The organism is Umezakia ovalisporum Ak1311 (assembly GCF_029891685.1).
GTDB classification, from domain to species: domain Bacteria; phylum Cyanobacteriota; class Cyanobacteriia; order Cyanobacteriales; family Nostocaceae; genus Umezakia; species Umezakia ovalisporum.
On the sequence record NZ_JANQDJ010000005.1, the window covers coordinates 1 to 57,671 of the forward strand.

General features: G+C 40.8%; 48 protein-coding genes and 1 other RNA gene (1 of these 49 running past the window's edge). 24 read left to right on the plus strand and 25 right to left on the minus strand.

Features of this window, described 5'->3' with window-relative positions; translation table 11 throughout:
• Positions 1–774: 774 nt before the first annotated feature.
• Complete coding sequence (locus tag NWP25_RS00505) at positions 775–2,700, plus strand: transketolase (RefSeq protein ID WP_280698648.1); 1,926 nt, start codon at positions 775–777, stop codon at positions 2,698–2,700.
• 451 nt (positions 2,701–3,151) lie between these two features.
• Here NWP25_RS00505 and NWP25_RS00510 read toward each other — a convergent pair whose 3' ends face one another.
• Entirely contained in the window at positions 3,152–3,877 is a 726-nt protein-coding gene (locus NWP25_RS00510; protein ID WP_280698649.1) for a YdcF family protein, read from the minus strand.
• A 442-nt stretch (positions 3,878–4,319) separates the two neighbouring features.
• Between NWP25_RS00510 and ctpB the strand changes: the two genes are divergently transcribed.
• The 3 genes from ctpB to NWP25_RS00525 all read left to right on the plus strand — a co-directional run bounded on the left by ctpB (position 4,320) and on the right by NWP25_RS00525 (position 7,588).
• Positions 4,320–5,657, plus strand: coding sequence for a carboxyl-terminal processing protease CtpB (ctpB, locus tag NWP25_RS00515; RefSeq protein WP_280651159.1), 1,338 nt, complete (start codon positions 4,320–4,322; stop codon positions 5,655–5,657).
• Positions 5,658–5,721: 64 nt separating this feature from the next.
• Entirely contained in the window at positions 5,722–6,684 is a 963-nt protein-coding gene (locus tag NWP25_RS00520) for a glycosyltransferase (RefSeq protein WP_280651160.1), read from the plus strand.
• A 208-nt stretch (positions 6,685–6,892) separates the two neighbouring features.
• Positions 6,893–7,588: a response regulator transcription factor gene (locus NWP25_RS00525; protein ID WP_280698651.1), complete on the plus strand. Its 696-nt coding sequence runs from the start codon at positions 6,893–6,895 to the stop codon at positions 7,586–7,588.
• A gap of 507 nt (positions 7,589–8,095) precedes the next feature.
• Here NWP25_RS00525 and NWP25_RS00530 read toward each other — a convergent pair.
• A complete protein-coding gene (locus NWP25_RS00530) occupies positions 8,096–8,377 on the minus strand; it encodes an Npun_R1517 family heterocyst differentiation transcriptional regulator (protein ID WP_280651162.1) in 282 nt (93 codons plus the stop codon).
• A 620-nt stretch (positions 8,378–8,997) separates the two neighbouring features.
• Between NWP25_RS00530 and ndhM the strand changes: the two genes are divergently transcribed.
• The 3 genes from ndhM (at position 8,998) to NWP25_RS00545 (ending at position 10,370) form a co-directional block, all read left to right on the plus strand.
• The gene (ndhM, locus tag NWP25_RS00535; RefSeq protein ID WP_280651163.1) at positions 8,998–9,357 is read left to right on the plus strand and encodes an NAD(P)H-quinone oxidoreductase subunit M; all 360 of its coding nucleotides are present in this window, start codon (positions 8,998–9,000) and stop codon (positions 9,355–9,357) included.
• Positions 9,358–9,495: 138 nt separating this feature from the next.
• Positions 9,496–9,887: a transfer-messenger RNA gene (gene ssrA / locus NWP25_RS00540) on the plus strand.
• A 153-nt stretch (positions 9,888–10,040) separates the two neighbouring features.
• Complete coding sequence (locus NWP25_RS00545; RefSeq protein ID WP_280651164.1) at positions 10,041–10,370, plus strand: zinc ribbon domain-containing protein; 330 nt, start codon at positions 10,041–10,043, stop codon at positions 10,368–10,370.
• Positions 10,371–10,444: 74 nt separating this feature from the next.
• Here the strand turns inward: NWP25_RS00545 and NWP25_RS00550 are convergent, their stop codons facing one another.
• Both NWP25_RS00550 and NWP25_RS00555 read right to left on the minus strand, forming a co-directional pair.
• Positions 10,445–12,028, minus strand: coding sequence for a serine/threonine-protein kinase (locus tag NWP25_RS00550; protein ID WP_280651165.1), 1,584 nt, complete (start codon positions 12,026–12,028; stop codon positions 10,445–10,447).
• 376 nt (positions 12,029–12,404) lie between these two features.
• The gene (locus NWP25_RS00555; protein WP_280698653.1) at positions 12,405–14,408 is read right to left on the minus strand and encodes an outer membrane protein assembly factor; all 2,004 of its coding nucleotides are present in this window, start codon (positions 14,406–14,408) and stop codon (positions 12,405–12,407) included.
• Between the two features lie 175 nt (positions 14,409–14,583).
• On the opposite strand from NWP25_RS00555, the gene NWP25_RS00560 reads away from it, so the two are divergent.
• Positions 14,584–15,933 (plus strand): lipid-A-disaccharide synthase-related protein, encoded by a 1,350-nt coding sequence (locus NWP25_RS00560; protein ID WP_280651167.1) that lies wholly within the window; start codon positions 14,584–14,586, stop codon positions 15,931–15,933.
• Positions 15,934–16,015: 82 nt separating this feature from the next.
• On the opposite strand, the gene NWP25_RS00565 is transcribed toward NWP25_RS00560, so the two are convergent.
• Positions 16,016–16,738, minus strand: coding sequence for a response regulator transcription factor (locus NWP25_RS00565; RefSeq protein ID WP_280651168.1), 723 nt, complete (start codon positions 16,736–16,738; stop codon positions 16,016–16,018).
• Between the two features lie 1,130 nt (positions 16,739–17,868).
• Here NWP25_RS00565 and NWP25_RS00570 point away from each other — a divergent pair.
• Entirely contained in the window at positions 17,869–19,203 is a 1,335-nt protein-coding gene (locus NWP25_RS00570) for an ATP-binding response regulator (protein WP_280698655.1), read from the plus strand.
• Between the two features lie 27 nt (positions 19,204–19,230).
• On the plus strand, positions 19,231–20,367 hold the full coding sequence (locus NWP25_RS00575) for a hybrid sensor histidine kinase/response regulator (protein ID WP_280651170.1): 1,137 nt from the start codon (positions 19,231–19,233) through the stop codon (positions 20,365–20,367).
• Positions 20,368–20,424: 57 nt separating this feature from the next.
• Here the strand turns inward: NWP25_RS00575 and NWP25_RS00580 are convergent, their stop codons facing one another.
• Positions 20,425–20,880, minus strand: a complete 456-nt coding sequence (locus tag NWP25_RS00580) for a response regulator (RefSeq protein ID WP_280651171.1) — start codon at positions 20,878–20,880, stop codon at positions 20,425–20,427.
• Between the two features lie 847 nt (positions 20,881–21,727).
• Between NWP25_RS00580 and NWP25_RS00585 the strand changes: the two genes are divergently transcribed.
• Both NWP25_RS00585 and NWP25_RS00590 read left to right on the plus strand, forming a co-directional pair.
• Complete coding sequence (locus tag NWP25_RS00585; RefSeq protein WP_280698657.1) at positions 21,728–22,927, plus strand: AAA family ATPase; 1,200 nt, start codon at positions 21,728–21,730, stop codon at positions 22,925–22,927.
• Positions 22,928–23,020: 93 nt separating this feature from the next.
• Positions 23,021–24,331, plus strand: coding sequence for an amino acid permease (locus NWP25_RS00590; protein WP_280698659.1), 1,311 nt, complete (start codon positions 23,021–23,023; stop codon positions 24,329–24,331).
• Between the two features lie 72 nt (positions 24,332–24,403).
• On the opposite strand, the gene NWP25_RS00595 is transcribed toward NWP25_RS00590, so the two are convergent.
• Positions 24,404–26,488 carry a S9 family peptidase gene (locus tag NWP25_RS00595; protein WP_280698661.1) on the minus strand — a complete coding sequence of 695 codons (2,085 nt, stop codon included), beginning with the start codon at positions 26,486–26,488 and terminating at the stop codon, positions 24,404–24,406.
• A 29-nt stretch (positions 26,489–26,517) separates the two neighbouring features.
• Positions 26,518–27,264 (minus strand): hypothetical protein, encoded by a 747-nt coding sequence (locus NWP25_RS00600; RefSeq protein ID WP_280698663.1) that lies wholly within the window; start codon positions 27,262–27,264, stop codon positions 26,518–26,520.
• 118 nt (positions 27,265–27,382) lie between these two features.
• On the opposite strand from NWP25_RS00600, the gene hemE reads away from it, so the two are divergent.
• Positions 27,383–28,438: a uroporphyrinogen decarboxylase gene (gene hemE / locus NWP25_RS00605; protein ID WP_280651454.1), complete on the plus strand. Its 1,056-nt coding sequence runs from the start codon at positions 27,383–27,385 to the stop codon at positions 28,436–28,438.
• 174 nt (positions 28,439–28,612) lie between these two features.
• Entirely contained in the window at positions 28,613–29,572 is a 960-nt protein-coding gene (locus NWP25_RS00610) for an NAD-dependent epimerase/dehydratase family protein (RefSeq protein ID WP_280651453.1), read from the plus strand.
• A gap of 131 nt (positions 29,573–29,703) precedes the next feature.
• On the opposite strand, the gene NWP25_RS00615 is transcribed toward NWP25_RS00610, so the two are convergent.
• From NWP25_RS00615 to NWP25_RS00625, 3 genes are read right to left on the minus strand one after another with little or no spacing between them, the layout of a single operon-like run.
• Positions 29,704–30,813 (minus strand): substrate-binding domain-containing protein, encoded by a 1,110-nt coding sequence (locus NWP25_RS00615; RefSeq protein ID WP_280698666.1) that lies wholly within the window; start codon positions 30,811–30,813, stop codon positions 29,704–29,706.
• Positions 30,814–30,849: 36 nt separating this feature from the next.
• Positions 30,850–31,572, minus strand: coding sequence for a hypothetical protein (locus tag NWP25_RS00620; RefSeq protein WP_280651451.1), 723 nt, complete (start codon positions 31,570–31,572; stop codon positions 30,850–30,852).
• A 24-nt stretch (positions 31,573–31,596) separates the two neighbouring features.
• The gene (locus NWP25_RS00625; RefSeq protein WP_280656834.1) at positions 31,597–33,309 is read right to left on the minus strand and encodes a VWA domain-containing protein; all 1,713 of its coding nucleotides are present in this window, start codon (positions 33,307–33,309) and stop codon (positions 31,597–31,599) included.
• Positions 33,310–33,783: 474 nt separating this feature from the next.
• On the opposite strand from NWP25_RS00625, the gene NWP25_RS00630 reads away from it, so the two are divergent.
• Complete coding sequence (locus NWP25_RS00630) at positions 33,784–35,385, plus strand: B12-binding domain-containing radical SAM protein (RefSeq protein ID WP_280656833.1); 1,602 nt, start codon at positions 33,784–33,786, stop codon at positions 35,383–35,385.
• Positions 35,386–35,520: 135 nt separating this feature from the next.
• Here the strand turns inward: NWP25_RS00630 and NWP25_RS00635 are convergent, their stop codons facing one another.
• From NWP25_RS00635 to NWP25_RS00650, 4 genes are all read right to left on the minus strand, one after another.
• On the minus strand, positions 35,521–37,572 hold the full coding sequence (locus NWP25_RS00635) for a ribonuclease catalytic domain-containing protein (protein ID WP_280651448.1): 2,052 nt from the start codon (positions 37,570–37,572) through the stop codon (positions 35,521–35,523).
• Between the two features lie 98 nt (positions 37,573–37,670).
• Entirely contained in the window at positions 37,671–37,886 is a 216-nt protein-coding gene (rpsR, locus tag NWP25_RS00640) for a 30S ribosomal protein S18 (protein WP_280651447.1), read from the minus strand.
• A gap of 2 nt (positions 37,887–37,888) precedes the next feature.
• Positions 37,889–38,083: a 50S ribosomal protein L33 gene (gene rpmG / locus NWP25_RS00645; RefSeq protein WP_280651446.1), complete on the minus strand. Its 195-nt coding sequence runs from the start codon at positions 38,081–38,083 to the stop codon at positions 37,889–37,891.
• Between the two features lie 43 nt (positions 38,084–38,126).
• Complete coding sequence (locus tag NWP25_RS00650; RefSeq protein ID WP_280651445.1) at positions 38,127–38,684, minus strand: RDD family protein; 558 nt, start codon at positions 38,682–38,684, stop codon at positions 38,127–38,129.
• 142 nt (positions 38,685–38,826) lie between these two features.
• On the opposite strand from NWP25_RS00650, the gene NWP25_RS00655 reads away from it, so the two are divergent.
• Complete coding sequence (locus NWP25_RS00655; RefSeq protein WP_280651444.1) at positions 38,827–40,065, plus strand: molybdopterin molybdotransferase MoeA; 1,239 nt, start codon at positions 38,827–38,829, stop codon at positions 40,063–40,065.
• A 211-nt stretch (positions 40,066–40,276) separates the two neighbouring features.
• On the plus strand, positions 40,277–41,563 hold the full coding sequence (hisD, locus tag NWP25_RS00660; RefSeq protein WP_280698668.1) for a histidinol dehydrogenase: 1,287 nt from the start codon (positions 40,277–40,279) through the stop codon (positions 41,561–41,563).
• Here the strand turns inward: hisD and NWP25_RS00665 are convergent.
• Positions 41,560–42,159, minus strand: a complete 600-nt coding sequence (locus NWP25_RS00665) for a thioredoxin family protein (RefSeq protein WP_280688245.1) — start codon at positions 42,157–42,159, stop codon at positions 41,560–41,562. The genes hisD and NWP25_RS00665 overlap by 4 nt on opposite strands.
• Positions 42,160–42,273: 114 nt before the next feature.
• Here NWP25_RS00665 and NWP25_RS00670 point away from each other — a divergent pair, with 114 nt between their 5' ends.
• Complete coding sequence (locus tag NWP25_RS00670; protein ID WP_280651441.1) at positions 42,274–42,678, plus strand: NIL domain-containing protein; 405 nt, start codon at positions 42,274–42,276, stop codon at positions 42,676–42,678.
• On the opposite strand, the gene NWP25_RS00675 is transcribed toward NWP25_RS00670, so the two are convergent.
• Together NWP25_RS00675 and NWP25_RS00680 are read right to left on the minus strand one after the other, a co-directional pair.
• Positions 42,679–43,449, minus strand: a complete 771-nt coding sequence (locus tag NWP25_RS00675) for a hypothetical protein (protein WP_280698670.1) — start codon at positions 43,447–43,449, stop codon at positions 42,679–42,681.
• Positions 43,450–44,089: 640 nt separating this feature from the next.
• Positions 44,090–44,575 (minus strand): NADAR family protein, encoded by a 486-nt coding sequence (locus NWP25_RS00680; protein WP_280651439.1) that lies wholly within the window; start codon positions 44,573–44,575, stop codon positions 44,090–44,092.
• Positions 44,576–44,735: 160 nt separating this feature from the next.
• Between NWP25_RS00680 and NWP25_RS00685 the strand changes: the two genes are divergently transcribed.
• Entirely contained in the window at positions 44,736–45,248 is a 513-nt protein-coding gene (locus tag NWP25_RS00685) for a DUF2243 domain-containing protein (protein ID WP_280651438.1), read from the plus strand.
• Positions 45,249–45,789: 541 nt separating this feature from the next.
• The gene (locus NWP25_RS00690; RefSeq protein ID WP_280698672.1) at positions 45,790–47,025 is read left to right on the plus strand and encodes a hypothetical protein; all 1,236 of its coding nucleotides are present in this window, start codon (positions 45,790–45,792) and stop codon (positions 47,023–47,025) included.
• Positions 47,026–47,209: 184 nt separating this feature from the next.
• Here the strand turns inward: NWP25_RS00690 and NWP25_RS00695 are convergent, their stop codons facing one another.
• Complete coding sequence (locus tag NWP25_RS00695; protein WP_280698674.1) at positions 47,210–48,049, minus strand: prephenate/arogenate dehydrogenase; 840 nt, start codon at positions 48,047–48,049, stop codon at positions 47,210–47,212.
• Between the two features lie 349 nt (positions 48,050–48,398).
• Here NWP25_RS00695 and NWP25_RS00700 point away from each other — a divergent pair, with 349 nt between their 5' ends.
• Positions 48,399–48,986: a DUF1517 domain-containing protein gene (locus NWP25_RS00700; RefSeq protein WP_280651434.1), complete on the plus strand. Its 588-nt coding sequence runs from the start codon at positions 48,399–48,401 to the stop codon at positions 48,984–48,986.
• 79 nt (positions 48,987–49,065) lie between these two features.
• Positions 49,066–49,956 (plus strand): hypothetical protein, encoded by an 891-nt coding sequence (locus tag NWP25_RS00705; RefSeq protein WP_280651433.1) that lies wholly within the window; start codon positions 49,066–49,068, stop codon positions 49,954–49,956.
• A 193-nt stretch (positions 49,957–50,149) separates the two neighbouring features.
• Here the strand turns inward: NWP25_RS00705 and aroF are convergent, their stop codons facing one another.
• The 4 genes from aroF to NWP25_RS00725 form a co-directional block, all read right to left on the minus strand.
• The gene (gene aroF, locus NWP25_RS00710; protein WP_280651432.1) at positions 50,150–51,208 is read right to left on the minus strand and encodes a 3-deoxy-7-phosphoheptulonate synthase; all 1,059 of its coding nucleotides are present in this window, start codon (positions 51,206–51,208) and stop codon (positions 50,150–50,152) included.
• 283 nt (positions 51,209–51,491) lie between these two features.
• Positions 51,492–51,962, minus strand: coding sequence for a PAM68 family protein (locus NWP25_RS00715; RefSeq protein WP_280656831.1), 471 nt, complete (start codon positions 51,960–51,962; stop codon positions 51,492–51,494).
• A 12-nt stretch (positions 51,963–51,974) separates the two neighbouring features.
• Positions 51,975–52,244, minus strand: a complete 270-nt coding sequence (rpsO, locus tag NWP25_RS00720; RefSeq protein WP_280651430.1) for a 30S ribosomal protein S15 — start codon at positions 52,242–52,244, stop codon at positions 51,975–51,977.
• Between the two features lie 499 nt (positions 52,245–52,743).
• A complete protein-coding gene (locus NWP25_RS00725; RefSeq protein WP_280698676.1) occupies positions 52,744–52,947 on the minus strand; it encodes a hypothetical protein in 204 nt (67 codons plus the stop codon).
• A 404-nt stretch (positions 52,948–53,351) separates the two neighbouring features.
• Between NWP25_RS00725 and NWP25_RS00730 the strand changes: the two genes are divergently transcribed.
• A complete protein-coding gene (locus tag NWP25_RS00730) occupies positions 53,352–55,262 on the plus strand; it encodes an ATP-binding protein (protein WP_280651457.1) in 1,911 nt (636 codons plus the stop codon).
• Positions 55,263–55,478: 216 nt separating this feature from the next.
• Here NWP25_RS00730 and NWP25_RS00735 read toward each other — a convergent pair whose 3' ends face one another.
• The gene (locus NWP25_RS00735; RefSeq protein WP_280651428.1) at positions 55,479–56,522 is read right to left on the minus strand and encodes a 3-deoxy-7-phosphoheptulonate synthase; all 1,044 of its coding nucleotides are present in this window, start codon (positions 56,520–56,522) and stop codon (positions 55,479–55,481) included.
• 284 nt (positions 56,523–56,806) lie between these two features.
• Entirely contained in the window at positions 56,807–57,184 is a 378-nt protein-coding gene (locus NWP25_RS00740; protein ID WP_280651427.1) for a DUF1823 family protein, read from the minus strand.
• A 366-nt stretch (positions 57,185–57,550) separates the two neighbouring features.
• On the opposite strand from NWP25_RS00740, the gene NWP25_RS00745 reads away from it, so the two are divergent.
• On the plus strand, positions 57,551–57,671 hold the 5' portion of the coding sequence (locus NWP25_RS00745; protein WP_280656828.1) for an acylphosphatase. It continues 182 nt past the right edge of the window; 121 of the gene's 303 nt are visible here — the first part of the coding sequence; its start codon is at positions 57,551–57,553; its stop codon lies off the right edge, out of view.

The following is a 57,671-nucleotide window of genomic DNA, read 5'->3' on the forward strand; positions in this document are numbered from 1 at the left end:
CAACGGTCTGAGGATGTCTTTGACAATCTTGGGAAATGAATTTATAATCATTATCAATTATTCTATTTTAATACTTCGCCCAGAATTTACCATATTTTGGGCTATTTTTATCACCTCTTTCTTAACATTCAACACTTGTGCAACAGAGCATATTCAAGTTGCCGACTAAAATAGCCTAGCGCCCAGAGCGGCAATTAAGCTAATCACAAGTATACTAATGCTAATATATTGTCCATGATGCCAGCCTTTGGCAATGATTGAATTTTCCTGGGGAGGTTGGTCAAAGGAAATTTATTGTGTTGTTTTTAGCAATGGTTTTTTAGGTTTAGAAATCATAAACCATACACTAATACCCTTGAGTGTTAACAATAAATAATTTTGTTAACAACCAAATGCCAATATTATCACAATTAATCGTATCAATACTATTTTTTGCAAAAAATTAGCTAACTTAAAATCATATGCAATGTAACAAGATCGCACTAGAGAAAAGTTTGTTTATATACCCTGAGAAATAAAGAGTAGTTATTCCATTAGAAAGAAGTTATTAAACTTCTTGCTCTCTAAAGTTAACCAAGGAAGAGTGAAATACTTCCTGAGCAATCTTGGTGATTGATAAATTACCAACCATAATAAAATTAAACAATAAAACTCAAAAAAAGCATCTTGGTTTTGGCAGCAAGTATGGTGGTAATTTCTACAGGAAAATAGCTCTACTTAGGCACAAAATTGTCGATTTTTATAAATTACCTGTATTTTCATAGGAAAACCATTATGACCACACAAGAGCAACTGCACCAATGGCATGAACTGGGACAACAGTTGCGTGTTGATAGTATTCGCGCTACTACCGTTGCAGGTTCTGGTCATCCTACCTCCTCTATGTCGGCGGCGGATCTGATGGCGGTTTTACTTTGTAAATATCTCCGCTATGATTTTGACAATCCACATCATCCCAATAGCGATCGCTTAATTTTTTCTAAAGGTCATGCTGCACCACTTTTGTATAGTATGTATAAAGCAGCCGGAGTCATCAGTGATGAAGAATTGCAATTGCTGCGGCATTTTGGCAGTCGTTTAGAAGGGCATCCCACACCGATTTTACCTTGGGTGGATGTCGCGACTGGTTCTTTAGGACAGGGATTGCCCATTGGTGTGGGCATAGCTCTAGCAGGTAAATATTTAGACCAATTACCTTATCATACTTGGGTGTTGCTGGGTGATAGTGAAACTGCTGAGGGGTCAGTGTGGGAAGCTTTTGATCATGCTGGACACTACACCTTAGACAATCTTATTGCCATTATCGATGTTAATCGTCTCGGTCAACGGGGTCAAACCGAGCTAGGTTGGAATACACAAGCTTATGCTAATCGTGCTAGAGCCTTTGGTTGGCAGGCGATAGAAATTGACGGTCATAATTTAATTGAGATAGATCAAGCATACAGCGCTGCTGTAGCTGTTAATGACCGCCCCACGGTGGTTATCGCTCGCACCAAAAAAGGTAAAGGTGTGGCTTCTCTGGAAGATTTAGGTGGTTGGCATGGCAAAGCACTGAAACCGGATGAGGAAGAACAAGTGATTGCTGAGTTAGGTGGTACACGGCATCTGATTATTTCAGTGGATAAACCAGAAGAACAAGGACAACCAGCTAGCTTAGGTGTTGCTCAACCATTGCGACTACCTATTTACAACAAAGGCACAAAGCTGGCAACACGGCGAGCTTATGGAGACGCTTTGGTGGCATTAGGAGCAGCACAACCAAATGTAATTGCCCTTGATGCAGAGGTGAGTAACTCAACTTATGCTGAAGATTTTGCTGAAATTTACCCAGAGCGCTATTTTGAAATGTACATTGCTGAACAGCAAATGGTGGCAGCTGCGGTAGGCTTGCAAGTAAGAAAATACAAACCTTTTGCTTCCACTTTTGCTGCTTTCTTGACTCGTGCTTACGATTTTGTACGCATGGCAGCCGTTTCTCGCGCCAATATTAAATTAGTAGGTTCTCATGGTGGGGTATCTATTGGTCAAGATGGTGCTTCACAGATGGGTTTAGAAGATTTAGCTGCATTTCGCGCTGTGTGGAGTAGTATTGTATTGTATCCCAGTGATGCCAATCAAACGGCCAAGTTAGTTGCACAGATGAGCAACCTTGATGGCATTGTTTATCTCCGTACTACAAGAGAAAGTACACCTGTAATCTATGATTCTCATGAAGAGTTTCCTATTGGTGGTAGTAAAGTTATTCGCAGTTCAGATTGCGATTGCGCTGCGGTAATTGGTGCTGGCATTACTTTACATGAAGCACTCAAGGCTTATGACAGGCTGAAAAACGAAGGTATTACAGTGCGTGTCATTGATGCTTACTCAATTAAACCTATTGATGTGCGGACATTACATCAAGCTGCAAGAGATTGTAACGGTAATTTAGTTGTTGTGGAAGACCATTGGATAGAAGGCGGGTTGGGGGCTGCTGTACTGGATGCTTTTGCGGGTACTAGTAACACACCCATTTATAACGGTTCCCAATTGCGATTAGTTAAATTAGCGGTGAGGGATATGCCAAGCTCAGGCACTCCACAAGAATTACTTCATGCTGCGAAAATCGATGCTGATGCCATTGTTGAAGCAGTGAAGTCAAAATTGACCTCTTCCTTGCCTAAAGGTGAGGGGGTTCTAAACTGTTACTACCCGGAGGGCTAAAGCCACTCTGTGTAGCTTTCTAGTTCTAGTTTCCCAGATGCGAAATCTAGTAGCCACGGTTTGTGTCTCTACTTTTTTTAGGATATTCCCAGCCCCATTTAAATCAGCGTTGATAAGTTTTCCTACTTTAGTTGGATACATTCCACGTTTTATCGGGTTTCCACTTGGTGCCCACCCTTCAGTTTTTGCGCCGAAAGTAGGTAGAAAATCACCATCTAGAAAACTAGCTTTACTGGTGTAGGATTGTTCTGATTCGACAAATTCAACAAATTTGATGCAGTACTACTAGCATAATTGCTTAATCCGTTCCTTTAATTTAGCTGTTGGTATTTGGAAAAAACATTGAGTTGTTTTACCCAATTGGCTCGATTGTTTTTGTCCTTGGTTTCAGCCAAAAACCACTACAACTATTTCATGAGTAATGCAGTGCTTAACAAGTAATTTAGGGCCTTTATTGACTGCGTTTCCCATATAAAGTTGTAGATTTTACTCGGCCCTGGTGTTCGCACTGAAAACCTTTGCTCTGCCAAACTTGGAGATCTACCTCAGCAAGTCTTGTAAAATTTGAGCATTGTGGGCGGATCATATGACTAAATAGTGCCCAGAATAAGCTTCGGGTTACATCTAGTCCAGTTTTCCACCAAGATTCATAATTACCGGGAACACCTTGCTCTGAAACCATGTCTGGCTCAACCCAAATGCCATGAGCGCCCAAAAGAATTTGTGCTAGCCATTTAGCCCTGGGTAGGTGAGTTGGTGAAGTAATTAGTTTGATTTTATGTACTCCCCATTGTCGCAAAATGGGAATACCATAGAAAAAATTCTCAAAAGTTGAATTTGCACAATTTTCTAACCAAATGTTCTTTAACTCTGCTGTTTCCTGCTGAAAGATTAGCCATATACAGGGAGGGTCAGAACCACTAGAAATTAAAACAGGAATTTGTGGATATTTTTGTGTTTTTTGGGCAACATAAATTTCTCGTCGAATACTACCACCGAGTACAAAAAAGGCATCTACTGGCTGAAAAGATGCCCAAACTAGAGTTATAGTTGTAAAAATTAGCCAACTACCAAATATAATGCATAAACCACGAGCTATTTTTTGTAGCAATTGCCACTGTTTACGAAATTTGAACAAGGGAGAAACTGACAAATTTTTTGTAAATTTATATCTCATAACACAGCTAATAAAAGCTTGGTTAAATAATCTCTATATTACCTATAATTAATTAGGCAAGGTGCTATCTTATAAAGATAAGATAGGATGTCAAGATGATATAGCGTTTCCAATTCTAATGAAGTACACACCAATTCATTCACTGTTCCCTGTTGCCTGTTCCCTAAAACGAAAAAACTTTGTACCTGACTAACATGGGAATGGCTATATATGTAAAAGTGTCACAATAAATTCACGGTAACGTTACTGTAACTTCTAAGTGTCATATTAGACTGCCAAAAAACCCTAATCGGCACAGAAGTCTTTTTTAATCAAAGATTCAGAGAATTACAGGAGAAAACAATGAGGGGAACATAAGTGAATGTTAAGTATAACAACTGAAAAATCCCCAAAAGCCTGATTGCTAAACTGTCAACAGCACAACTATATTCCAAAGATATACATGAACCAATCTGCGAAACGTTACTCGCCACTCCAAGCACTCTTGATTGGTGGAGCTATTGCCACGACGGCTACTGTCTCGGTATTTGGCTCTGCTTGGACTCGCTGCGTTCTTGCTGCCCTAGAGGATAGCCCGAAAGCATTAGTTGACCAAGTATGGCAATTGGTAAATCGTGAGTATGTTGATGGCAGCTTCAATCAACAAGATTGGCTAGCCACTAGGCAGACCTTGTTAAGCAAAGAATATTCTTCTCAGGAACAAGCTTATGTAGCAATTCGTGAAGCTTTGCAAAAATTGGGTGATCCTTACACTCGGTTTATGGACCCACAACAATATCAAGCTTTAACCAGTCAAACCTCCGGCGAAGTCTCTGGAATTGGTATTCGCATGGAAATCAATGACAAAACTCAGCGCCTCACTGTCTTGGAAACTATTGAAAATTCTCCCGCGCTGAAAGCAGGAATTAAACCAGGTGATGAGATTTTGGCAATTGACGGTCAATCTACTCACAAAATGGAATTGGAACGGGCCTCTGACTTAATTCGGGGTAAAGTTGGTACTCCCATAACACTGCAATTGGGAAGAATAGGGCAAAGTCCTTTTAATTTGGATCTGACACGGGCAACAATTGAAGTGCCCACAGTGCGTTACGGTCTGAAAAAAGAAGGTAATCGTCGTGTGGGTTATATCCGGCTGCGGGAGTTTAGTGGCCATGCATCTGAGCAAATGCGCCGAGCTATTCGAGATTTAAACAGTCAAAAAGTCGATGCTTTTGTGTTGGATTTGCGGGGAAATCCTGGCGGGCTTTTAAATTCCAGCATTGAAATTGCTCGCATGTGGTTAGATGAGGGGGGGATTGTCCGCACTGTTAACCGTGCAGGAGGAAGTGAGCTAACTAAGGCTAATCGCACCGCTTTGACTCAACATCCCTTGGCAATACTGGTAGATGAGAATTCAGCTAGTGCTAGTGAAATCTTGACTGGCGCTCTTAAAGATAATAAACGAGCTGTAGTGATTGGCAGTCAAACCTTTGGTAAAGCAATGGTGCAATCTGTTCATCAACTCGCAGATGGTTCAGGTTTGGCAGTTACCATCGCTCACTACTACACCCCCGATGGCACAGATATTAATAAAAAGGGCATTGTACCAGATATCAAGTTAGACTTGACAGCAGCACAACAGCGTCAGCTGGCAAGTAATCCAAATTTACTTGGCACTCAAAACGATCCTCAATATACGAGAGCCATTGCTGCACTATCAAGTCAAAACTTCGCTCAACCTCCAGCTACCCACAGTAACCAACCTGTGAGTTCCGGCGCTAGAAATTTAAAATTTTAGCTCAGAGGATTTGCAACTGGGAATACTAGTAAGTAATCCCATCTCTCGATAAAACTCATATTTTATGAATCAGGTAGTTGATTCAACCACTACCAATAGTTTTTTACCAATGGTATCAGTGGTTGTTCCTATTTATAACGGTGAGGGAGATCTACCAGAATTAATCAAGTGTTTGCTATCTCAAACTTACCCCCAAGAACGACTAGAGTATTTACTGGTAGATAATAACAGTAGCGATCGCACCTTGAGCCTCCTGAAAGAATACACTGAAAATAACCCTGTAATTCATGTTTTGAGGGAAAACCAAATTCAAAGCTCTTACGCTGCGCGTAATATTGGAATTCGGGCTGCTGGGGGTGAAATTGTCGCTTTTACGGATGCTGATTGTCATCCCCAACCCCAATGGTTACACTCGTTAATCCAGCCTTTTAGTGATCCCAGTGTGGTAATTGTCGCTGGTGAAATTACCGCGCTACCAGGCAACAGTATCCTCGAAAAACACGCAGAGCGTCAAGAAACTTTATCCCAAAAGCATACTCTTGCTAATTCCTTTTGTCCTTACGGTCAAACAGCTAATTTAGCAATTCGCCGCATTGCTTTACAAACAGCAGGTTTATTTCGACCATATCTTACCACTGGTGGCGATGCCGACATTTGTTGGCGGATTCTGCGGTCAAATATCGGGGGTTTAGAATTTGCCCCCAATGCAATTATCCAGCACCGCCACCGGGGCACACTCAAGGAATTAGCAAGTCAATGGCGACGCTACGGGCGTTCTAATCGTTATTTACATGAACTGCACGGTGTAGAGTTAATGCCGGAGATAACAGCCCAATATTGCAGTTATCGCTTGGCACGTTGGTTTTTCAAGGAACTACCAAGGGATATTTTGCGAGGGATGGTGGGTAAAGCTACTTTTGTTGATTTATTAAATACTCCCATTGGTTTGTTCACTGCTAGAGCACGTTTTACTGGGCAAAGAGATGCTAAGTTGCCAGAAAATGCTAAGAACATTGATTGGCTTTAACAAGATTGGTGTCATTCTCTACCTATAGGAACGTAAACATAGGGTGAAAGTCTCATTTGCTCCATTCGCCTGTGAGTACAGAAGCTCCAACCTCAGGGTCAGCTTAGTTGGAGTAGTTCACTAAGTGATCAATTTCAACATCAACTGGTTCTAGCAATAGCTGTCAACTTTCGCTAAATTGGAAAGAGGTAAACACAGGGAAAATTCAATGTCAGCACAACTGTTACTGGTAGATGATGAACCAGGATTGCGGGAGGCCGTGAAAGACTACTTACAAGAAAGCGGTTTCAGCGTTCAAGTTGCCAGTAACGCCCGTGAAGGGTGGAATTTAATGCAGCAAAATACACCTGATTTAGTAATTTCTGATATCATGATGCCCCAGGTGGATGGCTATCAGTTCCTCAAACAACTGCGAAATGACCCCCGTTTTCAAACACTTCCAGTTGTATTTTTAACTGCTAAAGGTATGACAGGCGATCGCATACAGGGCTATCAAGCTGGTGTTGATGCCTATTTACCGAAGCCTTTTGATCCAGATGAATTGGTGGCAATTGTTGAAAATTTACTGTCTCGCCGGTTAACTAAGGCTACACCCACTGGTGAAGAAAGCGAAACCATTGACATTGCTGAACTAGCCAATCAAATTGCTCAAATTAAGGCTTTGTTGACTCAAAGAAGTGCAATTTCTCAATCTCCGGCCCCATTTAAAATTGACTTAACCCCCAGAGAGCAAAGTGTTTTAAATTTGGTAGCTGAAGGCTTGATGAACAAAGAAATCGCTCGTCGTTTAGAAACCAGTGTCCGTAATGTCGAAAAATACGTCAGTCGTTTGTTTAGTAAAACTGGCACTAATAGCCGCACTGAGTTAGTTCGTTTCGCATTGGAACACGGTCTGACTAACTAGTGCATATTTTTTTCTAGACTCAAATTAAGGCAGTGTATTGTCCTGCATGACAACACACCCAACAAATGTTAATTGACTTATCTTTTAATGTTTTCTGCTCTGGCAACATAGCAAAGCGCTTCATCCATGGGATTACGGACGTAAATTGACGTAGATTTTAGTTATACCTTTATCTGTTCAGAAGTTGAGTATGATTCCTGATTTGCCTAGATAGCTCCTACTGAAACATACATTATGTCAAAAAAAATCTTTCATGCCAATTAAATGAGCAAAATACTGAAAAAGTAGACACACCATTATAACTGACTGCCAATCTAGTAGATGCTTTCTTTTATTTTTCAAAGAATAGATCAACTTTAGGCTTTGCACTGGGTTTATGTTTATACCAGCTAACTATCTGTTAGAACACATAAACATATGAACTAACTTGACAATAATTGAGCATTTGATACTTAATTCATGATTGTGCTGTTATTCAATGACAGCTTTACATTGTCAGATTTTTAACTATTGACTATTGTCAACAGCATTACGTAAGCGCATTAGCTGGCGACGCATTTGAGGGGAAGCTTTAAACTCAGATACTTCCTGTGCTTTAACAGATGCTTGTAGCGTCTCTAGAAAATCATCAGAGCCTTCGGTCAAAGCGTCTAGCAAAACCTGTAACAGCTGCTCACGATCGCCCAATAGACTTTTTTCTTCAATCAAACGGAATTTGAGATGTATTTCGCATTCATAAACACCTACTTCGATATTATTTTTTTGGCGCGGTAATGCTTTTGAGTTCATAATTTTGAGATTAGGTTACTTGATGGTCATAAGGGTGAGGAACTATATCCCCAGATCAAATCCTTTATATTTTTTGTATCCACAGTGCTGGATTAAAAATTTGTCTTCGATCCATAACAGTTGTATTCTATATTGACTCTCCTGTGTTTTTTCTAGCTAGTCTTAAAACGTTAGGCGGTGATCTTCCTGAGGCAAATATGCTTCGAGGCAAATTATAACTATTATTCAGTCTTTGATATCTTATACAATAAAGTTTTTGTAAGAACTTGTCCAAGCTTTTTAAAGGTTTTTACATCAACTGGATGCTTTAATTATTAATAGTTTGAGTTTTTACTTTATTTCTAGTATTTTTACGTAAGTTTAATTGATAATAATTGAGTTTTTATGATAGCCAGAGCTAGTTGTAGAATGATTCCGTAAAATTACTTGATGTACCTTTTGTTCAACTTGAAAATTGCAAAATCTTCATGAAAAAATTTAAGAATAAATCAGTGGATAGACTAAATGATCAGGGCAGAACAGTAGGTTTGCCTTCCCTGATGCTAATTAGCGGTCATTTAAGCCCTCGCATAAGGTCTAGAATAAATTTAGTGTAATTCAACTAAACCTTACACCCTTTTATGGACAACCCGATGCTGCTCAAGTCCACAACTCGGCATATCCGAATTTTCGCGGCGGAAATTGACCGAGATGGCGAACTGATTCCTAGTAATCAAGTCTTAACGTTAGATGTTGACCCGGACAACGAATTCAATTGGAATGAAGACGCTCTACAAAAGGTTTATCGCCAGTTTGATCAACTGGTAGAAGCATCTAGTGGCGCTGATTTAACAGATTACAACTTACGCCGCATGGGATCAGACTTGGAGCATTATCTGCGATCGCTCCTGCAAAAAGGTGAAATCAGCTACAATCTTTCTGGTCGTGTTGCTAACTATAGCATGGGACTGCCCCAAGTCGTTGCCGACGAAAATGAGTAGAGGTTTTTAACTCCCAATCCCTTGGGGCATGGTAGCCTACCACGCCCCGTAACTAAATTCCAAGAAAAAATCGCAAATTTTATTTGGCTCTTAACACATTTCCCCAGTGGGGTATTACAATTGATATATAAACTTCATGGGTCCGTAACGGTTTCGACAGGTTGGCGAACGCTACTCTGTGATGCAGGTCGAGAGTGAGTCTCCTCTCGAAAATCAAAGGCTCAAAAAAACGTAAATGCGAATAACATCGTAAAATTTGCTCGTAAGCCTGCTACTGTAGCAGTTGCCTAATTACCTCTTATAGGTTCGAGCGTCTCTAGTTTGACTCCGTTAAGGACTGGAGACCAACCCCCAACGGACGCTCTAACAAGTGTTCTCTGGTTGGCTTGTTAGCTAAGAGTTAATCAGAGCATCCTACGTTCGGGATAATGAACGATTCCCGCCTTGAGGGTCAGATAGGCTAAATCTGTGAATGAGCGGGGTGTAAATACCCAATTTGGACAGCAGTTCGACTCTGCTCGGATCCACTAAAAATAAAAAGGAAATCCACCTAAACCTATTGTTTGGTGGATTTCCTTTTTACTCAAAAAAATTAAATAACTGATGTTCTAGAGCTTCTCGTTGTAGAGGATAGTCCTTTTTTTTCAGAAATTCATAATTTATGTTCTGGGTATGTTGAGGATTTGCTATCAAAGGTTTCTAGGATAATTGTCAAGCCAAGAAACCAGGTAAAAAGGGATTCCCAAGTTTTTGATACTTGGGCGATAGCAGTTGCACCAAGCCATACATCTCAAGATTGTGATGTTTGTGGAAGACGGGTTAAAAAGTCGTTGTCTACTCCTACTGACAAATGCCATTCTTGGGGGGCAATTATGCGCCGTGACCACGGTGCAGCGATTATAATTTTGAACAAAGGACTAAAAAGTACTGTGGATACCACAGAATCTAAAGCTTATGGACAGAACGACTTCTATTTAGGAGGGGAAACTCCTGTAGACAAGTCGGCTGAATGAAACAAAAATCCCACCCTTTGAAGGGGTGGGAGGGTCAATTCGAGATTCGCTAAGAGTATTCGATTAGTAGTTTTCTAATTCTCAGGCAGTGATAATGAACTTGGCTTGCTTTCGGTGGTTGGAACTACCACAGGAGGAGAATCTAATCGTTTTGCTGGCGCAGGTGATGGTTCTCTTGGTGGAATGATTGGATTTGATGGCCTCGCAGCCGGGGATGAGGTGGAATCTCGTTTAGTGGTGGGTAGATTATTTTCTGGCGATGGTGGGGGCGAAACCTGACGAGTGTCGCGAATTTCTCGCAGCCTTTCTACTAATGATGGTGTGGGAGGAATGCTAGGTATGGTTCTGGGTTTGGTAGCAGTGGGTTTTCCTTGAGTTTGCGTCGGTTTTCGTTGACTTTCGATGTTGGTGCTAGTGGTAGTGAGAGTTTGTTCTTTAGCAACAGGAATATAACGCTGGCCTTGTCTGGGAGTTCTGACTTGTACAGAGTTAGGAGGCGAAGATGCGGGAGGATTTTGTCTGTTGTTTTCTTCTTCCTCAGATAAAGATGGGGAATCAGCTGATGGTTTTTCTGTTTCCGGCTTAATTGTAGGCTTTTCTAACACAGATGTGGAAGATGACTGTGGCTGAGAATTAGAAAATAACTTGGTGATGCCAAAACCTGTTGTGCCAGCAATAAAAGCTACACTTACAGCTATGAATATTTGATAAGCTTTTTGTTTTGGAAGTTTTAATAATTGTTTCTGGGGACTGTTGCAGTTTTTTTGGGGTAATTTTTTTCCTGGCTCCTGGACGGGTAAAACTATAGTTGGCACCGCCTGAGTGGGAACTGGATTATTAATATTGATTTTACTTTCAGGTAATAATTGCAACCATTGTGCCACTGTTGCTGGGCGAAATTGAGATTCTATAGCCATACCACGCATGATTGCTTGATTAACTGCTGCACTGAGCTGCGGTTGCAGTTCGCGGGGAGAGGGCATTTTTTCGCGATCGCGCAATAATGCTGGCAAAGGAACTTGTCCTGTTAACAGGGCATACAAAGTTGCTGCCAAACCATAAACATCTGTCGCTGGCGTGCGTGAGGCTTGGGTCAAGTATTGTTCTAGGGGTGCATAGCCTTCAGAAACCATGCCAGTATGAGTTTGCCTAACACCATTATTAAATTCCCGGGCAATGCCAAAATCAATCAGCACTACTTCCTGACTTCCTTTGCGGAGGATAATATTATCTGGTTTAATATCCCGGTGCAGCAAGCCATTATTATGTATTACTTGCAATGCTGACCCAATTTGACGAATATAGTGAATTGCTGTGGGTTCCGGTAACGGTATTGCTGGCAATACAAATGCTTCTCCTAGAGTATCTCCACGAACATATTCCATTACCATGTAAGGCAGTCCATTTTCAATAAAAAAGTCACTGACCCGGACAATATGAGGATGGATACAAGTTGCCAATCTTCTGGCTTCATCTTGGAATTGGCGCTCAAACTTGGCAAAATCAGGATGTTGGCGGAGTTTTTCATTAATAGTTTTCATAACTACTTCTTGACCTAAGTAGTTGTGAGTGGCCTTAAAGGTAATGCCAAAGCCACCACGGCCAATTTCTTGGATTAGGGTATATTTGCCATCCTGCAAAGTTGTGCCTGCTAACATAGGAGGTACTAAATACTAAGTGCTAAGTAAGCCAATATATTGATTTTTGAGTTTTCATGCAATTCCAGGTCGCCAGTTTTTCCCATATTTTGATACAGGAATTTTTTATATTTTCAACTCCCGAAGTGGAAAACCTCTCGCTTATATTAACAGCTTTGTCTGCTACATAAAAGCTAGACAAGTCTAGATATTTATTTCTTGTTTAAATGGGAGGATGGGAGGGGTTATCCCTCGGTAAGCTTTGACGCTTTAGCCAAAGGCCATAAGTTAATCGCCGCTTTCAGTCCCTGTCCATGGAATGTCCATAACTTCCACAGTTGTACATTCTTTCCTTGTCTCTGTGGAAGGATAAGAAAGTTTAAGCGAAGCATTGTTATTAAAATCTCTGCCCTATACCTACATGTACTTTGCTTTCTCCTTGGTCATTAATGCCATAGTCCGCGCGAATTAACCCCAGAGGTGAGTTTACACGTACTCCAGCACCATAGCCAAAACCATGACCAGGTTTACCTCGTAGGCCGGCAGGATCTCCGATGACAGTTTTACCAGAGCCTAGGTCTGAGGCAAAGTCAGCAAATACCACACCCCCTAAAACCTGCACAATGGGGAAGCGGTATTCTGCGCTAGCTAAGACATAAGTGCGAGCACTACCAACTTCTCCGTTATCGTAACCCCGGACGGAATTAGCACCACCCAAGTTAAAGCTTTCATAAGCTGGTAAATTACCAATTACTGTACCAGCTTGAAAATTGACGGCAAAGACTTGCGGCTGGTTATTATTGGTGTTGAATAACTGTACTGGTACATACTGGGTGTAGTTAGCCTTGAGGCGATTCATGGCTATATTACCTTGACCAATGGGTACAGATTGTTCGGTACTTAAAGTTACTAAAGAACCTTGAGTAGGATTCAAAGTATTATCTCGTTGATCTTGGGAGGCGCTAAAGGATAGCGTAGCCAAATCATCGATACCTGTGCTACTTGCGGAAAGGCGATTGCCTTGTTTGTCCCTTGAGGTAATATTACCTTGGCGATCGCGAATGGTGGTGCGAGTGTAGTTAAATCCCAAGGTGGTATCCCAATGAGCAAGGGGTTGCTGAAAGCTGATACCAGCGCCAATCTGACCTTCCCGCACTTTGTCGCCATTAGGTAGTGTAATCTTGTCATCCAAGGTTGCGGAAAGTTCCCGGCGACGGAAAGCATTAATTGTGTACCCTATGCGGTCAGGTTCAGTGGGACGATAAGGACTGGTAAATTTAGTATTAAATTGCAAATCATTACGACTCATGGCTACATTGAGAGCCAAATTATCATTAACACCACCAATATTTTGGTCTTGATAGCTGAATGTACCTAACAATCCCAAGTCAGCGTTAAAGCTACCACCTAAGTTAATGGCACGTGCTCCCAATTCTTTGAGTTCATAAACTAAATTAACTTTGTTGGTATCACCTTCAAGGGCAACATTGACAATTTCAAATAAACCTGTGCGATATAGATTCTGTACATCTTGGCGCAGAATATTTTCTTGAAAAATTTGCCCTGATTTGAGTCGTAACTGCTTGCTGATAAAATCAGGCTGGGTGCGTCCTTTTACTGGTTGACCTTTGCTATCAATGGTTTGACCGTCGTCATTAATAAAGCGAAATTTAATGTCACCCACTAAACCTTCAGCCACATTGACTTTGAGAATGCCTTCGTGGTTGGGTTTAATGGATACCACGCTTGCTAGCTGATAACCTCTGTCGGCGTACCATTGATTAATTTGCTGTACAATTTCTGTTAGTTTTTCTGGACTGATAGGTTTACCAATTTGTGATTGAAAACTTTCTTGGGCTACCTGATAAGTGAGTATTTTGGCACCGGAAAGTTGCAGCGATCGTACCACTACTGGTTGCAGTTGATATACTACATCTAAGCCATTGTGGTTGGTGGTGGTATTAACCTTAGCACTAGCAAATAAACCTGTTTCCAAAATGGCTGCAATATCGCTTTTGATATGATTTTGACTGACTTCTTTACCTACTTCGGTTTTAATGACTTGGCGGACAATCTCTTGTAATTCCTGAGTAGCTCCTACTATTTGGATATCTGTAGCAGTTACTACTAAGTTTTCATCAGTGCTACAGGGGCAAATAGTATTTTTTGGTACGCTTATTTGTCCAATTATAGAATTTTGAGAAAATTGTTGAGTAGCTATGGTTTCTGGAGATGCTATCGCCTCAATTCCTGTCGGTTTTTCTTCAATAACTGGTACTAGTGAACTTTTAGCGGGTTCATCCTGAGAAGCAACTGTAATGGATGTAGCCGTTGCTGGTTGTATAAGATTGCTAGTGGCCAAGGTGGCCAAAGCAAAAATTGCACCAGAAGAAATCTGCATAATAAAATTTAATCTAATTAACTGGTAGTTAGTTGTAGTGAGGTGACTGAATGAGGATCATAGTAACTTCCAGCTACTTGGCAGGTTGATATCCTCACTGATACCTCTTGTGGGAACAGACAGTTAATTTTAAGATTTTGTTTCTGAATCATTATTCGCCATTGACGGCATTTTTATGAACAAAATATTGTCATTATCGCCAGAGGCAACTTCTCGTTTGCAGTTATTGGTTTTAAGCAATGGTCATGGAGAAGATGTAATTGCTGTGAGGATTTTGCAGGAATTGCAGCAACTAGAAAATTCACCAGATATTTTTGCATTACCTTTGGTGGGTGAAGGGCTTGCTTACCAACAGTTAGGTATACCCTGTATTGGTGCAGTACGTACTATGCCTTCTGGGGGCTTTATTTATATGGATGGACGGCAATTACTTAGGGATGTGCGTGGGGGTTTGCTGCAACTTACCGTAAATCAAATTCAGGCTGTTCGTCGTTGGGTACGTTACCAAGAAAAATTGGGTAACAAGAGAGGTATTTTGGCTGTAGGGGATATTGTTCCTTTGTTATTTGGGGCTTTTAGTGGTGCTGACTATGCTTTTGTGGGTACGGCAAAATCAGAGTATTACGTGCGAGATGAAGTGGGACTATTACCCAGGAAATCAAAAGGTGCTCGTTGGGAAAACTTTTCTGGATCAATTTATCATCCTTGGGAACGTTGGTTGATGAGTTCTCGCCGTTGTCAGGCTGTTTTCCCTAGAGATGGGTTGACTACGGAAATATTACAAAAGTGGTCAATTCCGGCTTTTGATTTGGGTAATCCTATGATGGATGGTCTGGAACCAAAGTGGTTTTCAGCCAAGTTTGATACTTCCCCGGCCCATGGGCAAGAAACAGCTAAACCGTTAGTAATCACTTTATTACCTGGTTCCCGTCCCCCGGAGGCTTACGGGAACTGGGAAATGATCATGGTTGCTGTGTCTACATTGATGGCTAGTTTCTCAGAACAAAATTCAGTTTTATACAGTGCTGGCAATGTGGTATTCTTGGGTGCTATTGCCCCTGGTTTAGATGCAAATATTCTCTCGCAAACTGTTACAAACCAAGGCTGGGAAAGCCACCCAGAAGCTCCCATTCCCATTGCTGATCCTGGCGCTTTGATATTTAAGCAAACAAAAGGTTATATTATACTGACACAACAAGCCTATGGTGATTGTTTATATTGGGGGGATTTAGCGATCGCCATGGCTGGGACAGCAACGGAACAGTTTGTCGGTTTAGGCAAGCCCGCCATCGCCATTCTGGGTAAGGGGCCACAATATAACCCAGCTTTTGCTGAAGCTCAAAGCCGACTTTTAGGAGCCTCTTTGCTTTTAGTAGACAGTCCCAGACAAGTTCCCCAAGTGGTGCTATCGCTGTGGAAAAATCCTGACAGTTTGCAAATAATTGCTGAGAACGGAATCCGGCGCATGGGTAAGCCAGGGGCTGCACGTAGGATTGCTGATTGTTTACTCGAAAAATTGGGCTAGTTGAGACTTTAAATTTTGATCCCTTGTGGAGGAATGGCCATCTACCCAGATTTGCTAGCAAGTCTGGGCAAGGTCGCGAGTGTTAACCAACTAAACCGGAACGCAAAGCGCGTACTGCCGCTTGGGTGCGATCATCAGCACAGAGTTTGTTTAAGATGTTGCGAACATGAGTTTTTACTGTACCCACTGTGATGTATAGTTTTTCAGCAATTTGTCCATTGCTGCATCCAGCAACAATTAACTCTAAAATTTCCAATTCGCGTTGAGTTAGAGGATAGGTTTCTAAAACTTGTTCGTATTCCGTGGCCAATGCCTCAATTTTGACTGTTTTCTGTTTATCGCTAGGTTGAGTTTCCCCGGGAATACTTTGACGCATTTTTCTTAGTACCACATTGGCGATGGCTGGATCAATCCAAGAGTTACCGCCATAAGTTGCTTGTATTGCCTCGGTTAATTTATTAATGCTTGTCTCTTTCATGTAATAAGAATCTGCACCTGCGGCAAAAGCTGCCAGTACGGCATCTTCTGTGTTATCCATGGTCAAAATGAGAATTTTTGTGGCGGTTTGGCCGGTTTCTGCCTGGTAGCGTCTAAATTTGCGGGTGAGTTCAATGCCATCCATATCTGGCAAGCCAATATCTATCACCGCCACGTCTGGTTTAGCCGTTTCCAAAAGTTTTAGTCCTTGAGTGGCATTTGGTGCTTCACCAATTACTCTGAGAGCGCTGTGAGATTGTAATGCGGCTCTTAATCCCATTCTAGTCAAGTCATGATCTTCAATTAAAATAATGCTTATTTCACTCATTGCTATACTCGCTCTTGATAATTGCATTTTGTAGAATATGACCTTTTTTAAATAGTTTATCTGATTTTCCCAAACCAAAGGTAGATGATATTTTCACGATTCGGCATCCCTCGATAGAAGTAGTAAATATGCCGATTTTTCACTCTAAATTGTATTCAAAATCTAGCTAAAGATATATCGTCATTTTCCCAACAAACATGGAATATTAAGACCAGTTATAATTTGTGTGATATCTCCAGGAGTAGAAAGTCGTTTCATACTATTGTAAAGCTTTAATAAACATTGAAATAAATGAATAAATCAAAAGAATTTCAACATTGTGTACTAAAGAGTATAGTACAAGTGTGCTGTATCACAGCAGATGATGGTCATGCTACTTCCCAGTTGTCTCAGAATCAAATTTTTGTAAGTTTTCTCACTGTGTAAATTGGCGATGGCCAAGAAAATACAGACATGGTGCTAGACCTCGTGGAAAAACTGTGCAAAGAGAAGAAAACATGACTATTTTGGATTACATGACTTCCATGAACAGTGCTTTTGGCTTGACTTGCCCTCAGTAACGGGGTGAGTAAAGCTCCTCAAGCTTACGGCACAAGATTTTGGTACGTAACTCTCACTAATGACTGAGGACGCGCGTTAGCCCACTAATTTACAATCGTTTTGAGGGTTAACCAAGTATTTTATCTGACTTTATGTCGATTTCCTCTACTTGAGTAGCTAGCGATAGTACATTCACAGCAACTTCGGTAGTTGTGGTCACGAATCAAACTAGGATTAAGACAGAGTGGAGGCTGAAAAATTAACTGAAAAATTAACTGAAAAATTAGCTGAAAAATTAAAAGTTACTGGCTATATATATTTTTAAGCCTGTGACCTGCACTAATTTTGGAGAAAGTATGGCATTAGTGAATAAACATTGGGTAGCATACAAAATTTCTTAGTCAATCACATCCCAGGTGGGTACTATTGTGATTTTTGAGAATTTGAGTATAAAAATTAAACGCCATAAAGTAGACGGCAAAACCTGATCAAAATCAAAACCATATCTGAAATCCAAATTATTTAGTGGGATAGCTTGAAAATAGAGATACCATACATCAACCTGTATTTGACAGCGAAAATAAAAACCAATGAAAGAAACGCTGAGAATTTTGGTTGTAGACGATGATGAAGTAGAACGCATGGCAGTGCGTCAGGCTTTGACTCAAGCAGGTATTTGCATGGAACTGAGTGAGCTTACTGATGGACGTCATGCATTAGCTGCTTTGAGAGATACTACTTATGATTGTGTTTTCCTCGATTATCGTTTGCCAGGTCAGGACGCTTTGGCACTGATAGAAAGACTACGTTCTTCGGAAATCAAAGTTCCCTTAGTAGTCCTAACCGCCCAGAGAGATGAAGAAATCGCTGTCGAGTTGATGAAAGCTGGTGCTACAGACTATCTTTCTAAGTCTAAGGTATGTTCAGAAACTTTAGCCCGAGTTTTACGCCATGCCATTCGGATACACCGCGCTGAAATGGAGACAGCATTGGTAAACCAGCAACTCAGAGAAACTAATGAACAGCTGGTGTGTAAGAATCAAGAATTAGAAAAACAAAGACAACAAATTCAGTTGCAAAACTTCAAGCTATTGGAAGCATCACGCTTGAAATCACAGTTTCTGGCTACTATGTCTCATGAGCTGCGGACTCCGATGAATGCCATTATTGGGTTTTCCCAAATATTATTGCGCCCAAAGTTCGGTAAGCTGACCAATCAGCAAACAGACATGGTAGAGCGAATATTGAACAATGGCAAACAGTTGCTGATGTTGTTAAATGAAGTTCTTGACTTTTCTAAGTTGGAAGGAGGACGACTAGAGTTAAAGCCGGAATTATTCGATTTAACAAAAACTATCAATATCGTCCTTGGGGAAATGCGTTCTCTGGCTGAAGCAAAAAAATTGTCTTTGCGAGTCGATATTGATATGGAACATGCCCTAATATTTAATGACTCAACGCGTGTGCGGCAGATTTTAATAAATTTATTATCGAATGCCATTAAATTCACAGATTCTGGTTATATTTGGATTGAAGTTAAAGAACTGCCTCAAAACCAGTTGGCAATCACGGTTCGGGATACAGGGATTGGTATAGCTCCCAGAGATTTTCAACATATTTTTGAACCTTTTCGCCAAGTGGATCAAAGTATTACGCGCAAATATCCCGGTACAGGACTAGGTTTAGCAATCATAGATTCCTTGGTGCAAATGATGGGGGGCAAAATTACTTTGGAAAGTCAACTGGGGGTTGGTTCTATATTTAGAATTGAAATACCAAGGCAACTATCGTCACCAACTACAGTGGCCAACCTTGCAGCTTTAAATTTGCATGGTCACGAGATTTTTTGCTCTGTGCAAAACCCTAATCCATCTCCACCGAAATCTAGCAAAGCATCCATGGGTTTTCCCAATGTCAAACTATAAATTATTGTCATAAACCGTTGATAAACCATGTCTGTTGTGGAAAAGCTGAAAATTGATCGTATTCTCGCCGTTGATGATACTAAAGATAATCTCATTTTGGTTCAGACAATTTTAGAAAGTGAGGGATATGAGATTGATTTAATTGCAGATGGTATGACAGCCTTGCAGCAAATTGAACAATCTCCACCAGACCTAATTTTGCTAGATGTGATGATGCCAGGAATTGATGGTTATGAAGTCACTCGGCGAATTCGCAACAATCCCAACCTAAATGTTAACTATATTCCCATTTTGCTCATCACTGCCTTTCATGAATCCAGTGTGGTGGAAGGGTTGGACGCTGGTGCAGATGATTTTATTCGTAAACCATTTGATACAGATGAACTGTTGGCCAGAGTGCGTTCGCTGCTGCGTCTCAAACATAGTTTAGACGAACAAAAAAAAATGGCCCGTCAGCGCGAAGATTTTGTTTCGCGTTTAACTCATGATTTGCGTACTCCGCTAGTAGCTGCTGACCGAATGCTGGGTTTGTTTCAAGAGGAAACATTCTGTAAAATTTCCCCAGAAATGAAACAAGCGATCGCCGTGATGATACGCAGTAATCAGAATTTAATGCAGATGGTGAACACCTTATTAGAAGTCTATCGCTTCGAGGCAGGTAAAAAGACCTTAAACGATGAGGAATGTAATTTACCAGAAATTGTTGAAGAAGTTACTAGCGAACTCACTCCTCTTGCTACTGAGAAAAACTTGGCTCTCAAAATAGATACGAGTCAGTTAGATTTACAAAAAGAAGGGGCTGGTGTAGTAATGGGGGATTCCCTGGAATTGCGACGTGTATTTAACAACTTAATTGGCAACGCCATCAAGTTTACAGACACAGGAGGGATAGAAGTTTCTATTTGGGAAAAATCAGGTAATTCTCAAGGTAAAGATTGCGTAATTATCGAGGTTACAGACACTGGTTATGGAATTGCGCCCGAAGATCAAGCCACTGTTTTTGAAAGATTTCGTCCCGGTAGAAACAAACGCTCTGGTAGTGGTTTAGGTCTGCACCTATCGAGTCGAATTGTAGAAGCCCACGGTGGTAAAATTGCACTTAACTCCGAACTTGGGCGAGGTAGTGTATTCACAGTCACCTTACCAAAATATAGTAGTCATTAATCATTGGGCTATACTCAGCATAATCATCGATGATTGAGTTAATTTTCGTCTTCTTACTTAGTAGTCAGCACTTTTAATAGTCGAGGGAGAGTTGAGCTTGTTGTCTAGCAAGCGGGAAATTATGGCCTCTAGATCCTCAATCATGTAAGGTTTACTGATGTAATCGTCAAAGCCAGCCGAGAGGAGGCGTTCTCGATCCTCCCTAGTGGCTAAAGCCGTAACTGCAATCACTGGAATCCCGCAAGTTAGCGGTTCTTGTTTTAAATAATGCACAACATCAGTTCCGCTAAGACCTGGTAATAAAATGTCTAACATGATCAGGTCCGGCTGATGCTCTTTTGCCACCGGTAAGGTAGTGGAGCTGTCGGATTGACAAATGAATCTACAGCCAAGTGACTCAAGTGCATAACCAATTAGAAGTAGACTGTCATCATGATCTTCCACTACCAAGATTAATGGCTGGTGAGGGTTTTGCTTCCTTTCATCACTTATGAATGAATGTGCCAGATACATCTCTTCTCCAGAAGATTGAATTAGGATTTATCGTATTCTTTGAGATAATAACAGAGACATCCTGGGAGGATGGAATGGATCTGAGCAGGATTGGCTCAAGTTCTGCCTTTGCCTAGTTGACCATTCCTACTTAGGTAAAAAACATGGGCAAAAGAAAGGTTCAAACTATAGGATGAGCAACTACTTCTCGATTATACGCAAAATTACAGAATATTTTTCGCCGAATTTATAATAACTGGATATAACAATTGTAATTCACTGTAGTATATCTAGTGCTACTTATTTCCGTAGAGTTAAGGTTACAGTAGCGTTACTAGAGTTTGAGACGATTTTCAATTCCTGACCGTTACTAAGCTTTTGTTTGAACTTTAACTCATCTTAACCACTGTCCTCCTTTGTACTTGAGTTTGAATCTAACACCAGAATTCCCTGGAAATTGTCCATAAAATAATGATATTCGGTTTTAGGTAATCTCGGACTTTATCCCCAATTTAAGAAGGATATTTCTTTATCTACCAAGGATTCTAGCTTGTTACCCCATACTTTTCGTGTAATGATAAATGGTCAATCAGTTCAACAAATAAAACTACTATCCCTCCAGGTTTGATCTGAGGTGGAGAGAATTTTCAGCATCTCTCCACAGGTGCCCAGTTGCCAAAAAAATGGATCAAGTCAAACTCAGCAGGAAAAAATTTAACTGATTTTTTTGTTAAATTTTTATGTACTTGACTTTTTTGTATTACAAATGTAGTATATAAAACGTTAATGCAGTCAAGAATCTGAAGTTTAAAATGTCCTAAGACAATGAAAAAATAACTCGACTATCGCTTTGGATCATTTCAGAAATATGGAATTTGATTATTTTAGAAGCAACGAAAGCACTCCTAATAATAACCGTCAAAGTTTACTTACCAGCGGCTGGCGACCATTTCATAGAGAGTTAGACTGGGAATTTTTAGGTAAATTATTATATAACGATACACGGGAATTAACTCAAAAAACCTTGAATTTAGTCAGCAATTTTGCTGAAATATTGGGACGCAATAATTATGCTTGGTGGGCAAATTTGCTGAATGTTGTATCGGATAGTACACAATATGAAGTAGAAAAATTTTGGAACTATATCACCCCTGAACCCAAATCACCGGATCATCGCTACAAAGATATTTTGAGTACAGAGACGCCCATCGTTCAATTTGTAAGTCGTAGCAGCATTCCTATTGATTACGTTCTCAATCGCCTGCAAGAAATTATTGTCTTACGAGTTTTAGAACTATTAGATTGTCCTGACATTATTACTCAGTGTTATTTAGAAAGAGACTTTCATTTCCCTGTAAAAAAATTTGTGAATTGGGAGCGCATAGAAGTTATTAATACAGTGTATGCTTATTGGTCAAAGTACGATACTTGGCTGCAAATTGAATCCTACGAGCGCGGAAAACGTTACTACACTTTAATGTCAACGAATATCTCACCGCTTATCAATAAGGCAACCTATGACTTAGCCGTGATGCTGAGTGGATATCAAAGTCGTGTTGGTAAGGTTCACAGTCAATATTCTATTCGTACTTTTCCAGTAGATATTCAAAATTTTACAGATACAGTACAACAGGCAGTTCTGACTCAAAACCAATTAGCAGTTGTGGTACATGGTGAACCCGGTACAGGTAAAACGGTATGGACTCAGGCAGTGGCAAAGGAAATTATTGTACCTTTAGGGTATGTGATTTTTATTTTAGACCACGATGCCATTGCCAATTTTGTCCCACCCAATTATTTAGAGCGTATTTGCATTATTGTTAACGAGGCTGATAATTTAGCACAAAATCGGGCTTGTGAAGTAGCTCAATATAATAATAAAACAGAACATATTCTGAGTTTGTTAGATGGCACTTTGTACCAGAGTGTAATTGATGATGGTGGGATTCAACTCAATCAGAAATTAGTTGTTTTGATGACTTGCAATACTACTGAAAGGTTAGATCCTGCTATGTTGCGGAAGGGTAGGGTTGATTTAATCTATGAGTTTACTAAGCGATTTGTCTAGTCTATTTGAATGTAAAATCGGCAAGTTGGGGTTTTTGCTAAAATAAGTCACATAAATTAATAGCCTACATTTAATTCTGACTTTGATCTCGATATGACCCCAACAAAAACTCCTTTCCACTCCCATCAAGAAAAAGTTACTCGATTATTTTCTCGCGTCGAATTCAATGAACAGAAGTTAAGTCATCAACCGGGTAGTGTGTTAGGAAACACGGCGCTGATTGCAGGTACTACAGTTGGTGCTGGTATTCTGGCACTACCTGCGGTAACTCTACCATCTGGGGTTTTGCCATCCACAGTGTTGTTAATTACTGTGTGGCTGTACACTGTCGTTTCTGGTCTGTTGCTGGCAGAGGTTTGTGTCAATGCTATGCGTCTAGAAGGGCGTTTGAGTATCGGTCTGTTAGCAATGGTTGAGAAAACTTTGGGCTTTGTGGGTGCGCGAATTGTCGGCGCTGCATATCTGTTTTTACACTATGCTTTGCTGGTGGCTTATATGACTGAAGGGGGAAAAATTTTAGTCTCTGGGGTTTCTCATGTATGGGGAATACAAAATATTCCTCCAGCTTGGGTGGGGACTATAACTTTCACCTTGTTATTTGGTGGTTTGATGTATGTGGGACGAGAAAAATTAATTGAAAAACTCAACAACGCTTTTGTAGCAATTGTGATTACTTCATTCCTCGGACTATTGTTTCTGGGAGGAGGACAAGTTAAGAGTATGCAACTGTTGACTCAGAACTGGACGGCTTTAGGGGGTGCTGTCTCAGTGATGTTGGTGGCGTTGTTTTTCCACAATGTTGTCCCAGTGGTTGTTACTCAGTTGGAAGGAGATATTCCCAAAATTCGCCAGTCTATTATTGTTGGTTCTTTCATTCCTTTAATTATGTTCTTGGCGTGGAATACCGTAATTTTGGGAAGTGTGAGTTTGGGTACTGTACAAAGTACAGGTAAATTTGACCCTGTGGAAATATTGCGGGCTGGTGGTGCTGGGGAATGGTTGGCAGTGTTGTTGTCTATTTTCTCTGAGTTTGCCATCGCTACTTCATTTATTGGTTTTGTGTATGGGTTGCTAGATTTCTTTCAAGATATCTTCCCCCTCGCACAGGCTAAACCTTCCATTAGGCTACCGCTTTATTCACTGATTTTGTTACCTCCCATGAGTTTGGGGACAATTAATCCCAGTATTTTCTTTAGCGCTCTAGATTTTGCGGGAACATTAAGTATTTCAGTTTTAGGCGGGATAATTCCGGCCTTAATGACTTGGAAGCAACGTCAAGAACAACAGTTAAACAATATTAATCAACGTATTGTCCCTGGTGGTAAGGTGGGGTTGATCATCATGATGGTAATTGCATCAGTTTTGATTATCAAACAAATACTAGCAATGAGTGAGTGGATTTGACGCTCTCCTCACTTTTAGTAAGGAGATTCACACGTCGAATGTAGAATCTCCGTGGCTTTAGCCCAGAGAGTGTCAAATTGGGGAGGAACTATTTCCCAAACCTAACCTGTCGAGAATAAAAGCGTCTTCAAAAGCTAGTTCTCGCAAGCTTTCATAACGTCCAGATGCACCGCTATGTCCCGCACCCATATTGGTTTTTAGCAGTAGAATATTATTATCTGTTTTCAGTTCCCGGAGTTTGGCTGTCCATTTTGCTGGTTCCCAGTACTTGACGCGAGAATCATTTAAACCGGCGGTAATTAATAAATCTGGGTAATTCTTGATTTCGACGTTATCGTAGGGTGAGTAAGATTTCATGTAGTCATAATAAACTTTGTCATTGGGATTACCCCATTCTTCCCATTCCATGGCCGATAGGGGTAGGGAGGTATCGAGAATTGTTGTCACTACATCGACAAAGGGGACATTGGCTACTACGGCTTTGAATAAATCAGGACGCATATTCATAACTGCACCCACTAACAAACCCCCTGCACTTGCACCAGTAATCACTAGGCGATCTTTTGCTGTCCAATTTTCAGCAATTAAATACTCTGCACAGGTGATAAAATCGGCAAAGGTATTTTTTTTGTGTAATAATTTTCCTTCTTCATACCACTTTCGCCCCATTTCTTCGCCGCCACGAACATGAGCAATGGCGAATACTATTCCCCGGTTTAATAGCGTTAATCTTGTTGACGAAAATGATGCTTGGTAAGAACAACCATAAGCACCGTATCCTGTGAGTAATAAGGGATTTTTGCCATCTTTTTTAATTGCCTTTTTGTAAACAATAGAGATAGGAATTTTTGTGCCATCTTTAGCAGTAGCGGTTATCCACTCACTTTGATATTGAGTTTGATCGTACTTACCTAATACTTCTGTCTGTTTTTTTAATTCCCTATCATTGGTTTCCATGTTGTAATCAAAAACAGATTGGGGAGTAATTAAAGAAGTGTAATGAAACTGCAATATTTTAGTATTAAACTCTGGGTTGTTTCCTTCATGAAATTCATAAGTTGGTTCTGGAAAAACAATACTATTTTCCTTACCTGTTGATATATTCTGAACCCTTGCAGTTTCTAATCCGCCTTTTCTTTCATAAATTACTAAGTGATTTGCAAATAAGCTGACCCCTAATAGCAGTACATCTTCTCTGTGGGGAATTATAGTTTGCCAATTTTCCTGAAATGGAGCAGATACAGGTGTTTTAACTAATTTAAAATTAGTGGCTTTATGGTTGGTAACAATGTAGAAATCATCATTGTGATGGTCGATTTCATATTCTACTCCCGTAGTTCGTGGGTGAATGAGCTTGAATTCACCTTGGGGATTATTGGCATCTAGATAATGAATTTCTGTAGTGATGCTACTTTGCAAAACCATCAGTATGTATGATTGACTGAGGGTTTTGCTTAGGTATAGATGGAAAATATCATCTTTTTCTTCATATATCAAGACATCTGTTTGTGGTGAAGTTCCTAATGTGTGTTTGAGCAGTTGGTAAGGGCGATTAGCATCATCAATTTTGCTGTAATATCCAGTTTGATTATCGTTAGCCCAGGTAAAGGAAAAATAAGTGTCGGCAATTGTTTCTGGATACAACTGATGTGTATTTAGGTCAAGAAAATACAGCACATATTGCTCTGAACCTGTGGTATCAAAGGAATAAGCTAATATTTGATGATTGGGACTAATGGCAAATACACCTAGTTCAAAAAAATCGTGACCTTGGGCTAATTCATTTTCATCTATTAGTATTTCTTCAGCAGTGTCTAAACTCCCCTTTTTGCGACAATGAATTGGGTAAGCTTTGCCTTCTTCAGTACGTGAATAATAATAATATTCATCTTTACGGAATGGAACTGATAAATCGGTTTCTTGAATCCGGTCCAGCATTTCATTATATATCTGGTTTTGCAGGTCCTCGGTATGCTGCATCATCGCTGCTGTGTAGGCGTTTTCTGCTTCCAGATACTCAATAACTTTCGAGTTATTAAGATTCCGCATCCAAAAGTACTTGTCTATGCGGCGATCGCCATGTAATTCTAAAATCTTTGGCTGTTGTTCAGCAATCGGTGGCGTTACTTTTTTTTGCAAAATATTATTTTGATTCATGATTTTAATTTGTGGCAAATATCTAGCAATTAGCTGTTAGTATGGTAAGGTGAACTGGAATTTTTAGTTGGGGGATGAGAGTTTGTTTTGAGGGTACACAAGCCAATCGCTGGTACAATTGCGAGAATGATAGCCGTAAATCCCTGTTCACTCCAATACAATATGGGAGTGCGACTCACTTCTGGAATTAAATCTTTTACAAGAGACAGGAAGCAGAGGAAAATACTAATGAAGGTGAAAGATAAAAAAGGCAGAAAATTCCACCACCACAGTTGTTTTGCGTAACGGCGCAATACCAACCATTGGCATAGTCCTAGCCAAATTACTGCTAGAATATATAATACTGTTGACAAAATCCCCCCCATAAAGGCTAAATCAGGGGATTCACCTTGATGGAAGGATATGACAACTGAGGAAATATGTTTTACCCGGGGTATCCCGACGCTGTTCACCACCAACCAACCTGTGCTGGTAGCAAGCATCCATAGCAAACCGGAAATGTAGCGATGGAGGACGAGGGCTTGATCTGCGGCAAAAACTACAGCAAACACAATGTTACCGAGGATTTTGACCCGGTGAAAAGAATCAACAGGGAGTAGGTTTCCCAAGGTGCTATTTTCTAAACCCATGGTGGTAATGCCTCCCACAACCCATCCTAAAATGGTCATTAAGGTAAACTGTAAAAAAAACTTTCGTCTTTGGGAAGGGGGTATCAAGAACTTTCCCGAATTTGGGTTAGCTCTAATATCACTTGGACTATTGGATTTAGGTTGCATATTAAGTTAAGTAAAGCGTTAACTATTGTTCCTTAAGGAGAACCTCCTGAAAAACCGTAATCTCAGAATGATAAGCTAAACAATGGCATAAATATAATGACTTAGGATCAAGTGTTAAATGCGTGTTTCGTTAACGGCTCCTCACCTCCTCCGGGTTGCGCGTGGTGAATTAGTAGATCGTCCTCCTGTCTGGATGATGCGACAAGCAGGACGATATATGAAAGCATATCGAGATTTAAGGGAAAAATATCCTTCTTTCCGCGATCGCTCGGAAATTCCTGAAGTGGCCATAGAAATTTCCCTGCAACCTTGGAAAGCATTTCAGCCAGACGGAGTGATTTTATTTTCCGACATTGTAACTCCATTGCCTGGTTTGGGCATTGAGATGGACATTGCGGAAGGTAAGGGCCCAATTATTCACTCACCCCTTCGTAGCCAAGAACAAATTGATAGCCTGGGTCTTTTTGAACCAGAGACATCATTACCGTTTATCAAGACAATATTGCAGGCGTTACGTGAGGAAGTAGGGAATCAGTCAACTGTTTTAGGCTTCGTGGGTGCGCCGTGGACGTTAGCCGCTTATGCAGTGGAGGGTAAAGGCTCCAAAACCTACTCTGTGATTAAAAGTATGGCCTTCTCAGACCCAAGGATGTTACATCGGCTATTAGGTAAATTGGCTGATGCCATTGCGGTTTATGCACGCTATCAAATTGACTGTGGCGCTCAAGTTGTACAAATGTTCGATTCCTGGGCAGGTCAACTCAGCCCCCAAGATTATGATACCTTTGCTTTACCTTATCAACAAAGAGTTTTTAAGCAAGTTAAGCAAACCCATCCTGATACACCTTTAATTTTGCTGGTTAGTGGTAGTGCAGGTGTGCTAGAGAGAATGCCAAAATCTGGTGCAGATGTTGTCACCGTGGATTGGGCTGTAGACATGGCAGAAGCAAGAGCCAGATTAGGCAAACACGTCAAAGTCCAGGGAAATCTTGACCCTGGTGTGTTATTTGGTTCTCAAGAGTTTATCCGCGATCGCATTGTCGATACAGTGCGTAAAGCAGGCAATTGGGGACATATTCTCAATCTTGGTCATGGTGTGCTACCAGAAACTCCAGAAGAAAATGTCGCTTTCTTTTTTGAAACAGCAAAACAACTTAAATCTGTAGGAGTTTAGTTGTATTTCCTGGATTTCTATGGGTTGGGCAAAATGCCCAACCTAACTACAAAACCGTGGCTAAAAAATTAATTATCTAACCACATATGCATGAAGAACAAAAAGTAAAAATCAAAATTTTTAACTGTATTTTTAAACATTGAGTTTTGATTACTAATTTATTCAAGATTTAATATGAACCAAAAACGGATTTTCGTGACTGGTGCAAGCGGTTGCATAGGTCACTACATTACAGAAGCCTTAATTCAAAATACAAATCACGAGTTGTATTTACTGGTCAGAAACCCTGATAAATTGCAAGTTGATAGTCAAGTGCGCCCAGGTATCACTGTGTTACAGGGTGATATGCAAAAAATTAACCTTTTTGCTGATTTACTGGCAACAATTGATACAGCAGTCCTCGCAGCTACGGCTTGGGGTGGTGATCAGACATTTGATATTAATGTTTTCAAGACTGTAGAATTAATCAAAATGCTCCATCCCAAGCGCTGTGAACAAGTAATTTATTTTTCTACAGCTAGTGTTTTAGATCGGTACCATCAACCCCTCAAAGAAGCCGGGGAAGTTGGTACAGATTATATTCGCTCTAAATATGATTGTTTACAAAAAATGTCGCAGCTAGAAATAGCTCCTAAAATTACGAAAGTTTTCCCAACTTTGGTTTTGGGCGGCGATGATAAAAAACCCTATTCTCATCTGACATCGGGAATACCACAGGTAACTAAATATATTGATTTAATTCGCTGTTTGCAGGTAGATGGGAGTTTTCATTTTATCCACGGGGGAGATATTGCCACTGTGGTGCAATATTTAATTGATTATCCACCCCAAGATGATCAACCGCGCCAGTTTGTTTTGGGACAACAAGCGTTAACAGCAAACCAAGCTGTGGAACAAGTCTGCGCTTATCTAGGGAAAAAGATTTACTTTCGCATTCCTCTATCGTTAGCATTAGCTAATTTGATTATTGCTGTATTTCGGATTCAAATGGCTGCTTGGGATAGATTTTGTATGAACTATCGCCATTTTAGCTATGAAAATGTGGTCAATCCTGCTAGTTTTGGTTTGCCTAATTACTGTGCAACTATGAGTGATGTTTTGGAAATTAGTGGTGTAAAGAGGAGAAAAAATTAGTTTTTGTAGGTTGGGTGGTAGCTTGCTTCCCGAAGGATAAGCAGTGAAACCCAACGACTTCGCATAAATGTTGGTTTCTAGCATTGTTAAATTTTTAGTGCTATTTTCAGAGGAAGGGAGTAATTGAGTGGTTAATTTGATCTTTCCCACAGGCGTTGAATTTCTGTATTTATTTGGCTGTTTGACGGTTGTAAGGTGGTGATATTGGGTTTGAATTCTGCACCAGGAATATTTTGATTCCAGGGGCTATTAGGTACTGCTTTGATATCAACGGCGTTATTCACGGGACGGAAACCATACTCAACTAGGATTGCTTGTTGTTGTGGTTGGATGAGAAAATCAAGAAATTTTCCGCCAGCATTGGCAGTGGCGGTATTTACATCCCGACGGGGAATAACGGCGGTAGCGGTGGTTTCAATGGAAGGATCTATATAGTAAATTTGGTAAGATTTGGTTTGGTTAATTTTTGATTGTTGCCAACGATAAAGGGCTATACTTTCATATACTATGGACACATCAGCATCATTGGGTCCTTTGCTAATAAACTCTTGCAGCAGAGTGTCTGTGGAACGGGGTGGCTGGTAAACTGATTTTTTGATCAAACTAAATAGCGATCGCACAGATGGATCATTTAAACTGGCACTGTTAACATTTGTGCCAACTTTCGATTGAGTCCAAAGATTTAATGTTAACTGACCGCTATTAGAACGAGTCGGATCTGTGGTGACAAAATCAAAGCTACCCCAGTCTTTTGCACCGCCTATTTTTTCCCAGCTATTAGCTGTCATTGCTTGTTCAATTCTATGCCATTGAAAGCGTCCATTGGGAAACAAGACTTGGCCGCGTTCTGGCCAAGCAACACCCACTAACATTGTTTTGGCTATTGGTTGCGGAGAATCGTAAAAGGGTTCAGTGTTATTTATCGCTTTGAGACGATTACTTAATTCTGTTAAAATCTCTCCGTTAGCTGGGATTAATATTGTTGGCTTAAAGTCATTTTTTTCATCGATGTAATTATTAACTATTTCTTGAGAACCTTGAAATTTGAGTTCTAATTTAATATTCGGGTTAGCTTGTTCAAATTTTTCTTGTAGTTTTTGCAATGGTTCTTGTAATTCTGTACCGCTAACAATTACTAAGGTTTGTTGCAATCCAGGTAAGGGGGCATAGGTTAATCCTAATGCTGATAAGATAATTGTTACAGAGGTAACTATTTCTCCAGATTTTAATTTGTTATTCATACAATTGCTTGATTTATTTTTTTGAGGGTATGCAAATTATTTTTGAACTAAAAAGTACACATTTTGTTGGAAACTGACCATTTCTTCACTGAGTAGTTGCAGTTGATTAATTTGTTCTGAGTCAGTTAAATCAGCAGTATGTAATTGAGTTTGCAATCGCTGTAATACTCCGGCATAGTCTTGAATTTGGGTACAAAGGCTGACAATTTGGGCAAGGCGAATATCTTGACCCTCTTTTGCCAGTTTGATGTTACGTTGTAAACTTGCTGCTAGTTGATTTAAATTTTGCTTTGCTACACCGGAAGAAAATGGAAGTTTCTGTTCTACTTGGGCTAATTGTTGTTTTAATTCACTGACTGAAAGTAGTGCATTACTTTCTTGTAAACCTTGGCCAAGATTGTCAATTTTTGCGGGAATTTGTACAGCACGTTCACAACTGATTTCTATTGCTGCTAACAGTTCTACATGAAAGGCATCAGTTAACAATCTTTTGGCTTCTAATTTCAATTCATTGGCTTGATTGAGCAAACCTAAAGCTGAAGTTTTTACGGCTTGTAATTCCCGTTCTAATTCAGGATTCTTTAAGTTAAATGACTCTGGTTCACGAGATCGCAAATAACTAGCACCAACCCCGGCAATGCCAGCAGCCAGAGGTAAGATAATTACACTGGGCAATTGCAATAAACGTACACCGACAATCAAAGAAATTCCTCCCGCTAAGACAGCTATGGGATAAGATAGTGGATTTGTCAGTTTCATATTAATTGTTATTACTTTTACAACTTAAAACTCGACTTGTAAATCTGCCATTAGTTGAGCAATAGTATCGGGATTACTCTGGGAATAATAACCACCATTTAATTCAGCAATTTTTTGCAGAGCATCGGGATTAAATTCACCTTCCTTACCGTAACCTAGGGTAAAAAACGATATTCGTTGGTCGGTATTAAAACCACTTTTTTGTAATTCTTGTCCCAGTTGTTCTAGAGAAATCCCAGAGCCAGAATCTTCTCCATCGGTTAATACTACTACTGCATTAATGGCATTTTCACGGAGATTCTGTTGTAACCAATTGCGAGCATAAATAATAGCATCGTATAAGGCTGTACCACCACCTGCCTGAAGTCCATTGACAAATTGTAAACCGCCATCGCGTCCTTCAGGTGTGCCATCCACTAATACTGGCGGTCTAATTTCTGAGTCGAAATCAATTAAAGCTATTTGTTCTTTTGGTCCCAAACTATTGATATAAGTTAATACAGTATTTTGAACTGTTGGTAACTTTGCCCCTGTCATTGAACCGGAAGAATCTACGACTACCACCACCAGTGATGGTTTTTTGGTATCTTCTTGCCAAGATTTCAGCATCGCCTCCACAACTTCTGGTTGGGGTGGGCGTAATGAATCGTATTGTGCTTGTGGGTCAACTCCAAGTTCCGGACTGAATTTTGCTCCTAAAGCAGTTCCTGGTGCACCGGGACGTAAACCCAAACTTGTAGCAATGTTCTGACTTTGAGGCGATCGCAAATACGTGATAAATTTTTCCGCTGCTGCTTTTTCATCAGCACTTACCCAAGGTGCATTGGGCACAATTGCTCGCATATTGGAGCTAAATGTCTTCCGGGGATAAATTGCTTCATAACGCTGTTGTCCTGGTTGTAAATTGGCATTAGCAGCAATCACACTTGACTCGTACACTGAACCGACTGAAGCCCAAAAAGCTCCATTTTTCACCATTGCTTTGGCTAAAGAGTCAGTAGAAACACCATAACGGGTAATTTTATTTTGGATTTGCTGAATTTGCGGCTGAAACTTTTGTACATCATCAACTGTTAATTCTTCTGGACGCTTACCGGATACACTCACAAATTGGGACACAAGAGTTTGTAATCCAGAATTAGAACGAGTTGGTGCAGTGTGAACATAGTTAATTGCAAAAGGTGGCGCAGCTGGATCAATATCACGATGAGTTTTCGCAGTGAGTAGAGATTTATGGATATCAGAAACTTTTCGCAGTCCCGTAACAATATCCTTCTGTGCCATAAACACCATTGGTGTAGTAGCTATCAGTGGTGACTCAATGATTTCAGGAATGTATTTTTGTCCAGGAAAGAGTTGATTAACTTGGTAAATTAACTGACTTTGATAAATTTCTCCGTCCACGGAAACGATAGTGGGAAATTCTGGTGCATCGGCTGTCAATGTTCCTTGCTTTAATTGGGTTGCTTGTGTAACTACCTTCCTGACTACATCACCGCTTCCCAGGGCTTCGCATTGCACCTGAAAATTTGTACCATTTTCTAGTTGAGGTTTTGTAGTGTTAAACTTTTTTGCAGCTTGATTGCAAAAATCTCCTAAAGCGCTACCCACTAACAGGTTGACTTTCAAACCCTCAAAGTTTGCTCCTGAATCGGAAGTATCACCACAAGCTGTTAACAACAAAATACTCAAGGCTGCTGTAACGCTGGTCTTTAATGGACTACATTTAAGAATCATACAGTCCTCAAATGACAATTTATACTTAATTATACTACTATTTATCAGCATAATCAAGGTTAGTAGCAATTGCTTTAGGTACAAAAACCGTTTCCCTGAACAGTATGGAAACAGATCCCATCCCAGAGATTTTACTTTTTGCCATAGGTTTTAAATAGTATTCTGTCAGGTGCAAGACATAAGTTAACCGACTTGACCCATGACATCAGGGATTTATTCCCCAGATGCCCAATGCAACTTGATTTTTATAAATAAAAATGTAACTTAATATATTACATCTAGTCCATGGCTACCGCTTTTTATCGTAGTTTTCAAATAGTTTTATTTCTCTTGGGAACAGAAAGCTGATTTACTAAGTCAGCATAATCTAATTGCCAAGTAAAAAAAATCACGGTAAACTAAGGAAAATTTAATAAAAAGTGAATAATTTAGTTAAAGTTGGGATAACAATCAAAGTGTGAGGATTACTACTATATGCGAATCTTACTGGTATATCCAATATTTCCCAAAACCTTTTGGTCATACGAGAAAATTCTAGAGTTGGTTAATCGCAAGGTTTTGTTACCACCTCTGGGTTTAGTGACGGTGGCGGCAATTCTGCCCCAAGAATGGGAGTTCAAGCTGGTTGATCGCAATATTCGCCCAGTGACAGAAGCAGAATGGGCATGGGCAGATATAGTAATTTTTTCCGCTATGATTGTCCAAAAGCAAGATTTATTAGCACAAATTCAAGCAGCAAAAAGAAGGGGTAAGTTAGTTGCTGTGGGTGGACCTTATCCTACTTCTGTACCTCATGAAGTGGAAAATGTCGGTGCAGATTTTCTCATTCTCGATGAAGGGGAAATTACATTACCCATGTTTATTGAGGCAGTTCAACGGGGAGAAACTTCTGGAGTTTTCCGTGCTACAGAAAAACCAGATGTGACAACTACACCAATTCCTAGGTTTGATTTACTAGACTTTGATGCCTATGACATGATGTCGGTGCAGTTCTCCCGTGGTTGTCCTTTCCAGTGCGAATTTTGTGATATTATTGTCCTCTATGGCCGCAAGCCCCGGACTAAAACCCCTGCACAACTATTAGCAGAGTTGGATTACCTCTATAAGTTGGGTTGGCGCCGTGGTGTATTTATGGTAGATGACAACTTTATTGGTAACAAGCGCAATGTAAAATTGTTACTTAAAGAGTTGAAAGTCTGGATGGCAGAACACCAATATCCTTTCCGCTTTGATACGGAAGCTTCTGTGGATTTGGCACAAGATCCCGAATTGATGGAATTGATGGTGGAATCGGGTTTTGCCGCTGTGTTCTTGGGAATTGAAACACCGGACGAAGATAGTCTGCAATTAACGAAGAAGTTTCAAAATACTCGCACTTCCCTAGCGGAAGCAGTGCAAACCATTATCAAAGCCGGGTTGCGGCCAATGGCTGGTTTTATTATCGGTTTTGATGGCGAAAAAGTAGGCGCAGGCCATCGCATTGTCAAATTTGCGGAACAAGCGGCTATTCCTTCCACCACCTTCGCTATGTTGCAAGCTTTACCCAATACGGCTTTGTGGCATCGTCTGACAAAAGAAGGAAGACTAAGGGAAAATCAAGATGGTAATATCAACCAAACAACGTTGATGAATTTTATTCCTACCCGTCCTTTAGAAGATATTGCCAGAGAATATATCGAGGCGTTCTGCACTTTATATGATCCAGTCAAGTATTTGGATCGTACCTATCGCTGTTTCTTAATGATGGGTACGCCAAAATGGAAAGCCCCAGCTAAAATGCCGGAATGGGTCATTGTCAAGGCGTTATTGATTGTAATTTGGCGACAAGGTATCAAACGCGAAACTCGTTGGAAATTCTGGCATCACTTGTTTAGTATCCTCAAGGCTAACCCAGGAGTTTTAGAACATTATATTGCTACCTGCGCTCACAACGAACATTTCATCGAGTATCGCCAAATTGTCCGGGATCAAATTGAAAGTCAGTTAGCTGAGTATTTGGCACAAGGTGCAGAAAAACCTTACGTCCCTGTAGAAACTCAAAAAGTTGAGGAAAAAACAGAAGCCCTGGCTAGTTAGTTAAAAAAGGCGATCGCAGTGCGTGAAAACTTGATGGTACGCGATCGCTATGCTTTAGGTAATTTCTCCATCATCCATAGTGTATCTATAAGTGAACATCTTTCCCTTTTCTCTCAATGCCTTATTTGATGCTAACTAATGACTTTCTTGATACATTATTTCCTGAAACTGAATCATATCTTTTTGCGGGTCAGCGTGGCTAACTTTTACTAGTAATTGTTCTCCTAATCCCACGGGACGTTTAAAGAACATTGGCAACTGTAAGCCCAAATCTTCTAACAGAATAAGTGCCAAGTTGCTGTCTTCTCGTAGCCACATTAAAACTGTGACGTTCCAAACCTTGTCTGGATGACGGCGCAAATATTCTAAAGCCCAATATCTATTAGTTTGCCGTTCTACCATTGTCACTTCTTGGGTGGTGGAGGAGACTGTGATCATCACTTCTCGAAGTTGTTCTGCTGAAAATGGTAAGACTTCACCTCGTAGGTGGGCTTTTAGTTGAAAGTGAGTGAGTAAGTCACTGTACCGACGGATGGGTGAAGTTGCTTGAGTGTATGTATTTAAACCCAAACCAGCATGACGTAGAGGTGTAATGCTCATTTCGCTTTTGGGCATACAACGACGCATGGCGCAGGCGCGGACAAATCCGGCTGGAAGTAAAAGCAATTCTTCATCCGGGGGTAATTCTGGTTGTGGTTGACCACGGAAAGGCAAGGGGATATTGTGAGCTTGACCGTAACTAGCAGCTACTTCACCCGCCAAAATCATCATCTCCGCTACTAACTGCCGGGATAAGGAATCATCTAAGATATCAATGTTGATCTCGTCGTTTTTGACTTTGATCATTGCTTCCGGCATGTTGATGCTGATGGCTCCTTGATTATACCGCCAAGATTTCCGCTTCTGTGCCCAGTTGGCGATGGCCTCAATTTCTGGTTCTGCTTGTACACCCAATTCCAGCATTTCATCTACATCTTCGTAGGTCAGGCGATAAGTGGGCTTAATGAAACTAGGATGAATAGTGTAATCTTTTACTGCCCCGGTTTCGTCTAAAACCACGCCGAAACTCAAGGCGCAAGAAACCCTACCCTGTATCAAACTCATGGGGCCAGTGGCCAATAGCTCTGGGAACATAGGAATGATACCGGTGGGTAAATAAACTGTACTTCCCCGTTTTCTGGCTTCCATGTCTAACTCATCTTCTGGTTCTAACCACCGGGTGGGATCAGCAATATGCACCCACAATCTTTCTCGCCCCTCTGAAAGTAATTCCCAACTTAGACCATCATCTATTTCTGTAGTGCTTTCATCATCAATTGTGTAGACTTTTAAATGAGACAAATCTAGGCGATTTGTATCTAAGTCAGTGGGTGGGAAATCTAAACGTTGTTGCGCCACTTCTAATACCTTGCTAGGAAACTGAACCGGAATTGACGAACGACGCAGAAACAAGTTTTCATAGGCATCCCACCAACCCAAATCTATTAACAGCTGAAATGCTCCTGGGGGAGTTGCAGGGCGACCCAGCATATTCATTGTTTCTAACACCGGGGCTGGCGGTGGATAGGCACGAGCTAAAGTATCAAAATTTACTCCCATCCGCACGACATCAGCCAGCAGTGCTGCATATTTTTCCAGTGCTTCTAATCGCTGGCGGTCGTGGCGTTGCCATTCCACTGTTTGACCTTGGAGGGCTTGGTCTACGCGAGCTAAAAATTCCTCTTGTCCCTTAGCTTTTAGTGCTTTTACTTCTATCTGGTGTTTGAGTTCTGCTACCTGGGCTGCAGTTCGCGGTTCATAGGCTTCGCCTTTTTGCTTGAAATAAAGTTTATCTTCTGATAACAAGCAGTAGGCGGCATAACAAGCAGCCGGATCTGATTCCGAAAACAACAGACTCGCCATTTGGGCTGGTGTGACTGTTTCTCCATCTTCCACCAGTAATTCCCAAGCTACTTCCAGACTAGAGGGATCTATATATGGTTGAACTTGCCCTTGGAAACTGGCAATGTCCGAAGGCTTGTAGGTTTGTCCGTTAACTGTATAACTAATTTGTCTAGGGGCGAGGCTATGAGATTGACCACGTTCGTCTACCACAAACCAACGAGTTTTACCGTCCGGACGTTCTACCACACCCAGACGGCGATCGCCGTTTTGAACCCTAAATTCAACTAGCGTACCCTTATCCACAACTCTCGCATTTAATTAATGAACATTTTAATATGGTTTTAAGTTTTGAGTTAGGAGTTTTGATTCTTCACTCATCACTCATAACTCATGACCTTTTCTTAAGCTTCTGCATTGACAAATGGCAATAGAGCCACAATCCGCGCCCGTTTAATTGCTAATGTCAATTCTCGCTGTTGCTGACAGGTCAGCCCTGTAATCCGACGTGGTAATATTTTTCCACGTTCGGTAATAAATTTACGCAACAAATCAACGTCTTTATAATCGATTGGTTCTCCTGGCTTAATGGGAGAAAGGCGACGACGATAATAGCTCATTTTTACTTAATTTCCTTGTGAACAGTATGTTTATTGCAATGGGTACAGAACTTTTTCAGTTCTAAGCGGTTTGTCGTGTTCCGACGGTTTTTCGTGCTGGTGTATCTGGAAACACCAGGCGATCGCTTTTCAGGGTTAGTGCGACACTCAGTACATTCGAGTGTAATTATTATGCGGACACCTTTACTCTTAGCCATAATCTTACAAACAATCCAGCCTGAAGAGAATTAACACAAATTATCATCTTCTCACACTCCGGCGCATTTTTTCAAGTAGTCGCTTAATTTTGATGTCCAGGGAGTAGCCTCGACGCGACGAAACTATAAAAGTGCCTGCATAGCGGTCGTGCAAAGCTTGCTGCATCCGTTTGTCAGATAAAGCAGCACCACAATCAATTGCTAGGGGAAGTAATAGCAGTATAGCGGTGGGATTAGCTCTGATGTTGCTGAGGGCAATTGACACCAATAAAGTGCCAAATCCAATTATAGCCTCTCGTTTGAACAGCGATCGCAAGGTGGGAATTCTGCCTGTGATTTCTCCATGGATGACTTCGAGAATTTTGAGGTCAAAAGCCCAACGCCCTAAACTTTGCCCTTGATTGTTGTAAACTACCAATACTCGTAAAATTAGCCAACAGCAGATAAAAATCAGAATTTGCACTAGCTGAATACCAATCTGACTGCTTCCCAATATGCAAGTGATTAACCACACTCCCAGGAAATCTAGCCCTAATGCCATTCCTCGCCGCCCAATATCAGCCTTGGGATAGTGTACTTTGGGAACTCTTTCTATGGTCATAGAAAATAAGTGTTTTTATCTAGGGTGGCAAATAATAATTGCTGCTTTCTCTTGATCATAAAAACAACTTCCTACTTATGCTATGAATCGTTATATTTGCTATGGGTAATCAGTTTTAATTTATAAGTGGGAGTTATTGGCCATGCTATCAGTCAGGGATGCAGAGGCAATGATTTTAAATTTAGTGCAACCTTTAAATTTGCAACGGGATACAGAAACTATAGATTTATCGGCAGCACACAGCAGGATTCTTGCTGGCGCTGTCAGTAGTGAATTAGATTTTCCCCATTGGGATAATTCAGCAATGGATGGCTATGCAGTGCGTTATGAGGATGTACAGCATTCCAGCCATGTACAGCCAACTAGTTTAGAAATAATTGCCGAAATTCCAGCAGGGTATCAACCCCATTGTACAGTCAAACCAGGGCAAGCAGCGCGAATTTTTACAGGTGCAGTGATGCCCAGAGGCGCGGATACTGTGGTTATGCAGGAGAAGACACGGCGGGAAGAGAAACGTGTGTTGATTTTGGCTGCACCACAACCACAAGAATTTGTCAGACATAAAGCTGCTTTTTATCAAGCTAGACAACAGCTATTACCCACAGGAGTGAAATTAAATCCTCCCGAAATTGCCGTTTTAGCTGCGGCGCAATGTACAAAATTAAATGTTTACCGTCGTCCCCGCGTGGCAATTTTTTCTAGTGGGGATGAGTTGGTAACACCTGATCAACTTCTACAACCTGGTCAAATTGTGGATTCCAATCAATATGCTTTAGCAGCATTGGTGAGGGAAGCGGGAGCAGAACCCTTATTATTAGGTATTGTCAAGGATCATCCCGATGCTTTGCGAGAAGTGATGGCCTATGCCCTGGCTAATGCCGATATAGTTTTATCTTCTGGTGGTGTGTCTGTGGGCGATTATGACTATATTGAGCAAATTTTAGGATCCCCGTGGGAAATTCATATTCGCTCTGTGGCCATTAGTCCAGGTAAACCCCTGACGGTAGCCACCTTCCCTAGTCCCCAGTCGCCAATGTATTTTGGTTTACCAGGAAATCCTGTTTCGGCTATGGTGACTTTTTGGCGATTTGTGCAACCAGCAATAAGGAAACTTTCAGGTTTGGCTGGAGGTTGGCAACCCGTCTTTCTCAAAGCGCGATCGCGTGATGAGTTAAAATCCAACGGCAACCGAGAAACTTACTTTTGGGGGAACTTACATTTAATCGATGGAGGTTACGAATTTGACAAAGCTCGTGGTAGTCACAGCTCCGGTAATTTAATTAATTTAGCTCAAACCAATGCCCTAGGGATGGTGCCTGTAGGTACAACCCGGATTTTTCCACAAGCAGAAGTGCAAGTTTTATCGGTTAGTTTTACGTAATGTTTGTAGCGGGAAAAATATCGAAACCGCAAACAAGACAACAAAGAAAGGGATGGACGGAATTGACAAGTGTATCCTGATTGTACATTCCTTAGAATACAGTCTGACAATAGTTTTGACCGCACAACGCCCCAGAAACAAAATTAACCATTAAACTCAATTATGATTATATCATTACTGCTCAAGGCGCACTTATTCACAGACATAGTTTATGCAGCTACTTAAAACAACTGACCGAGATTTTCCCGTTAAATTCAAAGCACTGGTGAGCGATCGCCGAGAAGCAACGGTTGATGTCAGTGGTACAGTTAAAAATATTCTTGCTGATGTGAAAGTGCGTGGTGATGCCGCAGTTAAGGAATATACTAGCCGGTTTGATCATTACAGCCCCTCATCGTTGCGTCTGAGCGCTGATTTTATTGCCGAACAAGGGTCACAATGTCCGGTAGATGTTAAGGAAGCCCTGGAACTAGCTGCGGAGAGAATTGGATTTTTTCATCAAAAGCAACTACCCCAAGATATTGGCTATAGCGATACTGCTGGGGTAAGACTCGGATTAAATTGGGTTGCTCTCTCTCAGGTGGGTATATATGTTCCCGGAGGACGCGCTAGTTATCCGAGTTCTGTATTGATGAATGCCTTACCTGCCAAAATTGCTGGGGTGGAAAGAATTGTCATGGCAGTGCCTATGCCTCGCGGTGAAATTAATCCAGCCGTACTTGCAGCCGCTCAAATTGCCGGGGTGAAGGAAATTTATAGTATGGGAGGGGCCCAGGCCATCGCTGCCTTAGCTTATGGTACAGAAAGCCTTAACCCCGTGGATAAAATTGTCGGACCTGGTAATGCTTATGTTGCCGAAGCTAAACGCCAAGTTTTTGGTATCGTGGGCATTGACAGCGTAGCCGGGCCTTCAGAGATTTTAGTAGTAGCAGATAGCCAAAATAACCCAGAGTGGATTGCTTGGGATTTACTATCACAGGCAGAACATGATCCCAGCGCTCAGTCAATTTTAATTGCCGATTCTGAATCTTTTGTCAAGGAAGTTCTAGCAGCAGTGGAGGAAATTCTCGTCAATCTACCCACCCAACAAGTAGCTAGAACTAGTTGGCAAGAACACGGTGCGGTAATTTTGGTTGAAGACTTAACCGAAAGTGTACCACTGTTAAATCAGTTAGCTCCGGAACACGTAGAATTATGTGTAGATAATCCCCAACAGCTTGCTAGTCAAATCAAGTGTGCCGGTAGTATTTTTCTGGGACGTTATACCCCAGAAGCCATTGGGGATTATTTAGGAGGACCAAATCATGTACTTCCTACTGCTCGTTCCGCGCGTTTTGCCTCTGGTTTAAGTGTCTACGACTTTCTAAAGCGGATTACCTATTTAGAATGCAATGAAGCAGCACTGCAAAAAATAGGTAAAGCCGCCGTAACTCTAGCACAAGCTGAAGGTTTACCTGCTCATGGTGGTAGCGTTGCTGTACGCCTTCAAGAATACTAACTTAATTCATTGACAACTTGATTACCATGACTACGGGGATCATCTTGACTCTTGGCTGGTGTCACTGGAGCGTGAAATTCAGAAACTTGCCCGCTAGTTTGAGCATAAGGCAAAGATGAACCAGCACCCAAAGCCTCTAAGTTACTTGCCATAACCGTACGGGGTTGATCGCCAATAGTTTGGGCTATGGTTTCCCCATTTTTAGCTAAAAATACAAAGTGGGGAATGCCATCTACCCGATATTTCAGCATTTCTGGTAGCCATTTGGTGTTATCCACGTTTAACATGACAAAATTCACCTTGTTAGCATACTGCTGTTTGAGTGCAGCAATATCAGGAGCCATTTTTTGGCAAACTGTACACCAGTTGGCGTAAAACTCCACCATTGAGGGCTTACCGTTACTAATAGCTACTTCTAGGGGAGTGGATGCTTGATCTAAGTCAGCTAAAGAAGTCGAATTTGTCTCGGTTCTCAATGCTAAGACTAAGGCTACACTTAGAGCAATGGCCACTATGGCAATTAAAAAATTTCTCCCTCGCACCCCTGATGTGGTTTCATTTTTAGGGCCAGAATTGATAGGGGATTCTGTAGTCATAGTAAATTTGTTAAAACTTATTAAGTATTGTCATTTTTTAGTTTAACTCTTTCCTTCTCTGTCACCTTTCCCCTTGGGACTAAGCTAGAACAGAAACAACTCTGTGCTAAAGCTGTGAAAAAAAGAGTCACCCTCACTTTTCCCAAACGTGCCATTCAAATGCCAATTACTTACCTATTGGCAAAAGAATTTAACGTAGCTGCCAATATTATTCGCGCTCAAGTCGCTCCGAACCAAATCGGCAAACTGGTGGTGGAGTTATCAGGAGATATTGATCAGTTGGATGAAGCTATTGAGTGGATGCGATCGCGCCATATCAGCGTTTCCCATAACTTAGGTGAAATTGTCATTGATGAAGATATTTGTGTTCATTGCGGCTTGTGTACTGGGGTTTGCCCTACAGAAGCCCTCAGTTTACACTCAGAAACATACAAGCTGACATTCACGCGAGGGCGTTGTATTGTCTGTGAGCAATGTATTCCTACTTGTCCAGTACAAGCAATTTCAACTAATCTTTGATTAGAAAAATAATTTAAATCTTGCCAACTGAGTTTCAATGGCTATGGTGAGGATTTTATTGAGTTCTGTACCATCTTGGAATTGTACAATTTGCTGTGTGGGCAAATCAAAGGGAAATTCCCCTTCAAAGTCTGGGTGTTGCATCTGTGCTAACAAAACTTGTTCAGAACGCTTGCTTTGAATGGCATAACCAATTTCTACACACACATTGGGACTGGGTATCAATTTATTAGTTTCTTTACCAGAAACCCTGGCGATGGGCGTGGTGTCCGCAATAAATAACAAACTCCTGCGGATTTTCCGCATCATGGTGCGGCTGAGTCTGATGGTCCCATTGGTGGGGCGGTGAGCTTCTGCTAATGTTAAAGGCAAGCGCGATCGCAAGTTGAAAGACTGCAAAATTTTTTGTATTTCTTCTCGCAAAGCTTCACTCGCCGGTGGATAATCGGTTTGGGAACATAAAAAAATCGTTGGTTCCAACTGAGCTAACAATGCTTGTTTGGTGAAATAAATTTCATGACTAATCAAATCAATGTTAGCTACGCAATAACCACCACTACCTTCAATATAAAATTCAATGTTTTCCCCTTCTAGATAACGCCCAAACCAATTGGATTGTTTAACATCGTCAATATCTTCTAGAAAGTCCGCTCGTAATCCTGATTTCAGCAGGCTTTTTTTACTGAGGCGAATATCTGGCGGACGTTTCTCCAGTTCTGCAATCGGCTCATAGTCCTCAACGTACCATGCCCTGAGCGCAATAATTGACATAAGGCGCTATTTCAAATAACTTTTACAATTCAACTTCGTCATTAGTTTACACCCAGCTGTACCCCTCAAAGCAACAACACCCAAAGATCTACTGGCTCTTATCATTTCCTCACCTTGTTAATTCAACCTAGGGAGGTAATTACTTCCATCACTTTCATTAGTAATGAAAAGTACTTACACCAGCCCCTCATCTTCAATATTTGAGGAAATATTAGCCTTCGCCTTGGGTGCCGTTCGGTTTTAACGAGACAGACAATAATTTAAACAGCGTCTTTACCTCTTTGTGTCTTGCAAGTTTAGCTGTCCCATCTGCCAGGGAAGCTTTCTAGCTTCGATTATTAGATTAGCACCGCACAGATTGGCATAGATATTTTTGCAATTAAACTTTACCTATCCTGCTGATAAAAGTCAATATATGTTGAAGTGAACTCTTCGGATAAATTTGTCGGTGATTGAGTCTTGCTTAACTGCTACGTTTTCTATCGGTTAATAGCTATTTCATCAGTTTCTATCTCAGCTTAAAGTTAAATTTTAAAACTATATCTCAACAATATAAGAACTTATAAATTTTATGAAAAATGAATTTATTAAGGGGAATGTTGTCATTCCCCTGCCACGGTAAATATTTAATTACGTTTCATTAATCTAACTTACTTTCCTCATAAGTGGCTGGCAAAAATCGTGATTGGCGGATTTCTGCACGTACTCCCATCAGGATTTTCCCCAGATGGTTTTCACCGTTTTTATCAGCACCACAACCCCAAAAATAATCGTTTGGTGAATTTTCTACCAAGGTTTCATTTTCAGTGGAGAGAAGAACTTGTTGAATATCCAGGTGAGTGAGAAACTTTTTGAGTACAGCTTCTCGCATAACTTGAGTTTTGACAATCTCCCAGTCTGGACGCACTTGGCGAGTGCTGCAACGTCCCAAAGCAGCCGCCTCTTCTGGGGTTTCGGCAGCATAAATCGCAGGTATAATCACTGCATCTACACTGCCCACAAACTTTTGGGCTTGATAATAATGCTCTACAGTTGACCAATAAGTACCCTGAATTTGGATGCTGTGGCGAGAAAAGTTAGAAAAACAGCCATAAGGCTGCCAGACTTTGTAAAAGTATATGGTCATTTGAAAATTGCTCTTAATATATATCAATATCTATGATGCCTGTAGATGCTAGCAAGAACTTGTCAACTTTAGGCTGAAAGCTAGCACTTTACTCAAGAGGGAAGATATTACTGGGACAAAAATTCTATTTTGGTAAAAAAGTCTGTCTGTGAGGTTGACGATGGAGGTAAAGACTGAAAATGGCTATGACCCTATGCCGTTGATTATTGCCGGCATTTTTCTGGGATTGGGTTTAGGAGGATTTGTCGATGGTATTCTCTTGCATCAAATTCTGCAATGGCATCATATGTTAAGCAGTGTTCATCCTCTAAAAACTGTCTCAAATATAGACTTGAATATGGTGTGGGACGGGCTGTTTCACGCCTTTAATTGGATAATGACCGTGATAGGAGTAGCTTTACTATGGCGTGCTGGAGGTCGTGAAGATGTTCCTTGGTCATCAAATACCTTTGTGGGATCTTTGCTCATCGGTGCAGGTTTATTCAATTTCGTTGAAGGAGTGATTGACCACCAAATCCTCGGTATTCACCATGTAAAACCAGGGCCAAATCAGTTAGCTTGGGATCTGGGATTTCTATTATCCGGCGTGCTCATGGTTGTGGTGGGCGGGATGATGCTACAAAAAATCAAAAGTGCTGAGTTAAAAGATAGCCCACAACAAACGGTACATTGACAATAAGTGCAGAAGTGCTGAGTAGTTTCTAGTTTATTCATTACTCAGCACTCACGAGACATTATTAGGAATTATCAATATAATCGTTTTTTTATTTGATTATATCAAAAGTATTAGCAATCAAATCCAAACTTTATTCATTGGAAAGCTTAATTAAATATCTTATTCTTTTATTGAAGGCATATTCAAACTATGTGAAAATAATTTCATTTTTGCAAGTTGCAGAAAAATCAAAACAACTGATGGGTAAATTAAATTGATGAATTTAGAGTTACTAAAACTATTTTTTATTAGAGGCAAGTAAATCCATCTTTATCATCACCAAAATGTTGTTTTTCTGAAGTTATTTTCCATAACTACACAGTAAACCAGCCTTCAGTTTGTTGTGGTGGTATCTAGAAGTAGATCAACACAATTAAATATAAAACATGGATAGGGTGTGTTGTGCTGATTTTTTTAACATACTTCATATCTTAAGTTTTTTTTAAGTTGAGCTATTTAACTCATGAATTTATGTAAGGGATTGTAAGGAATAATTCTCATGACTGACAACAGCATCCAAGGTAATGGCAACTGGTACTATGCAGACGGTCAATGGATATCTGATGAGGGTGCCGATTTAAGTGTGGCTGATGCCTCTGCTAGTGGGAACCCCCCTAATGGTTATATTCCCGATCATGTTGCTACTGGGAATAGTATCCCTGAAGGTAGCGCAGGTAATCCCTTTGGTGGGGGTAGTCCCTTCATGGCTGGAGATGGGGGAAATGTTTCTATGACCAGTGAGGATGGTCAGCACACCTATAACTACACTCGGAATCAGGACGCGAGGAGCTTGGCTCCTGATGATAATAACCCCTTCGGTCAGTTAATTGAAGTTTTAAACTTTGACGGGAACTCTTTTGATAGCGGTAGCGCCCTTTTGGAAGAGGGTAACAACCTGGCTGGAGCCTTTCCTATTGGTAGTACGCCAACCTCCTCGACAAATGAAAATTTATCTGTACCAGACATTTTAGAATCTGGTGAAGCTGATATGAGTAATATTAACGGCAACACAAATAATGGCAATTCCTTTACAGCCGATAACAACCTTAGTGGAGCCTTTCCTATTGGTAGTACGCCAACCTCCTCAACAAATGAAAACTTTTTACCAGAAGCTCCTGAAGGTTTATCTGTACCATACAGCAGTGATGACTGGATATCTGATCTGAAAGACTTAGAATCTGGTGAACCTGGTGCAAGTAGTAGTGGTAACACAGGTAATGGCAATGGTAATTGGTTTTACGGGAGCGACAATACTGCTGACGGCAATGGTAATTGGTATTTTGGTGTTAACAACACCAGTAATGGCAATGGTAACTGGCAGTTAGCTGATAACAATACTGCTGACGGCAATGGTAATTGGTATTTTGGTGTTAACAACACCAGTAATGGCAATGGTAACTGGCAATTAGGTGATAACAATACTGTCAACGGTAATGCCAACAGACCCAGTGGTAATAACAACAGTATTCTTGGCAATGCCAATACTTCCAACAATAATGGTGGCAGTTTACTGGGTAATCGCATTGAAGCTAGTGAAGATGGTAAAGCATATATTGGTAATGAGGATTGGTCTTTCGATATCCTTGATGAACTGACATCCCTGGGGAGTGGTGTTTCGGGAGTCGGTAATGATGTTGCAAGTTTGTTGAGCCATCCTGATCTAATAGCAACTGCCACTAGTCAAGAAGGTTTTACTAATTCCCCCTTCTTAACAAACGAAAATTATCAATATTAATCATTTTTGTCGGCGAGTAGGGATAAGGGCGCAAGTACTAAAGAAATTAGTTGATTTGTGATTGGTTTTTAGGGATAGCGATCGCTTTGATCCTATCCCTTTTTTTAGTATGGTCAGGGTGGCAGTGACTTGACTATGTAATGTGTGAATTTATTTTGTCAACAACAGGGTTACCTAGATGGAATTAGTCAACAAACTTTGGTCTGTCTTTCCCCGTCGACTGCAATTTGAATTGCAGAGCTGCCCAATCTTCCTGTTCAATTAACTTAGTTAATTCATCAAGGTGTTGACGATATTGTTGTAAGGAACTCAGCAATTCTTGGCGGTTGTACTGTGCCATCATTACCCCTAATTCAGGATTACCCCCACCAACACGGCTGGTATCCCGAAAACCTGAACTAGCTAAATTTTGAGCTAATTGCAGTACTTGCCTATCAGTTTCACCCATGCAAGCAGCAATTAATGCCGTACTTACCATTACGGGTAAATGGGAAATTAAACTCACAGCTCGGTCATGTTGCTCTGGCTGGCAATAATAAATCCTAGCCCCAAGTGATCCCACGATTTGTTCTACCACTGCAATCGCTGTCTTTGGTGTTGTAGAATCCGGTGTGAGGACATAGGGTCTACCCACAAATAAATTTTGTCGTGCCGCTTCTATGCCACTATCTGCTGTTCCCGCCATGGGATGACCACCGATGAAATTTTCCCACAAAGGAGCGATGGCCTGGACTATGGGTGTTTTCACTGAACCAACGTCAGTTATTACCGTAGTTACGGGCAAATGATCAATCAGTTGCCGCAATTGTGGAACAATAAGTGCAATAGGTGTACAAATAAAAACAACCCCTGCATCTGCTAACAGCTTCATGTCAACAGATGCTTGATCTACGCTACCTAAAGCGATCGCTTTTTCACAGGTAGATTCACGTTGGCTGACACCCAAAACATGATGCCCAAGTGATCGCAAATCATAACCCAAAGAACCGCCTATTAGTCCCAGTCCCAAAATACCAATTTTCATTTTGATTCTGATTACGTATTTTCTGCATACTTTACCAACTATTAAAGTTTGTATCTAACAGGTATCATTCATCACTGTAGAAAATTGCTTACTACCAAATCTTTCAAAAATGTCGAAGATTTAAACAACCCCCTAGTGTGGAAATTGGTCTTCGTCTTAATGTCTTGACGATTTATTAATTCCTCCCATAGAGATATGATGTTTTTGTTTTACACATTCCACAAATCTGCTACATTTATACCACCCGCTTTAAATACAGTTGTGGATTTTCTCAACAGCTTTTACTATATCAATCAATAGTAAAAATATAATTTTTATAGTGTATTAGTCAAAATCATGGAGGAAACAAATGCGCGCATTTAATAAAATGCTAGGTCGGACTCGCTATGTAGTGTGTCGCTTATTTTTACATTTATCTGGGTCTGATGTTGCCCCTATTTTGGGAGTATTAAATAGTACAGCCCGAGAAGCGATTGCTACTGAAGGTGACTTGCGATATTTAGGAGAAGGATTAGTAGAAATTTGTGAAACCTTATTGCGATACGATGAAGCCTGGCTGTCTGCGGGTAATGAGGGTGAGGTATTTTGGGATGAAGGTGAGGCGGGAGATTACGTCAATGAATTATTTAATGACTCTGCCGAACGCTACGGTGCAAGTCTGGAGGTAAGTTCGGCTTCTGGCCATGAATCTTTTTCTATACCTGTCACCCGTAACGTTGTTGTCATGTTGACAGCAGCCTATGAAGGGGAAGTTCCCGACTTGGAAACCGACCTGTCTAATATTCCAGCATTAAAGGATGCTTTAAAAGCTTTAATCAATTTGCACTATAAAGGAAAACTCCGCGCAATTCATGTACATTTCTCCCCAGCCCAGTTAGGTGATGAACTCACCAATGATCATCTGTTGCAATATTACCCAGAATTAATTCCTTTGTAACTTGCTTGGGTAAATACGGTAGTCTCTACATTCCTATCCTGATTCAGGCCTGTTAAGCTCAAAAATAGGAAATATTAAAATGATCATAGCCGTGTTACGAAAACTTACAGTTATTTTTTTAGCACTGACTTTGTGCTTAACAACTCTTGCCTGTGGCAACTCTAACCAAACCACCTCTGAAACTACAAATCTTAGCCGCTCCTCTACACCTACCAAGTTAAGTGATGGTGAGTATCAGGTGCAGCAGGCTAGTTTTGACGATGCGAGTGGGGAGTACACACTGTTTTTACTCAACACTACACCCCCAACGTTTAAGACCGAAAATTTGCAAATGGCAAGGCTAACCGATGAAGAAATCAAGGAAGGAAAAAACACTTCTTTGAAGGTCGAGAATCGACAACCTGTTTTGTATATGACAGAAGACTTCAAAATCGAGTATGTCCATAACATCACGGAAACAAAAACCAATCCCCAAACTGGACAACAAGAAACAGTTGTAGTGCGACGAGAAAGCAACTTCTGGGCACCTTTTGCCGGGGCTTTAGCTGGTAATATTGCTGGTCAGGCCATCGGTAATATGTTATTTAGACCGCAATACTACGTACCACCTGCCTATCAATCAGGAGGAGTCCTGACCGGCCACGGCGGTTATGGCAGTAGTTATACTGAAGCAGTTAATAACTACCGCACTCGATACAATGCACCCCCAGCAGTGGAGCGCAATCGGACAACTTTCCGCACCACAGGAAACATCAGAAGATCATCCCCTGGTAATTCAACCCTACCCAGTACAACACCCAGGAGCACAACAAATCGCCCATCCGGTTCCGGTTTTGGAAGTAGTAATCTCAACCCTTCAAACAAATCTGGTTCCACAAGACGTAGGACTGGCAGCAGTTTTGGTTCCGGTTCTAGACGTTCATCAGGTAGTCCCAGCCGCTCATTTGGATCTGGCGGCAGACGGCGTTAAGAAACTGGCACTCCCCATGCCTAGAAGGCAGGGGATTCTTAAAGAGTCCACAACTGATTCCACTAAGGTCATAACCTAGTTTTATCGCTACTTTGACCAAAATATTTTTTGCTCTCCGGTACAATCCTCATTGTACTGGTTGTCCCCATGTTTAAAGCCAGGGACTTGCCTCTCGTTTCTTGGTCAAAGAATGTCACTTTGCAGCAATCACCTCTTGCGGCCAACGTCCCACAGCCTTACCAATCACCGCTAATTCTTGCATTAGGTAATCAAAACGATCTGGTGTTAGAGATTGCGGTCCATCAGATAAAGCTTTGGCTGGGTTGGGGTGAACCTCAATCATCAGGGAATCAGTTCCCGCTGCCATGGCCGCCATTGCCATTGCCGGGACAAATTCTGACCAGCCTGTGCCATGACTAGGGTCAATCATAATTGGCAGGTGAGTTAGCTTCCGCAATACTGGCACCACTGACAAATCCAAAGTATTGCGAGTGTGTTGGCGGTCAAAGGTACGAATTCCCCGCTCACATAAAATCACATTTGGGTTTCCAGCTGCCAAAATATACTCAGCTGCCATCAGCCATTCTTCAATAGTTGCTGCCATTCCCCGCTTTAAAAGAACTGGTTTTGGTTGCCCTCCCACCTTTTTCAGCAGGGAGAAGTTTTGCATATTCCTTGCTCCCACCTGCACCACATCAGCAACCTCAGCGATTATATCCAGTTCAGCGGCATCCATTACTTCTGTAATAATACCTAAACCACTTACTTCTCGAGCCTTTGCCAACAATTCTAAAGCGCTCTCACCATGACCTTGGAAAGCATAAGGTGAAGTTCGGGGCTTATATGCTCCACCACGTAAAAACTTCGCTCCCGACGCCTTAACACCCTCTGCCGTTGTCACGATCATTTCTTCGTTTTCCACCGAGCAGGGACCAGCAACAACTACTATAGGATGCTGTTCTCCAAAGACAACATTGCCATCGGGCGTGTTGACCACTACCTCAGAGGGTTCCCCATGACGAAACTGACGGCTAGCTCGTTTATATGGCAACTCTACCCGTAATACTTGCTCAATCCACGGGCTGAGTTCCTGAATTTCTAATGGGTCTAAGCTAGCTGTTTCACCGACTAGGCCAATTACCACCTTATGTTTACCGATGATTTTTTCTGGTATTAGTCCCCAGGTGATTAGTTCCTCGCTAATGCGGTTGATTTCCATTTCTGGGCAACCGCTTTTCATGACTACAATCATCTTTGATTCCCTAATTAGTTGACATGAACCTCAAACAAGTACCAGCTAATCTATCTTGTTTCTGTGATGAAATTTAAATTTATGCCAATATTTAATTATTTAAAACCACAATTCTTATTATGCCAAAACACGAAGCCCTCAGTCATTGAGGGTCTGAGTATTAGGTTTAGTAAAGTAACATAAATTTTTATTTAGTAATGTTGAAGTTGAGATTTTCTAACTTCAACATTGACTGGAAAATTTACCCAATACCGCAATTAGTCTGGTATCTGAGCGCCAACCATCATAGTTTTTTTTGTCGAGTTTCCCGCCAAACTTCCACCATTCGACCCCAGTTGGTCATAAATTCACTTAAACCCAACAAACTTCCCATTCTTTCTTCATCCCATGAGGCTGAGAGAACACCATAAGTTATCCCCACAACTCCAAGACCAAATAACCCCATATTTGCCAATAACACGGCAATGGGAGGCAGTTTGATGTCAGAGTACATAGTCAGTAAATAGCTAACTACTAAGGTTGTAATACCCAAAGCTGTTGGTATACCACAGAATCCAGCAACCCGGCGGATCATCCTTTGGCTGACAGCTTGGGGAATTGCCATTTCCTCTTTGCTGAAAGGTGGCTGCTTACTAGCCTCTTTTCCCGAGGTTTTTGGCTGTGATTGTGGTTTGCTTATAGCTTTAGGTGGTTTTTGGCGCTTTGTTTTTCGTTCAAAAGGTAAAGGACTACGCTCAGATTCTTCAGCAGACATAAGCAATAGTTCCTATCCACGAATACCGAGACGATTAATTAAACCCTGATATTTTTCCCGGTCGCCCTGTTGAATGTAAGCGAGAAGACGCTTACGCTGACCAATCATCTTTAATAATCCCCGACGGGAAGAATGGTCTTTTTTGTTGGACTGGAGATGTAAGCTGAGGCGACTAATGCGGTCGGTCAGCATGGCAACTTGAACTTCCGCAGAACCAGTATCGGTTTCGTGAAGTTGATAGTTAGACATTATTTCTTGTTTGCGCTGTTGCGTCAGGGCCATGATTAATCCACTTTCTAATTATTTTAAATGTATGCAGCAACTTCTCATAATACCATAGCCCTAAACTTGCTAGTATTACTCGCCAATGAGTATTTTGGCTGTGTAGGGTGGTATGTCGATATTTAAACCCGCTATCTCTAATTCCACCTTACCGTAAAACGAGCCAAAGCCCCTGGCTTAGGTCAAGGGATGTAGGCGATTTGTGGCTTTAGCCCCAGAGATTTTATCTTTCCCGTTAACTTTAGATAAATATACTGTGTAATTTTTAGGATGTGATGAATAAGTGTTTTATCTGACTTATGAGTTTCCACTTATAGGACTTGCAACCGTCCAGCAGACGGTGAGTGAAGATGCTTGCTGTTGGCAAAGCGGCGCGTTAGACCGGGTAAATTCATTGGAATTTTTTTGAAGCAAGAATCCCCGGGCCTTTAGCCGTGGGGAGTGTCAATCAGGCTAAGGGCAATTGTATCTGTGAAGCTATGTTTATAGAAGGAAAAGCTTAACAAACGTGGCTTCTATAAAGCAAGTTCATTAAAAACCAACGAGCTTGTTCCAGTGGGACGTGTCTGGGCTTGCCTTGGTAAACAATTTGATACTCATTCATATCTGCTCCATCTCCATGACCAGAAATTAGCTTGCCCTGAAAAGCTTCTTCCGCAAGTTGACGCACCTCATCTCTAAGAGCAGCTTGTGTGCTATTCATAGGTTGCTGTCTCCTCGAAATTTATTTTAGACATTGACGGAATTCAAAAATTATTCTCAAGACTTTGCATGCCATATCTTTACATTCCTTTGCACCAGATGTCTTTGTCACAAGATATATAGCTTGCAAGTCAATTTCATCATTCAAAGGTTATACTTTAGATACTTAAAAATTTAATTAATAAGATTAACTAATATTAGTTAATTTATCAGTAATGATATTATGCTTTGAGATAGTTGAAAGTGCATAGCAATTAGGTGTATACTGGGTTAGTGGCATGTTTTTTAATAATATAAAAGTGAATAATTGTTAAAAAATAATTTAAATTCGACTACAATCCATAAATCTCAATAACGAAAAATCAAATGGCAGATTCAGGGCGTTTAGCTGAAGGTTTATCATCAATGGTTCAACATAAAACCAGGGGTTTAGTCCCCATTAATGCCAGGAAAACAGATGTATTCGATATTTTTAATTTCAAGCATTACATAGGACCTAATCCATATTTAGATACCGGGGCGTTAGTATTTGATTTTGCACTCATAGAGTCTACACAGCCGCTATCTATTGAAGATTATCTCTCCAGTATAGGCCGTCGCTATGCCCATCTCGCAGAACAAATCTATGAATCCTACCCCCATCTGTTTGCTAGAGTCGCCTCAGAAGTAGGTAAGCTAGACATGGGGTTACACCTCAACCGTTGGAGTATTAAGCCATATGCAGATTACACAAGAATTAGCATTCAATCTTTGCATGAACCCACCACTAGAGCAGTAGTTTACTTTGTCTGGGACTGGTTAGAAGCCATCACCCAAAACAAAAAATTCTTCTTTGACGAGGAACTGCTAGCTATTCAGAAAAAATTCCGCCAATCTGTCTACGGCGGCCCTACGGTTTACGCTCTCTTGCGAACAGCTTATGAAAAAGGTATTCCTACCTTTTATCTTTGGTCAGAAGCACTGATGCAATATGGCTATGGCAAAAAACAAGTTCGTGGTGTAGCGACAACTTTTGATTGCGATAGTCATTTAGATTCAGACTTCACCACCCGCAAAGATGAATGCAAAACATTTATGCAAACCTTAGGTTTACCAATACCAGAAGGTGATATTGTTTGTTACCAAAAAGAAGCCTTAGAGGTAGCAAAAGAAATTGGTTACCCAGTAGCAGTTAAACCTGTAGTTGGTCACAAAGGAATCGGCGTTACAGCTGAGGTAGGAAATTCCAGAGAACTAGAATCTGCTTATGACAGTGCATTAGCCGCAATTCCCCAAGACCAATCACCCCGGATAATTGTAGAAAAAAGCATTTCGGGAACAGATTTTCGCTTATTGTGTGTTAATGGTAAATTTGTCGCCGCCACGGAACGCCGTCCCCCATCAGTGACAGGTGATGGTTGCTCAAATATTGCAGAGTTAATCCGGGAAGAAAATCGCCAACCGACACGCTTGGACACACCCACCTCACCCATGTCTAAGATTCAGTGCGACCACGCGATGGAACTTTACCTAAAAGAACAAGGTCTCTCCTTGGACAGTGTGGTTAAAAAAGGACGTACTGTTTATCTTCGCAAAGTTGCCAATCTTTCGGCTGGAGGGATAAGCATCGATGCCACATCCACAATTCATCATGATAATATTATCCTAGCCCAAGACATTGCCCAACACTTCCGCCTCACTTGTCTCGGTATTGATGTCATTGCCGAAAATTTGTCAGAATCTTGGAAGTCAAGTAACAACTTCGCCATTCTCGAAATTAACGCTGCGCCGGGAATTTTGATGCATCTTAATCCTGCTGTTGGTGAAAGTGTTGATGTCCCTTCCCGTATTTTAGAAACCTTTTTTCCATCCAGTGAAAATTCTAGAATACCAATCATTACCTTTAATAAAATTTCAGTTGAGGAGTTGCAAATGATAATTAACTGTCTTCTTTTGCAACATCCTGACTGGACAATAGGTGCTGTTTGCCAAGATGCAGTATTTGTTAATCACTCGCGGAAACCATTACACAGAGGTTACAACACCAACGTGGAAACTTTGCTGCGTAACCCCAAACTTGATTTATTAATTACTGAGTATGATGAATTCATCATTGAAGAAGAAGGGATGTTTTACCAAGGAAGTAATATTGTAGTTTTAAATAATCCCACAGAAACAGAGATGATGTTAGCAAGAAATGTCTTCGATGATTCTACGGTAGTAATTAAGAAAGAAAAGGACATTTCTATTCGTCGTGGTGGGTTAATTGAAGATTACACTTTGGCAGAAAATGAATCCTTTACTAAGGTCTATTTCAAAGTAATGGGAACGATTTAACTAATTGATGACTCCAAGCCCCACAGTCATGACTTATATTCTTGATATTCTCTCTCCCTCAGCTTTACCCTTGCAACAAGAGTTTCCTGGGGATGTGGGATGAATAGACATCTCCTAAAAGTGTAGAGACGTTCCAGGGAACGTCTCTAATATCGTAAATTGTGCCTAACTTATGGAATCAAACCCTCAAAATAGGACTGAAGTCATGACTACGAATTAACTTAATTTTTCGTAAGCAGCCAAAATAATTTTTTCAGTTTCATCCCAACTAATACATTTATCAGTTACAGAAACACCATACTTTAATTCTTCTCGCTTACCAGTCATTGGTTGATTACCTTCATACAAGTTGGATTCCAGCATCACACCAACAACTGATGTATTGCCATCAACTATTTGTTGAATGACATTTTCTAAGACAATCGGTTGCAATTTATAATCTTTATTAGTATTTCCGTGGCTACAATCAATCACAATTCTTGGTGGTAAATTAGCCGCTTTTAATTTCTCTTCCACCAGTCGGACATATTCTGCTTCATAATTGGGCTGACCACCACCCCGTAAGATAACATGACCATAGGCATTTCCCCTAGTTTCAAAGACACTTACTTGTCCCTTATGATTAATACCCAGGAAATTATGAGAGCTTTTAGCTGACTCTAAAGCATTTAAAGCAACCTGAATATTACCATCAGTACCATTTTTAAAACCCACAGGCATGGAAAGACCACTGGCCATTTCGCGATGAGTTTGTGATTCAGTAGTCCGTGCGCCAATAGCCGACCATGTAATCAACTCACTAAGATATTGAGGTATAATCGGGTCTAGGGCTTCTGTACCAGCAGGTAAACCCAACTCTGCAATTCTAATCAGCAAGCTACGTGCAGTTAATAAACCTTTTTCTACATGGAAAGAATCATTCATATCTGGATCATTAATTAATCCTTTCCACCCTACAGTGGTTCTGGGTTTTTCAAAATACACCCTCATAACGAGTAGCAATTTGTCCTTCACTCGTTCAGCAAGGACTTTTAACCTGTGGGAATATTCCATCGCTGCTTGTGTGTCATGAATTGAGCAAGGTCCAACAACAATGAATTTTCTGCGGTCTTGAAAATCTAAAATATTTTTTATTTCCTGTCTGTACTGCAAGACAGTGTGTTCAGCCAATTTAGTTAAAGGCAATTTTAATTTTACTTCATTGGGTGTTAATAATACGTGAGAGTTCTTAATGTTAGTATTAAATAATTTATCGTGCATAGAGGCAAACTCGTTATTTTTGCTATTCTGCTGAGATGTGAAATTAATATACTATTCTAAATCAAAAGGTCAACACTGAGTTATAGATTTTTCAAATCACCAGGATTTTTGTCTGATAAATTTATAATTGCCCAATAACCTGTTGGTTAATTATTTTGTTTTCATGACTGACAAACCGCAATTCCACCCAGAGATGACTTTCCTCTGGGTGATTACCGCTTTCCCATCCCCAGGAGAGAATAAAATTTAACTACTCATAAATTTTCTGCCTGTTGACAAGAAAATTACTCTATTTTGCCCTGAGTTTCTTCTAAATGACTTAATAACCAATTTGCTGCTGTTGCTCTACGAGCATCTCGAGGTCCAAACTCACCAATTTTGTAACCTTTGAAACCTAATTTCTCTTTGGCTATTTGTTTATTTGCCTGAGGAATAGAACGGGTTAATTTAACTGTTGCTGGGCGACTATCAAGAAAATCAGGTGGTTCTGGGTACTCATCTCGCCATTCTGCTTTCACTTCGGTAGTATCCCATTTGCCAGTTGAAGAGTCATAGCGATAACCCAAGTAATACCATACTAATTGATTGACTATGAAATCATCAATTTGATCATTAAGAATTGCCCAAATGGTTTCTGTATTCAGTGGTGGCAATTTAGACATATCAGCTGTGAGGAAAATATACTTCTACAAGTAATAACAATTTTATGCGTTTAAAAAACCACTCCAAAACTTAATAAATGCTGACAAATTAAACATTAAATAGTTTTGGTCTTTTTCCCTAGGTTCCCCAAGTAGGCAATGCAATTGGTCTGGAACATGACGGCAGTTTTTACACTTATACTTTATCTCCTAGACTTAAACCTTATCTCCTAGACTTAAACCTTGTCCATGAACAGAATTAGAACCTAATTGGGTAATTGGCCAAGTTTATACCCCTTTTTACGCCTACTTAAAAAGTTATTCATCAAGACCACAATTCTATCCAATAACCAGGTAGACTGGAAATTGTCAAGCATAAACCAGTCAATGCACAATTCTACACCACTGCCAAAAATCGTCCGCGCCCACGTACTTGTTTCTGGTCGAGTCCAAGGGGTAGGCTACCGCTATGCAACTGTGGATACAGCTAGCCAGTTGGGATTAACTG

Excerpts from the sequence above, each read along its gene's own strand:
- NWP25_RS00505 (WP_280698648.1), top strand. The coding sequence starts at position 775 with ATGACCACACAAGAGCAACTGCACCAATGGCATGAACTGGGACAACAG.
- NWP25_RS00510 (WP_280698649.1), bottom strand. The coding sequence starts at position 3,877 with ATGAGATATAAATTTACAAAAAATTTGTCAGTTTCTCCCTTGTTCAAA.
- ctpB (WP_280651159.1), top strand. The coding sequence starts at position 4,320 with ATGAACCAATCTGCGAAACGTTACTCGCCACTCCAAGCACTCTTGATT.
- NWP25_RS00520 (WP_280651160.1), top strand. The coding sequence starts at position 5,722 with ATGAATCAGGTAGTTGATTCAACCACTACCAATAGTTTTTTACCAATG.
- NWP25_RS00525 (WP_280698651.1), top strand. The coding sequence starts at position 6,893 with ATGTCAGCACAACTGTTACTGGTAGATGATGAACCAGGATTGCGGGAG.
- NWP25_RS00530 (WP_280651162.1), bottom strand. The coding sequence starts at position 8,377 with ATGAACTCAAAAGCATTACCGCGCCAAAAAAATAATATCGAAGTAGGT.
- ndhM (WP_280651163.1), top strand. The coding sequence starts at position 8,998 with ATGGACAACCCGATGCTGCTCAAGTCCACAACTCGGCATATCCGAATT.
- NWP25_RS00550 (WP_280651165.1), bottom strand. The coding sequence starts at position 12,028 with ATGTTAGCAGGCACAACTTTGCAGGATGGCAAATATACCCTAATCCAA.
- NWP25_RS00555 (WP_280698653.1), bottom strand. The coding sequence starts at position 14,408 with ATGCAGATTTCTTCTGGTGCAATTTTTGCTTTGGCCACCTTGGCCACT.
- NWP25_RS00560 (WP_280651167.1), top strand. The coding sequence starts at position 14,584 with ATGAACAAAATATTGTCATTATCGCCAGAGGCAACTTCTCGTTTGCAG.
- NWP25_RS00565 (WP_280651168.1), bottom strand. The coding sequence starts at position 16,738 with ATGAGTGAAATAAGCATTATTTTAATTGAAGATCATGACTTGACTAGA.
- NWP25_RS00570 (WP_280698655.1), top strand. The coding sequence starts at position 17,869 with ATGAAAGAAACGCTGAGAATTTTGGTTGTAGACGATGATGAAGTAGAA.
- NWP25_RS00575 (WP_280651170.1), top strand. The coding sequence starts at position 19,231 with ATGTCTGTTGTGGAAAAGCTGAAAATTGATCGTATTCTCGCCGTTGAT.
- NWP25_RS00580 (WP_280651171.1), bottom strand. The coding sequence starts at position 20,880 with ATGTATCTGGCACATTCATTCATAAGTGATGAAAGGAAGCAAAACCCT.
- NWP25_RS00585 (WP_280698657.1), top strand. The coding sequence starts at position 21,728 with ATGGAATTTGATTATTTTAGAAGCAACGAAAGCACTCCTAATAATAAC.
- NWP25_RS00590 (WP_280698659.1), top strand. The coding sequence starts at position 23,021 with ATGACCCCAACAAAAACTCCTTTCCACTCCCATCAAGAAAAAGTTACT.
- NWP25_RS00595 (WP_280698661.1), bottom strand. The coding sequence starts at position 26,488 with ATGAATCAAAATAATATTTTGCAAAAAAAAGTAACGCCACCGATTGCT.
- NWP25_RS00600 (WP_280698663.1), bottom strand. The coding sequence starts at position 27,264 with ATGCAACCTAAATCCAATAGTCCAAGTGATATTAGAGCTAACCCAAAT.
- hemE (WP_280651454.1), top strand. The coding sequence starts at position 27,383 with ATGCGTGTTTCGTTAACGGCTCCTCACCTCCTCCGGGTTGCGCGTGGT.
- NWP25_RS00610 (WP_280651453.1), top strand. The coding sequence starts at position 28,613 with ATGAACCAAAAACGGATTTTCGTGACTGGTGCAAGCGGTTGCATAGGT.
- NWP25_RS00615 (WP_280698666.1), bottom strand. The coding sequence starts at position 30,813 with ATGAATAACAAATTAAAATCTGGAGAAATAGTTACCTCTGTAACAATT.
- NWP25_RS00620 (WP_280651451.1), bottom strand. The coding sequence starts at position 31,572 with ATGAAACTGACAAATCCACTATCTTATCCCATAGCTGTCTTAGCGGGA.
- NWP25_RS00625 (WP_280656834.1), bottom strand. The coding sequence starts at position 33,309 with ATGATTCTTAAATGTAGTCCATTAAAGACCAGCGTTACAGCAGCCTTG.
- NWP25_RS00630 (WP_280656833.1), top strand. The coding sequence starts at position 33,784 with ATGCGAATCTTACTGGTATATCCAATATTTCCCAAAACCTTTTGGTCA.
- rpsR (WP_280651447.1), bottom strand. The coding sequence starts at position 37,886 with ATGAGCTATTATCGTCGTCGCCTTTCTCCCATTAAGCCAGGAGAACCA.
- rpmG (WP_280651446.1), bottom strand. The coding sequence starts at position 38,083 with ATGGCTAAGAGTAAAGGTGTCCGCATAATAATTACACTCGAATGTACT.
- NWP25_RS00650 (WP_280651445.1), bottom strand. The coding sequence starts at position 38,684 with ATGACCATAGAAAGAGTTCCCAAAGTACACTATCCCAAGGCTGATATT.
- NWP25_RS00655 (WP_280651444.1), top strand. The coding sequence starts at position 38,827 with ATGCTATCAGTCAGGGATGCAGAGGCAATGATTTTAAATTTAGTGCAA.
- hisD (WP_280698668.1), top strand. The coding sequence starts at position 40,277 with ATGCAGCTACTTAAAACAACTGACCGAGATTTTCCCGTTAAATTCAAA.
- NWP25_RS00665 (WP_280688245.1), bottom strand. The coding sequence starts at position 42,159 with ATGACTACAGAATCCCCTATCAATTCTGGCCCTAAAAATGAAACCACA.
- NWP25_RS00675 (WP_280698670.1), bottom strand. The coding sequence starts at position 43,449 with ATGTCAATTATTGCGCTCAGGGCATGGTACGTTGAGGACTATGAGCCG.
- NWP25_RS00680 (WP_280651439.1), bottom strand. The coding sequence starts at position 44,575 with ATGACCATATACTTTTACAAAGTCTGGCAGCCTTATGGCTGTTTTTCT.
- NWP25_RS00685 (WP_280651438.1), top strand. The coding sequence starts at position 44,736 with ATGGAGGTAAAGACTGAAAATGGCTATGACCCTATGCCGTTGATTATT.
- NWP25_RS00690 (WP_280698672.1), top strand. The coding sequence starts at position 45,790 with ATGACTGACAACAGCATCCAAGGTAATGGCAACTGGTACTATGCAGAC.
- NWP25_RS00695 (WP_280698674.1), bottom strand. The coding sequence starts at position 48,049 with ATGAAAATTGGTATTTTGGGACTGGGACTAATAGGCGGTTCTTTGGGT.
- NWP25_RS00700 (WP_280651434.1), top strand. The coding sequence starts at position 48,399 with ATGCGCGCATTTAATAAAATGCTAGGTCGGACTCGCTATGTAGTGTGT.
- NWP25_RS00705 (WP_280651433.1), top strand. The coding sequence starts at position 49,066 with ATGATCATAGCCGTGTTACGAAAACTTACAGTTATTTTTTTAGCACTG.
- aroF (WP_280651432.1), bottom strand. The coding sequence starts at position 51,208 with ATGATTGTAGTCATGAAAAGCGGTTGCCCAGAAATGGAAATCAACCGC.
- NWP25_RS00715 (WP_280656831.1), bottom strand. The coding sequence starts at position 51,962 with ATGTCTGCTGAAGAATCTGAGCGTAGTCCTTTACCTTTTGAACGAAAA.
- rpsO (WP_280651430.1), bottom strand. The coding sequence starts at position 52,244 with ATGGCCCTGACGCAACAGCGCAAACAAGAAATAATGTCTAACTATCAA.
- NWP25_RS00725 (WP_280698676.1), bottom strand. The coding sequence starts at position 52,947 with ATGAATAGCACACAAGCTGCTCTTAGAGATGAGGTGCGTCAACTTGCG.
- NWP25_RS00730 (WP_280651457.1), top strand. The coding sequence starts at position 53,352 with ATGGTTCAACATAAAACCAGGGGTTTAGTCCCCATTAATGCCAGGAAA.
- NWP25_RS00735 (WP_280651428.1), bottom strand. The coding sequence starts at position 56,522 with ATGCACGATAAATTATTTAATACTAACATTAAGAACTCTCACGTATTA.
- NWP25_RS00740 (WP_280651427.1), bottom strand. The coding sequence starts at position 57,184 with ATGTCTAAATTGCCACCACTGAATACAGAAACCATTTGGGCAATTCTT.